This is a genomic window from Rhodococcus sp. UYP9 (genome assembly GCF_040547235.1).
GTDB lineage: Bacteria > Actinomycetota > Actinomycetes > Mycobacteriales > Mycobacteriaceae > Rhodococcoides.
The window spans coordinates 1-57671 of sequence record NZ_JBEPPH010000008.1 but is presented as its reverse complement, the minus strand read 5'-3'; the positions used below and the strand labels follow the sequence as shown (position 1 = coordinate 57671).

Here is a 57671-nt window from a genome sequence, read left to right as displayed (position 1 = left end):
TCCTCGGCGCCCTGTGGTTACTGGTGTCGAGGCGACGGTGGTACCTCCTGCGCGCGGTACCGATCGTGATCGTGGTGGCCTCCGTGTTCGGATTCTCTCTTTATTACGTCGTGGAGAAGGTGTGGCGGCCATTTCCGGATCCGATCGAGGTCGAGATCTACGTATGGATCGCAGTCGGAACTGCCGCATTGCTGCTGGTGGTGCCCAGAACGATGGTGGCGTTGGGGTTGCTGGGTAGAGCAGTGTCGGTTCTCGCTGCGCTACTGGTCGTTCTCGTGGCATCCATGCAGGTAAACCTGGTGTTCTCGGCATATCCCACGGTCGGGACGGTGTTCGGAGTCGATTCGGCCGATCGAATCTCCCTCTCGGATCTACCCGGACCAGAACCCAGCGTGATCACCGGCGATCCACTGGACAAGTCCTGGAATCTTCCGGCCGACATGCCGTCCGCCGGCAAACTGACCTCGGTGTCCATTCCGGCAACTGCCTCGGAATTCAGCGCGCGAGATGCGCAGGTGTACCTGCCGCCGGCCTACTTCGTCGATCCGCGCCCACTCTTGCCGGTTCTTGTGCTCCTTGCCGGCCAACCGGGGGAGCCCGAAGATTGGCTGAACGGGGGCAAGCTGACCGAAACGATGGACGCATTTGCGCGCGACCACGACGGTCTTGCGCCGGTGGTCGTGGTCGCGGACGCCACTGGCTCAGCGCTTGCCAATCCGCTCTGCGTGGATTCGCCCCTGGGAAATGTAGCGACGTACCTGTCCAAGGACGTGCCTAGCTGGTTTACATCCGCGCTCCAAGTCGATCCGAACCCGCGCAGTTGGACGATCGGGGGATTGTCGTACGGCGGGACGTGCTCACTGCAGATGGCCACAAATTTTCCTGATGTCTATCCGACATTTCTCGATCTGTCGGGTCAGCTCGAGCCGACGCTCGGCGATCGAAACCGAACTGTGAACGACGTGTTCGGGGGGAACGACGCAGCATTCGTGGCAGTCAATCCGATGGATCTGATGAAGACGAGACGGTTTCCCGATTCTGGAGGCGCCTTCGTCGTCGGAGCTGACGACAACGACTACAAGCCAGGACAGAAGGCGGTGTACGAGGCCGCTCAGGCAGCAGGGATGGACGTCCGTTACGCCGAGGTGCCGGGCGGTCACAGTTTCGCCGTCTGGTCCGAAGGTCTGAAAGAGCAATTACCGTGGCTGATGCAGAGAGTGGGACTGATCTCGTGAGCAAAATTTCCGAAGACAACCAACAGGTCCCATCGGCAGATGCATCAGCGCCGGACACGACTCCCTCGACCCCGTCTTGGTTCGATCGACGAAGACTTCGTGCAGCGACGGCGTGGCACAAAGCGGTACGACAACTCGTACGACTGCGGTCTCTGATCGTATTCGGTGCCAAGGGAGCGCCCGTCAGCTTCGGATTGCTGACCGCCGTCTTGATGTTCGGCATTCTCGGCGCGAGCCTCGGGCGCAACATGATTCATCGTGACTTCGCCGTCGGGATCATGCCGTTCGAGGAGTTCCGGGTATGGACAGCGTTGACTTCCGGGCTTGTCGCGCCCGGTGTCCTTGGGTACGTAGTGGCGATCGTTGCGATCCTGGTGGCCGCCGCTCCGATCGAACGAAGGATAGGTTCGGTCAAGTTTGCAATAGCTGCATTGCTCACTCAGGTACTGGGTGCATTGCTAGGCCTCGGAGTCGCAGCCTTGGCCAAGATGTTCGACGCGGACTGGGGTTTTCGGCTGCATGTCGGAACCGCTATCGGGCCTACGACGTGGATCGTGGGTGTCGTCATGGTGGCAAGCGCTCGCATGGACACCTTGTGGCGACGGCGTATCCGCGTGGGATTGTTTGCGTTGTTGGTCACGCTGGCGCTGTTCAGTGGGCATTTGCAAGATGTCATTCGCCTCGCGTCCGCTGTGGTCGGATTGCTGCTCGGTCCAGTGATCGTGGGCAGGTCTGCGCGGGGCCCGCGGCTCGCTGGTACGCAGCGCGAAGGTCGTGTGCTCGTTGCGCTCATCGTGGCTGCAAGTGCGCTCGGTCCGGTCATCGCTGCCTTGAGTCCCGACGCCGTCGGCCCGTTCGCGGTGCTCCGCGACGTCGTGCGCGGGGTTCCTTATACCGCTGCCGAGGTACGCGAAATCTGTGCTGATTCACCCACCGACCCGGAGTGTCGTACCGGACTTCTGGAGTTGCGGTTGGGTGGAGTGGGTCCGACGATACTCTCTCTCATGCCATCGATCTTCTTGCTGTTTTTGGCCGACGGACTGCGGCGAGGTCGTAAATTCGCTTGGACTGCAACAGTTTTCGCCCAGATCGTACTGCTGGTTCTGTCAGTGGCCAACTTTGCGATCAGATTCGTCGAATCGGGAGACGACCAGTCCGTCTTCTACGGTCTCGAGTCGCCGACTGCGTACCGCACAATTGTTCCGTTCCTCCTGCCGCTTGCGGTTCTCGTTCTTCTATTGTTGACGCGCAAGTTCTTCGATGTATCAGCGCCGAAGGGGACCTACCGCACTTGGGGCTTTGCCGTCGTCGGATCAGCAGTGGGACTGGCTGTTCTGTATGTTCTGGGCGGCCTCGTGGCGCGCGGGGGATTCGACAACGAACCTTCGATCCTCGGATTGCTCGCGGACTTCCCGCAGAGGTTGGTCCCACCGGTGTATCTCCAGTGGCTCGAGCCACGGTTCTTGCCCGAGAGCATTCCGACCACGTTGCTGTTCGAATGGACCGGAGTCGTGTTCTGGGCGGCACTGTGCGTACTTGTCCTCAATACCTTTCTCACCCCTGCATACGGCGTCGACACCGACGCCACCGAACGGGCCAAGGAATTGCTGACAACCAGCAGTGGCAGCGCGCTGTCGTGGATGACGACCTGGCGTGGCAACAAATACTGGTTCTCGCCCGATGCGCGGAGCTATGTTGCGTATCGCGTCATTTCTGGCGTAGCCCTGACCACCGGCGATCCAGTAGGGCCACGAGAAAGACTGCGAGACAACGTCGTCGACTTCGCGGAGTTTGCGTCGAAGAACGGTTGGATTCCGTGTTTCTACTCGGTGACACCTCAGGTGCGGGAGATCACCGACAGTATCGGGTGGGGTGGCATTCAGGTGGGTGAGGAGACGATCCTCGACCTCGAGAATTTGGCATTCACCGGTAAACGATTCCAAGACGTTCGGACCGCCTTGAACCGAGCGAAGAAGGCGGGTGTGGTCGCGGAGTGGATCAGCTTCCCCGAAGCTCCGCTAGCCATCACCGACCAGATCACGGCGATCTCGGAGGAATGGGTCGCCGATAAAGGGATGCCCGAAATGGGCTTCACCCTGGGAGGCCTGGAAGAAGTCGACGATCCACATGTCCGATGCCTGATCGCTGTGGACGAGCATCGGACCGTTCACGGAATCACCTCGTGGATGCCGGTATACGAGAACGGCGAGATCGTCGGTTGGACTCTCGATTTCATGCGTCGCCGCGCCGAAGGCTTTCGACCGGCGATGGAATTCCTCATCGCATCGGCCGCTCTGCTTCTGGAGCAAGAGGGTGTGAGGTTCTTGAGCTTGTCCGGTGCACCCTTGGCCAAGATCGACGACGGCCGAGGCACGGAAACTTCGACGGATGCGTCCACCTTCTCGACTTTGCTCGATCGCTTGCTCGACGTACTGGGCAGGACCCTGGAACCCGTGTACGGATTCAGGTCCTTGCTCGCCTTCAAATCGAAATTCCAGCCCAGGTACGAGTCCATGCATATGACGTTCGCCGATCCAGCGGCATTGCCGAGCATCGGAAATGCAGTCGGGCGGGCGTATCTACCCGAAGTCTCGCTGGGGCAGGGCTATCGACTGGTTCGAACGATGATCGAGCGTTAGCTCTCCGAGGAGAACGAGGCCGTGGCGACCGCTTCCCTCTGTGGGCCGCCTATGGCGCCGTAGACATGTCGAGTGCCGATAGGAACGATGAGAGGGCGGTCGGACACCGGGTCCTCGATCACTCTTGCTTCGAGGCCGAACACGTCGAGTAGAAGCTTCTCCGAGATCACGTCCTGGGGGCGACCTGCTTCGACAATTTTGCCTTGGGACATGACGATGATCTGGTCGCTGTACCGAACGGCCAAATTGAGGTCGTGCAGCACCATGATCACGGTGCGGCCCAGGTCTTCGTGGAGTCGGTCGATCAAGTCGAGAACCTCCAGCGAGTGTGCCAGGTCGAGATAGGTGGTCGGTTCGTCGAGCAGCAGAATATCCGTGCCCTGTGCGAGCGCCATGGAAATCCAAGCCCGCTGGCGCTGACCACCGGACAGTTCGTCGACCGGCCGATCGGCCAGATCACCGACTCCGGTCAGCTCGAGGGCGTTCGCGACCTCGGACTCGTCGTCCGAGCTCCACTGTCGAATCCAGGACTGATGGGGGTGGCGACCTCGCGAGACGAGGTCGGCGACAGTCAGGCCTTCCGGCGCAACGGGTGCCTGCGGCAACATCCCGAGGACCTGTGCGACGTCCTTTGTGCGCATCGTCGAGATCGCTTTTCCATCGAGAACAACCCTGCCCGACTTCGGTTTGAGCAACCGGCCGAGAGCGCGCAACAAAGTCGATTTGCCGCACCCGTTGGGTCCGATCACCGTGGTGATCACACCGGTGCGAACCTCGAGGTCGAGATTCTCTACGACGATGCGGTCTCCGTACCCGAGAGTGAGATCCTCCGCGACGAGACGTGGCAGATCGGTGGCGGTCATGCGGAGGCCTTTCGATTGCTGCGGACGAGAAGGTACAGAAGGAACGGTCCGCCGAGTGCGGAGGTCACGATGCCGACGGGGAGCTCTACCGGCAGTATCGTTCGCGCGATGAGATCGCTGCCGACGACGAGTAGCCCACCCAGGATCGCCGACGCAATGATCGGCGGCCCGGGTGTTCTCACTAGCCGCAGCGCGATCTGGGGGGCTGCCAACGCCACGAACCCGATGGGGCCGGCAGCGGCCGTTGCGATGGCCGCGAGCGCTACCGCAGCGAGAAGCAGTGCTGCCTGGCGCAATTGCAGTCGCACGCCGAGTGATCGAGCATTGTCGTCGCCGAGGCGGAGGGCGCCGAGGGTGAAAGTCGATACGACGGTCAGGCCGCCGACTATGAGCACAGCGCTCATGACCGGCCACACCGAGTCCCAGTCTGCACCGTTCAGTGAGCCGTTGAGCCACAGCTGAGCTCGCGACACGTCGTTTATGTCGGCACTGATCAGAAGCCATCCGATCGACGCTGTCAACATGGCATTGATCGCGATTCCGACGAGGATCAGCCGAAATCCCTGGACGCCGCGCTTCCATGCGAGTGCATAGATGACCGCCGCGGTGGCGATTCCTCCGATGAGCGCGGCGAGCGGCAACCCGAGGGTCGCGAGAACGCCGGCGAAGGTGCTACCGCCACCGAGGACGATGAGTGCCACGGCTGCAGTACTGGCGCCGGCGGTGATGCCGAGGATGTCCGGACTCGCGAGTGAGTTTCGCGAAATGGATTGCGTCACGGCACCGGACATACCGAGAGCCATTCCGACGAGCACCCCGGTGAGAGAGCGCGGCAATCGTAGGTCCATCACGATGAATCGCTCGATTCGTGTGCCGCCACCGAACAGAACGTCGATGACGTGCCCTATCGACAGAGGGAAGTCTCCGCGTCCAATGTTGAGGCACACCGTCAACAACAGTGCCGCCAACAGCACAATATTGATCAGCACCATCAATGGCCGCCGTACCAACGAGAGACGACCGATCCGGAATCCAGGTCTGGACGGAACTGTCAGCTTCGTTTGCTCCGCCGACGGGGTCTTCGATTCCACTGTGGTCACAGGCTCGCCAACTTTCGTCGACGGACCAGAGCAATGAAGAATGGTGCCCCGAACAGCGCGAGGACGATGCCAACCTGTAGTTCGCCGGGGCGCACAACGACGCGTCCGATGACATCTGCCATCAGAAGCATCACGCCGCCCATCAAACCTGCGTAGGGGACCAGCCATCGATAGTCCGGTCCGGTGACGACGCGGGCGACGTGCGGAACCACCAGTCCGATGAACGCGATCGGTCCACACGCTGCCGTCGCTGCACCCGTCAGCAGCGTAATGGCGATGATGCCGACAGTTCTGCTGAGTGCGATGTTGACACCCAACGACCGTGCGACGTCCTCGCCGAGGCTCATGACGTTGAGGCCAGGAGTACTGGCGAGAGCGATGATCACGCCGAGCACCAGGAACGGCAGAACCTGCCAGAGGACGTCGAGCCCACGGCCGGCAACCGAGCCTACCGACCAGAACCGGTAACCGTCCAAGGTGGTTTGGTCTATCAGCACCACTGCATTGGTCATGGCGGCCAGGAAGAACGCGACAGCGGCACCCGCGAGCGCAAGGTTGAGCGGACTCGCCTTCCCGGTCCCGATCGAGGACAGCCCGAATACGACGATGCTCGCCAATGCCGAACCGGCGAAGGCGAACCAAAGATACTGGCTGGGGGAGTTGAATCCGAAGAGATATATGGCGAGCACGACGAAGAAGGCCGCGCCGGCATTCAGACCCAGCAGTCCGGCGTCGGCCAAGGGGTTTCTCGTGTGGCCTTGAATCAAGGCTCCTGCGATCCCGAGTGCGATTCCGACGACAAGTGCCAGGAGGGTGCGCGGGACGCGAAGGGTACGAACGATGATGTCGGTATCGGTGCCGGTCGAATGCACCAATGCGTTGCCGATCTCCTCGAATGTCAGCGGCCTCGCGCCGATGGCGATGCTCGCGAGAATCGCGGCTACCAACGCGACGGTCAGAACGAGAAGTCCGAAGAGCCTTCGTCTACGGATGGTCTGCACCGAGTTCTCGCGGGGGACGGGTTCGAACTGTTCGGCGTATGCGGTCTTGTCGCGCACCACCTCGGTGCTCGAGCGGCCGAGAGCGAACTGCCTACGGAGTCCTCGACGGACACCGATCGGTCCTCCGGTTGTGGAGTCACGGACTACGAGTCCAGTCCATCGCCTGCCAGTGCTCTGACCGTCGTGCCCAGTGCGAAAACCCTGATTCCACAGCAGCAGCCCGACTGCAACGACCACCGAGGTGGCGCCGAAGACGAGTCTGTCCGCCTCTCCACCGCCATTGTCGTCGCGGAGAGAATCGACGATCGACCACCCGATCCCCAGAGGTAGCAGCACAATCGCAAGGTCGACGAACGCTGCGACGACGCGGAGATACCACGGGGCAGGTCCGCGTGGTATCTGCTCTCTCGAAAAGTTCACGTCCGAAGGCGGACGCGGACTTTTCGATCCGAGTGATGGGGCCGTCGTCACAGTAGTTGTGACTCCTCACTTTGTTGAAGGTTCTGCCGCTTAGGTTACGGAACCCTTTGTCCTTACCTACGTCCGGGAAGGCTAGCCAATCCGTACAAGCACACAAAAACCGAAGCCGCGGTGTCGACTCGGTACATTGGTTAGGCTAACCTATTGCTCGTGGCCCTTCAGGGTTATGTCGTTCGAACAAGGGAGTGTTCTGGTGTCAGTTGTAACAACGACGTCCGATGCCTGGGCCGATGTGCATCGTTCGCTTTCGTGCAGCGACGAGGGCGGTCCGCTGGGCGAGGCGTGCGTCGACCTTCGTGCGTTGAACTCGGCCTACCCCCGTATGTATGCGGTTGCATCGATGGCGAACGAGGCGAAGCGTCGCTGGTGGCAGCTGGCAGTAGGCCTCGAAAGTGGTCGTGCGGAGCAGATGGTCACTCGCTCCCTCGAGGACGTGAAGACTCCCGAGGTGGCAGCGATCCAGGTGGCAACCGCGCTGATTCATGCAATCGTGGGCCGCGTCGTCGCCTTGTTGGTTCTTCAGGGGCGTACGTGGGATCCGGGCATCGACAATCTGTGGATTCACATGGACAGCGACGGCGGTATCGACTGGGCGGGGCTCACTTCGCCCGTGCTGAGAGTATTGCCCGGCGACAGCCTCGAAGGGGCTTCGGGGACGGTCACTCTTCCATGTGAGGAAGCGCTGCTGATCTGGACGGCCCACCGATGCATCACTTCCCTCGATGTCGTTTCTCGGGCGATCGCTGACTCTGCGCCCCTCGATCCGCGCGTCTTCTGGTCGTTGGTCGGTGATGCAGTACTCGGCGCATCGACACACGTGCCCATGTTGTCGAGATCGCTCGGAGTATCGAGTGCTCGTCGCGGACAAGCGCTTCTCGACGCATTTGTTGCAGCCGGAGTTCCGGTCCGTTCGCGTCCAGCGTCGATCGGACGACTTCGCTTGCGAGCGTCATGAACACCCCTTGCGGATAAAATAAGGGTAGCCTAGGCTGATATGGAACTAACGGACCGCGCCGGAGTCCTGAGGGCTGCAGTGACTCCCGGTCCTTGCCGCGGCGGGCTCCACATCCATTCGGATGTGGGGTCCGCCGATTTTTCTCGGCTGGGTCTCGTGTAGTTCTGGGGAGATCACACGCCGCTCGCCACGCGCGGCCACGACACCCTAGGAGGGCCTGAATGAGCCAGAACGAACCGAAGGTAACAACTCCTTCTGATACGAATGTCGATCCAGCCGACATCACCGAGATGGTCGCGCAGGGTTTCGACGGCACCCTAGGACTGGAGTATCTCGAAGTCTCCGGCGATCGAGTCCGCGCGACGTGGGACGTGACGCCCAAGCTCCACCAGCCAGCCGGGATCATGCACGGTGGCGTTCTCTGTGCCGTAGTCGAGTCGCTTGCCAGCATCGGCGGGAGCGTGTGGCTCGGTGACCGCGGACACGTCGTGGGCGTCAACAACAACACGGACTTTCTCCGCGCAACGCGTTCGGGTCGCCTCACCGGCGTAGCCACCCCTGTCCATCGGGGCCGCACTCAGCAGATCTGGCAGGTGGACATATCCGACGAAGCTGGAAAGCATGTTGCACAAGGCAGGGTTCGGCTCGCCAATATCGTCGACACGGCAATTCTGGGAAACGCCGCGACATGAGCCCACGAGGAGATTGTCGGCGCGGCGGGAGCGCCGCGTTGCCGCGTCGATGATTCTCCTCGAACTCGACGCACTACCTTTGCAGTCATGAGTGAAACGGTCGGCAGCGGTATGTCGTCTCCGAGGGTCGGAGCGTTCGATCCCGAAAACGTCGCCCAGGCACGTGCGGCGATCGCCGCAGTCGACGATATCGGAGTGTGGGTCCAACGCTTCGACCTGTTGGGCGATCCGACTCGGCTGCGCATTCTGCTGTGTATGCACCGGGCGCCCGGCATTTGCGTCACCGATCTGGCGTCGGCGCTGGAAATGACGCCGACCGCCGTCTCGCACGCCCTACGTCTTCTTCGCAACGAGGGGTGGGTTGCCGTTCAGCGCGACGGCAAAAAGATGACCTACCGACTCGACGACGACGTCGTACACGGCATGCTGCACCAACTCGGCGCCACCCATGCACTACATGTGCACGAATGACGCCGAGTGATCACCGTCGCTGAGCCTGTCAGCCCGCGGTTTTCTGCTCCTGCTTTTCGATCCTCTTCTGCGAAGAGCGTTTCGATTCCATCGAGTTCAATTGCTCGATGGCCAATCGTGCGAACACCTGCTGCTCGGTAGACGCCATCTGTGCACGTCCCTTCCCGAGGAAGGTGACGAACCAAGAAATGACCGTGGTGATGCGGCTGCGGTAACCGACCAGGTAGTACAGGTGCAACGCGAGCCACATGACCCAAGCGATGAACCCGCCGAACTCGAACTTTCCGACCTTGGCGACGGCATTGAAGCGCGACACCGTGGCCATGGACCCCTTGTCGAAGTACTTGAACGGCTTGCGTTCTGCCGGATCGGCTCCGGTCAGTGACGCTTTGATCTGCTTGGCGGCGTAGTTGGCCCCCTGGATCGCACCCTGTGCCATACCAGGAACATCTTCGACGGACATCAGGTCGCCGACCACGAAAACATTGGGGTGGCCTTCGACTGTCAGGTCGGGTTCGACAATGACTCTTCCAGCACGATCGGTCTCGGACCCGGACTGATCAGTGAGTTGCTTCCCGAGCGGGCTGCCCTGCACTCCGGCGGACCAGACCTTGCACTGTGCGTCGATGCGACGGGTCGTACCGTCCTTTTCCTTGACCGTCAGGCCGTCGTTGTCCACATCGGTGACCATGGCGTTCAGCTGAATCTCGACGCCGAGCTTCTCGAGCCGTGCTGCGGCTTTGTGGCCGAGCTTTTCGCCCATGGGCGGCAGCACAGCCGGGGCCGCGTCGAGCAGAATGACACGCGCGTCACGGGGGTCGATGTTTCGGAATGCACCGTCGAGGGTGCGATCTGCCAGTTCTGCTATCTGACCGGCGAGTTCGACTCCGGTAGGTCCTGCGCCGACAACCACGAAGGTCATCAGACGGTCCTTCTCTTCCTGATCGTCCGACAATTCGGCCTGCTCGAACGCGCCGAGAATACGACCACGAAGCTCGAGAGCGTCGTCGATCGTCTTCATACCAGGTGCGAACTCGGCGAAGTGGTCGTTGCCGAAGTACGACTGCTGTGCTCCGGCCGCGACGATGAGGCTGTCGAAGTGGGTCACGGTGACCCGTTCGAGAAGCTTGGAGGTGACGGTCTTGGCCGTCAGATCGATGGCTAGAACGTCACCGAGGAGAACCTCTGCATTCTTTTGCTTACGCAGGATGACCCGTGTCGTGGGAGCAATTTCGCCCACGGACAGGATGCCGGTGGCCACCTGGTAGAGAAGCGGCTGAAATAGGTGGTGGGTGGTCTTAGCGACCAGAGTGACGTCGACGTCGGCCTTCTTGAGTGCCTTGACGCCGAACAAGCCACCGAATCCGGAACCGATGACAACGACGTGATGACGCTTCGACTCGACCGGTTGGATGCTCATTAACCTGCTCCTAGAGATTTGAGATGTACCACAACGGTAACGGTCCGGGTTTGGGGTGTCTCGGCAAGGTTCCCATGTCGGAGGACGAATCGGGCGCTGACATGACGGTTAGTGCCACTGACCTGGGCGAGTGATCAGAGGTCGACTGCGAAAAACGACCTGCTTGCTTCTGTATCGCTTCAGAAGTCGTCGGATCATCAGGCGCGAGCGCGCTGCGCCAGCTCCACTGTTGCCGCGCGTAGGTCGGAAACGTCGGCAATCGGTTCGGCATATCCAACGCGAGTGGTCGCCTTCCCACGTGGAGTGAGCACGGCGAGGTCCAGCCCGTACCGGTCGGCCGAGGTGACCGTACTTTCCGTCGCATCCGGGTAGCCACCGATAGCGCGGGCCATTGCGAGCAACGACTCGCTGTGATCCTCGTTCAGGTGCGTGAGCGCACCGGCGGCCTGCGTCGCCACCGGATCTGCCGATGCGGATGCATAGTCGACACCGAGTGCGGAATCCATCCGGCCGTATCCGCCTACCCACCGGACTCGCTCCACGCGCAGAATCCACACCGAGAAGTCGCTGTAGTCGATGTAGTACTTGGCGGCGGGGACAGCCGATAGATGCGCTTGCCGCGCAGCGGTTATCCCGTCGCCAGATGGTCGTTCCACCACGCCGGCGAGAGTGATTCTCGATGTCGCGAGAGGATCGGTGACCGATGCCGGGGAGACCACCGACAAACTCGCCCTAGGGTCGTGATCGAGGTTCCGTCCGTGCTCGGCCATGTTCGAGACACACAGAACCGGTGAGCCGCCCAGTAAGCCATAGGTGATGTAGGACGCCCACGGGTCACCGCCGACAGTCAGACTGGCGAGGGTGCCTGAGTTGGTCGATGCTGCGACGGTTCGAGCCTCTTCGGCTGCCGACATCCGTCGGACAGGTTCGAACTCGCCCAACGGGGGAGGGACGGAAGGAGCGTCGCCGGGATCGCCATGATCGAGTGCCATGGTCGCAGTCTACGGAGCGTGTTCGGCCGTCGTGAACGTTCGTGTGGCCCAGGCGACTCGGAAAATTCGTTTCGCCGCGCGAATCGCGGGCATACTCTCCCGGTGATCAAGGTGATGCGCACGAACCGAACGGTCCGGGCCGTGGTGGCTGCGATGGGGTTGTTCGTTGTGGTGGCCGCGATATGGGCGGGTGTGGGATATGTATATGCCGATGACCACAAGACCATGTCGGCGACCACGGTGGGGCTTTGTGTACTCGCAGTCGGGTGGTTGGTGATTCTGGGGGCCTTCGCCATCAAGTTCGGTCGCCTGCGGGCTCGACGACGCAAAAGTGAACACGACGGCTGAGGCAGGGGTAATTCGCGTAGTTATCGAGAAGTCGTGAGCATGACCAACTTTTGCGTCGCACGCGTCGTGGCGACATAGCGGTCGACCGCTCCCTCGGTGTCTGTCCCGAATGCGTCGGGGTCGATCAGAATTACGAGATCGAATTCGAGGCCCTTGGACGTTTCTGGAGTCAGCACGCGAACACGTGAATTCGCCCGGAGTTCAATGCTTCCGGCGGCATCGGCGCTGATGATGCAAACGATCCCTTCGGTGTGGTGGGCCAACCATGTATCGAGAATCGAAGCCAACTCTGACGTGCGTCCGTGCACGACGGGGATGCCGCTCCGACGAATGGAGGTCGGTACGTTGGCGTCCGGCAGAACGGTTCGAATGATCGGTTCAGCTTCCGTCATGATTTCCTCGGGTGTTCGGTAGTTGATGGTCAGTGACGACACCTCGACGTGTTCGAACCCGACTCGTCGCAGCCGCTCCTGCCACGACTCCGTGAACCCTCGGCGAGCTTGGGCGCGATCTCCGACTATGGTGAAGCTCCGGGATGGGCAGCGTGAGAAGAGCATTTGCCACTCCGCGTCGGTCAGTTCTTGAGCCTCGTCGACGACTATGTGCGCGAACGGGCCTGCTAGCGCGGCGTGACCGCTGTCCGGGGAATCGGAATCTGTAAGGACCATGTCGTCGACGAGGGCATCTCGAACGCCTTTTTGGCGAAGTTGGGCGATCATTCCTTCGTCGTCGTCCAATTGAAGTAGCTCGTCCACAACCCGGTCCATCCGCTTACGTTCGCCCGCTTCGGTTGCAGCTCGGCGGCGGTGCTTCAGTGACAGATTCGGATCGCCGAGGCGCCTACGCGCGGCATCGAGAAGTGGGAGGTCGGAGATTGTCCAACTCTTGGGCTTCGGGCGCTGCAGCGTTGCGATGTCGTCCTCGCTGAGCGAGGGTGCACATCTACGAAGATAAGCGGGTACCGACCATAGGTCTGCGACGAGGTCGTTGGCTTCGACCAAGATCCATGCCTTCTCCAGAACAGCGCGCAACTCCTCGTTCTCATGCAACGACGTTCGGATGGTCCTGGCCGAAACGTCGCCGTCGTATTTGTCGGTCAGGATTGTCAGAAGCAACTCCCACACTTGTTCTCGGGCCTCGTTGTGCGGAATGCCCGGTTCGGGTGCACCGAACGCTTCGGCCCAGTCCTGGGGGCCGAGCCAAAGGTCGGCCCAGTCGGTCTCGACGGCCATTCCCGTGGTCGGTGGCTGCTCGTAGAATCTGACGGCCGACTCGATGGCCGTCACGAGATGTCTCGACGCTTTGAGGCGGCCGACCGAAGCGTCTTCCTCGAGTGCGGCGGACGCACCTTCTGACACGAGGTCCCGCAAGGTGCAAATGTGGACGCCCTCTTCACCGAGGCTCGGTAGGACGTCGGCGACGTAGGTCAGGTAGGCCTCGTGCGGCCCGATGAACAGCACACCACCTCGATGACGGCCGACCAGGGCATCGCCGTACAGAAGGTAAGCAGCCCGGTGAAGCGCGACGACCGTCTTCCCCGTGCCGGGACCCCCGTCGACGACGAGCGCCCCGCGCGATCCTGCGCGAATGATCGCATCCTGATCGGCTTGGATCGTTCCCAGCACATCGCGCATCCGGTGTGACCTGTCACTGCCGAGACTCGCTATGAATGCCGAGTGATCGTCGAGGGCAGCGAGTCGGCGCACCCCATTCTCGCCTTCGAGTTCGTCAGCAGTGAAAACCTCGTCCCAGTAGTCGCTCACGCTTCCACCAGTCCAGCGATACCGACGCCGGCGGGCCAGCCCCATCGGGTTGGCCTGTGTTGCGCCGAAGTAAGGCTCGGCTGAAGGGGAGCGCCAGTCGACGAGGAGTTGATTTCCCGCCGTGTCCAGAAGTCCTAGCCTGCCGATGTACGACGACTCGTGTGTTTCTGCATCGACGACATGGCCGAGACATAGGTCCAAGCCGAATCGGCGTAGAGACCGAAGGCGAGCAGTGAGTCGGTGGATTTCGAAATCGCGTTCCATCAGTTCCTGGCCCATCCGGCCGGTCTCCTTGCGGACGGAATCGAGTCGGTCGGTCAAGTCGGCGATAGATTTCGAGAGGCTTGTCGCGATCGCAGCGAAATGTTGCTCGTCGTCCAAGATCAACGCGGGGTGGGCTTTGGCGATGAGTCGATCCGAGAGATCGAAGGCACTGTCGGTGGTGGGGATCACGCCGCCGTCTCCCATTGCTCGAATCGCGATGGGTTCGAAATCGGTGGTAAATCGGGTACAGGTAGATGCATGAGTTTCCCTCCCTTTCCGCAGCTTTCGGCTTCAGCCGGTAATTCTGCGCTGCACCCGGGGTCTTGCCACAAGCCCCCGGGTGCGCTATATGTTGAAAAGGGAAGGGAAGCTGCTGCACGGTCCAAGCGGCTCGGTAAAGGTCGAAAAGGGCCTTGCTACCGGCCCCGTTCATCAGAGGATTCGGTGTATCAGCCCGAAACGTCGATGATCTCGATCGCGAAGACCAAGGTGTCGCCTTGCTCGATGCCAGCGGACGGCTGACCACTGGGGTACCCGTCGGCGGATGTCATCGCGACAGCTACCTTCGACCCGACGGTCTGCCCGGCGATCGCCTTCTGAAAGCCTGGTACGACTCGGGCAAGCGGGAACTCGACCGGTGCGCCACGTTCGTAGCTGCTGTCGAAGACCGAACCGTCGCGGCCGTTGACCCCCATGTAGCAGACCGAGACCGTCGCGTCGTCGGCCACGACAGGTCCGTCACCGGTCTGCAGCGTGTGTACCTGGGTCTCGGTCACAGCGAACGGTGTGGTGACCTCGACGAGGGGAGCCGTCGTATCGGTTGATCCGGCAACTGCCACGCTGCCGGTGGATCCGGGAAGCGTCCATTCGGGTGTGGTGCCGGCCTCGGGCGTTTGGGCCGGGCAGGTGGTGGATGCAGGTGCAGATTCGCTGACCGATGAGGTAGTCGAATCGGAGCCGCATGCTGCGAGCACCACAGCGAGCGACGCGGCGCAGGCCACGAGTATGCCGGATTTGGTTGCGCGAGAATAATTCACGTCGATCACGCTACAGAACCTCGATCGCGCGGAGGAACTCGAACCCGCATCGTTCATCGAGATCGCTTATCGGGCCCAGGGTGGTGTCAGAGTCGAGCCATCGGGTAGCTCGGCAGACATGCCCACCGTGGTGGCTACCCACACTCGCGCCGAGTCGATTTCTGTCTGCACGCGAAAACTGCTCTTCGCCGGCACCTGCGCGACGTCACCCGGGCCGAGAACTGTTGCAACACCATCTATATGGACTGTCAACAGTCCGCTCAGTACGAGAAGCACTTCTTCGTTCGACACGGTGTGTTCGGCACCGGGGGTATGCGGTGCGACATCGAGCATCCAGCCGCACAACTCGGTGCTCGCGGAGGTCGTGGGTGAAACGTAGGAGGTGAATACGGAACCGTGAAGTTCGAACCGACGTGTAGCGCTCGAGGTGATCGTTGGCATGACATGCTCCCGAGTTAGACAATTTGCTTGACTACAATGGTCAAGCAACTTGTCTACACTGTCAAGGGTGAATTCCGCGCAGCTTCCGTTCTCCCTGTTGTCGTGTGCCCACGTCCTCGCGGACGGCATACAGTCCGGCATGTCGACCCGCGGATTCGACGACCTCCGGCCCGCTCATGGATTCCTCTTCGCTCGCGTATCCGGGGCCGGATGCACCACGAGCGAGATAGCCGCACATCTCGGAGTGACCAAGCAAGCAGCAAGTCAAATGACCGACCAACTCGTCGAGTCGAGCTATCTGGAGCGCGTCGAGAATCCCCGGGACAAGCGATCGACGTTGATCATGTTGACACCCAAAGGGATACGGGCCACGAGAGCCGCAGAAGAGTGCGCTCTCGCTGTCTACCGGCAATGGGAATCCGCTGTTGGTGCCGAACAACTGATGCAGATGGGGGAGACGCTCGCAACCCTGGCTGTACCGGGACGGCTCCGGCCGTTGTGGTGAATACAAGAGCCTGACCGGTGCTATTCGGTGGTCCGCGCATCGCCCTCCGACTGCTCGGTGGGGAGGATGCCGTGCAGGACGATGTCGGCCAAAGCGTCGGCGACCGGCCCAGGATCGTCGATATCGCGGACCGACATCGCGAAGATCGCGGCACCCGCGAGGATGTCGAGGAGAGTGTCCACGTCGACACCTGCACGAATTTCGCCCTGTTCGCGGGCTGCGACCAGTCGGCGCTCCAGTTCCGCTCGCACTCCTGCGAGCTGGCGTACGACCAACACTTCACGTAACGCTCCGTCGGTACGTACCTCGCTCATCAGCCCGGGGGCTGCTGCCCGGGTGGCAGGAGAGGCGAAAAGTGTGACCGCGCCCTGCACCAAGGCGTGGACCTGGTCGGCCATCGTGCCGGTGACGCCGAGTGTCGAGTCGATGTCGGCGCCCAGATCCGTGTCCAGAACGGGGTAGACGGCCTCGTTGACTATGTGGGCCTTCGATGGCCAACGCCGATAGATGGCAGGGCGTCCGACGCCCGCGAGGGCTGCTATCGCCTCGATCGTGGTGGCGGCATATCCCTTCTCTGTCAGCAATTGTCGGGTGGCATCCAGCACGGCTGCGTCGATCGTCGGGTTCCGCTGTGGGCCGAGCCGATGCTGGGCCTCGGGTTCCTTCGGCATCTTCTACGGACCCCTTGTGGTTTCGGTGTGACGTCCGTTACATTCTGTCACGGCTTCAGTCGATACAAAGTGTAACGACTAGCGCGTGCCATCGGTGTCTCCCAAGCCACTAGGAGTGGTTATGACTTCAGAATCCAGGGGAGCAGATCCCGACTTTGCCGAGCTCGCCCGACCAGGTGAGTCCCGCAGCGATCCTGCTGTCTTGCGGGCGCGACTCGAGCGGTGGCTGGTCACAGTTCTCGACGCCGAATCCCAGCCGGAGGTGACCTCGACCGAAATTCCGGCCGGTACAGGGATGTCCAACGAGACGGTGCTGTTCGATGCTGTGTGGACCGAGGACGGGTGCCGCTCGGAGCACCTTCTGGTTGCGAGGATCGCACCTGCCGTCGTCGGGGTGCCGATCTTCCCGACCTACAATTTGGACCAGCAGTTCCATGTCATGCGAGCGGTTGCGGAACGCACGTCGGTGCCGATTCCCCGTGTCTACTGGTCGGAGTCCTCGCCCGAGGTCCTCGGTGGAGAGTTCTTCGTCATGGAGCGGGTCAAGGGCGACGTCCCTCCCGACGTGATGCCGTACAACTTCGGATCCTGGCTGTCCGAGGGGACGGTCGAAGAACGTTCCCGACTCCAACTTTCCTCTATCCAGGTTCTCGTCGACCTGCATGCCATCGCCGAGCCCCACCGCGTATGCCCGAGTTTGAGATGTACCGACGGCGACGACGAACCCACCGGGGAGACGGCGCTGCGCGCGCATGTCGCGGGTCAACGGCGCTACTACGAGTGGGCCACCGCTGACGGACCACGGTCTCCGCTGATCGAACGCGGACTCGACTGGATCGAGGCGAACCTGCCCACCGACGACCGACCGGCGGTGCTGTGTTGGGGCGACTCCCGCATAGGCAACGTCATCTACCAGGACTTCGAGCCTGCAGCGGTACTCGATTGGGAGATGGCCACGCTCGGACCGCGCGAGTTGGATCTCGGCTGGATGATCTACTTACACAGGTTTTTCGAGGATCTCGCCACGATGGCCGGGCTCCCCGGGCTACCCGACCTTCTCCGCCGCGAAGACGTCGCCGACACGTATCGGGAGCTGACCGGGCACCGACCGGCCGATCTGGACTTCTACACGCTGTACGCGGCTGTTCGTCACGCCGTCATCATGTTCCGAGTGCAACGCCGTGCCGTCGCTTTCGGCCAAGCTCAGCTACCGGAGAACCCAGATGACATGATCATGCACCGAGCGAGTCTCGAAGCCATGCTGGACGGCACCTACTGGGCCGGCGTCACGGCGGGAGCTGCGTCATGACTCTGTCTCCGCTGGACGACTACCCAGTCCACCAGATCGCCGAGCCCATCCGACATGTCGGCACCTCGGACCGCAATTTCTACGACCGTTACTACTTCAATTGTCACGCCGGGGTCGACGGGGCTGATCCACTGTTCCTCATCATCGGACTAGGTCAGTATCCCAATCTCGGTGTGTGCGACGGGTTTGCGGTCCTACGACGCGGAGATGATCACGTCGTGTTTCGAGCTTCCCGAGCGCTAGGGGAGGACCGCATGGATCTGTCCGTCGGACCGTTACGGATCGAGATAATCGAAGGATTGCACCGTCTGCGAGTCGTTCTCGAACCGAGCCTGGAGGCTCCCGACCTCAGTTTCGATCTCGAATTCGAGTCCGACGTGCCGGCGAACCTCGAGGCGAGGCATTTCCACCGGCAACTCGAGCGGGTCACCTTCGACACCCAGCGGTTCGTCCAAACCGGGACGTGGGCTGGGACACTGACGCTCGACGGCGAGGCAATCCCCGTCACGCCGGACACGTGGCGCGGCAACCGTGACCGTTCCTGGGGCGTACGGCCAGTGGGCGAGGCGGAACCACCTGGACGCAAGGGCGATCCGGCGATCGCCGCCGAGCAGAACTTCTTTTGGATCTACTCGATCATGCAGTTCGGAGACTTCACCATTGTCACGGTCATTCAGGAGGACAGGCACGGGCGGCGCATCGTCGAGGACTCGACTCGGGTCTTCGCCGATCGAACTCGTGACCGGGAGTGGCTGGGCCGACCGGATCACGAGCTGAGCTTCGTTCCGGGTACCCGCGAGGTCGAGACCGGGACACTGTACTTCCGTAGACCGGGTTCGCCCGGCAAGCCGGACCACGTCCTCACCGTGACCTGCGAACCAGTGCTTCCGCACTACCTGGGGGTCGGCACCGGGTACGGCCTCGAGCAAGATTGGCGCCACGGAATGTGGCAGGGCGAGCTGGTGGTCCAGGGGTTTCGCGAGAAGGTCTCCGAGATCGAGCCCTGGAAGAAGATGTTCAGCCCTGTCGACAATCTCGCGCGATTCACCATCATCGAGGACGGCGTCTCCCGCACTGGCGCAGGACTTTTCGAGGTGGCGGTCATCGGACCCCACGAGCAATACGGGTTCACCGGGGTCGGCGACGTCGCCCCCTGAGCATCCGGGCGTCGGCCGAATTCTGAGCCGTCGGCGACGTCCCAGGTCAGTGCTTCACGCGATACCGCACGTGCGTCGTCAGCGGAGAATGAATCGCTTCAATTGGTTCGAGGCTCAAGTTTGTCAGGCCTTCGAACGGTGATTCACCGCTTCCGAGCAGGATTGGTGTGATGTCGAGGACGAGTTCGTCGATCACGCCGGCGGCGAGGGCTTGACGAACGGTCGACGCTCCGCCGGCGATGGAGATGTCGTTTTCGCAGGCCACGGCCTGGGCCTGGGCATAGGCGGAATCGAAACCATCGGTCACGAAGTGAAAAGTAGTGCCACCCGCCATCTCGATCGGTTCGTGTTGGTAGTGGGTGAGGACGAACACCGGTGCGTGGTACGGGGGATTGTCACCCCACCACCCGCTCCAGTCCTCATCCCATTCGCCCCGGACGGGGCCAAACATGTTACGGCCCATGATGAATGCTCCACGGGGCCGCAGTAGTTCAGCGGTGAGCGCGGCATCGGCCTCGTTCGTGGCCTCACCGATATGCCATGTGTGCAGTTGGAGGCCTCCGACACCCAACGGGTTGTCCTTGTCCTGATCAGGGCCGGCGACGAAGCCGTCAAGGGAGATCGACGCGTGTGCGGTAGTTCGGGTCATGCCGTTCAGACTGCCACCGCGATCGAAACTCATCGCCCCATCTCACATGCCTTCTGCTTCTGGTGGACCCAGGCTATTGAGTTGCCAGAAAATACGTTGTTGGATCCCGATCGGCCCTGCTACGTTGCCGGAGACCGTGCACGAGAACAAGGAGGTGGTACCTGTGAACGCTGTAACGACATGGGTGCTTCTTCCTTTCATCACGGTCGGACGAAAAGATCGTCCGGGAGCGCCGTTCACGAGCACTCTCGAAAGGCACGACCATGAAATTCACTTCTGCACAGCATGACGACGGCGTTGTCGAGCGCGCGTTCACTCTCGACGGGATCCCCGGCATTCTGTGGACCCCCGAGTCTGCATCCGTACCGGTGCCGCTGGTTTTACTCGGCCACCCTGGAGGACTGCACGCAATGCACTCCCGGTTGGTAGGGCGGGCCCGGGCGTCAGTTTTGGAGCACGGCTTCGCCGCGGCCGCCATCGAGCTTCCTGGCGGCGGTGAGCGGCCCCGTTCCGCCGCCGCGGAGCAGGCCCGCAGCGATCTGCGGCGGGCGCTGGCAACCGGTGAGCCGGTCGACGAGATCGTCGATCGGCTCGTACTTCCGCTGGTGGACAAGGCAGTCCCGGAATGGCAGGCCGCTTTGGACGCTCTCCTTGCGCTACCTGAAGTCCGCGGACCGGTCGGGTTCTCGGGAGGACCGATAGCCATCGGTATCCGGTTGGCGGTGGTCGAGCCCCGTATCACTGCCGCCGTGTTGTTCGCGGGTAGCTTCGTGCCCGCCGCCATGTTCGACGAGGCCCGTCAGGTCACCATTCCGCTACAGGTTCTCCTGCAGTGGGACGACGAAGGGAACGACCGGCAGGCCGCTTTGGATCTGTTCGACGCCTTCGGCTCCGAAGAGAAGACGTTGCACGCGAACATGGGCGGGCATGCTGGAGTACCACAGTTCGAGGTGAGCGGTGGGGCCCAGTTCCTCGCCCGACACTCGAGTTAGTCGTCCGTTCCCGGCACCTGTCGCGATGTCCGCTATCGGTTTCGTGTCAGAGGAGCGCGGTATCGACCGGACGGGCAGCGACGAGCCTGATATCCGTCCCGCAGTATCGGTGAGCGCGGGGTTGTCAGTCGACGTTCGGCGCCCACTGCACGCCGTTGATATGGCTCCCACCGTCGACGAAGAGGGTGTTGCCCGTCATGTACCGGCAATCATCGCTGCCCAGGAAGAGAGCCACTGGCCCGATATCCTCCAACGGGTCGCCCATGCGTCCCATCGGATTCGCGCTGGCCATCGCCGCCGCATTCTCCGGACTTGCGGCCTCCATCCGCTCGAACGCCGCGCTCTTGGCGCCAGGACAAATTATGTTGCAGCAAATTTGATGCTGAGCCCATTCCCGCGCAGCTGTGCGAGTGAGTGTGCGTAGAGCTTCTTTCGCCATGTTGTAGGCGACTGAGTACATGTGGGCGTTCACGCCATTGAGCGAGGCGATGTTGATTACCCGGCCGGTTCCGTGCTTCTTCAGTTCGGGAAACGCAGACTGCATCGCCCAGAACGCAGCCATCACTCCCATGTCGAATCCGGCGCGTACCGACTCCTCCGGTGTCTTCTCCAGACGTGCGTAGGGGATCCCGCCCCACGCATTGTTGATCAACACATCCACCCGGCCGAAGTTCGAGACGGCGGCTCCGACCATGTCGTGCACTTGCTGCCGGTCTGTCACGTCGGTGCGCACGAACTCGACCCGCCCGTTGTACTGCCCGCGCAACTGCTCCGCGGCTCGTTCACCCAACTCTCCGTCGATCTCGGCGATCAACACGCTCGCACCTTCGCGTGCGTAGGCCTCGGCGATGCCGCGGCCAATACCTGTCCCACCACCGGTGATCACCACAGACCTGCCCGCCCACCGATTCGTCATCGTCTCACTCCCAGTTTCATGCAATGGAAAATTTCATCGCCGACTACCCACGCGGTGATATCCGCCGCGTGGCATCGACTGTGTCAGGCGCTCGCCGCTTCCGATTTACGGGGTGTAAGCGCGGCCAATCTCATTACGTGAGCCAATATGCTCTTGTGAACAATGGTCGGCAACACCAGGTTCCACATCTGGTTCAACCGCTCGTACAGGTCGGTTCTGCCGGTCAACATCTCCGAGAGAATCTGCACTCCGGTGAACGAGCCCACGATGAACCGGGCCAGCGCGTCGATGTCGGTGCCCTCGACGATGTCGCCGTCCTCGGCTGCTTGCAGCGCAATCTCTTTGATGGCGTCGATCCAGTCCAAGTACGGTTTTTCTATCGGACCCTGGATGCTCCCGATTTCCATCGTCAAGCGCATGCCGCCTCGCGCGATGGGCTCGGTTACGAGCTGCCGCGCCATCTCTTGGGACACCAGCACCAGCATCTCGATCGCGGTGTCGGACTGAGTGCCCACCAGTCGGTTGCCTTCCATGGCCATAGCGTGTTGCGCTTCGATGACCGCGTGCGCGAGCTCTTCCTTGGACGCGAAGTGGAAATACATCGCACCTTTGCTCACACCGGCGTGCTGCAGGATGGTGCCCAGGCTGGCGGAGTAGCCGAACTTTTCGAAGCTCGTGGCAGCTCCCAAGATGACGGCCTGGCGCGTAAGAACAGCGCGCTCCTGCATGTGGTACCTAGCTCTCGTCGATGGGGGGATATCTTTGAACGATACGTCGAGATCCACCCAACCAGCGTTGTGCTGTCGTCGACGGCGGACATCCACTCCACTCGGTCATCGACGTGGACACCAGCCAGGCAGCGAGAAAGCCACCCATTTGTCGATCTCGGCCCGCGAGCGAAGTCGAACGATATCGAGGTGAGGCAGGCGTTCGGACAGTTCGTCGATTCGCGTAGAGGTCTTGTGGTGCGTGGTCCACGCCCAACGAACAATATGGTCGGCTTCGAAAAGAATTCGGTGCAGCGGCGGCTCGATGTTGTCATTCCACAGGACTTCTCGCCTGAAGCGACGGCGGACGGTCCGCGTGACGACCTGCCGCATCACACTTCGCCGCGGCAGGTCGAGCCAGACAACGAGGTCAGCGCGATCCGCTAGTTGGTCCCGAACTACGCCGTACTGCCATTCGGTCACCCACTCCGCTCGCGAACTGAATTCCGCCACGTCTGCTTCGAAAGATTCGCGACGAGTCCAGTCCGGACCGTGGTAAAGGGCGTCGATTTCGACGTGTTCGATACCGAGCGTGCGTGAGATCGCTGCGGAGAGAGTCGTCTTCCCCGCGCCTGAGGTACCGGCGACGATGATTCGCGCAGGCCGACCTCTCAGAGTGTCACCGGGACCGAGAATCACACCGGCTACCTTAGCTGGACTTGCAGCGTGCTCTCGCAGGGACGCTGTTATCGGTAGTCGTGGTCGACACCCGTCGCCATGGACGAGCATGCGACGGGTTGTCGGGATCGGATGTGGTGTTTCTTCGCTGCCCATGACCTCATGGACCTTATGGTTGGCGACGAGGGGGCGGGGCGCACACTTGTCGAACCACTGAAAGGGCACCGCATCATGAACACAATGCAGCCGTACAAGCGATGAACTCGAGGAGACCCCTCGCTGAGCTGACCCCCGCTGATCGACACCGCGCGGTAGCCGCCGGCTTCACTGAACATGTTGCACTGGTGCGTGATTGGGATGCACCAACTCCCGTCGAGGGCTGGGTCGTCCGCGATATCGTCGCGCATCTGGTCAACTGGTTCACTGACTTCCTCAGTGCCGGCGGTCAGAAATTACCACCTGGACCGGACGTACAGACCGATCCTGCAGCCGCTTGGCAGGCGCACGTGGAGGGTGTGCAGGCCCTACTCGACGGCGCCACCGCCGAGAGCGAGTTCACCCACCCGATGGTGGGGACCCACCGCCTCAACAACGCGATCGACCAGTTCTACACGTCGGATGTCTTCATGCACACCTGGGACCTGGCAACCGCCATCGGTCGAGCGCCGAACCTGGACCCTGCATTCGCCACACAGTTGCTCGACGGCATGGCCGGAATCGAAGAGCTGCTGCGGTCCTCGGGCCAATACGGTCCGGCCGTCGCCGTGGCCTTCGACGCGGATCCGGTGGCTCGACTGGCAGGCTTCATCGGGCGAGATCCGAACTGGAGTAAAGATTCGTTGCCGGGTAGCTGACTACCTGTGGAACCTATCTCGATGGCCCGTTCGTGGACGATGTTCACCCTGGATGATGGATCCCGATAGCGGGAATTACGAGCTTCGCTGAGAGGATGTCCCCATGTGTGAAGTGGTCGACGGGCATTGGACGTGAAGTCCCAGAACCGCCAGGATTGGGCGCCGCTCCTGCAAACGCTGGCCGGACGCCGTGAAGTTGCACGGTCCATGGGCGGGCCCGAGAAACTCGCCCGCCACCGCGCCGCCGGTCGAGTCGACGCCCGCACCAGAATCGATGAACTGCTCGATCCGGGTAGCTTCATCGAAATCGGCACCCTGGCCGGCGACGGTTCCACTCCTGCGGACGCTTTCGTCGCAGGCTCCGGCCTCATCGATGGCCGGCCTCTTCTGGTCGGGTCGGAAGACTTCTCGGTCAGCGGTGGTTCCATCGGCACCGCCGCCGCCACGAAGCGCGCCCGAATCGCGATCCTCGCACAGCAGGAGCGTCTTCCTTTGGTCATGATGCTCGAGGGTGCGGGGCACCGAGCCGTCAACGGACTCTTCCCACACCGACCGGCACCCAATGATCTGCAGGCGATGAGCGAATTGGCCGGATTGGTTCCCACTGTGGCAGTGGTTACCGGTCCCTCCGCCGGGCATGGGGCTCTGACCGCGCCCTTGTCCGACTTCGTGGTAATGGTCGACGCGGATGCAGCGCTGTTCACCGCGGGTCCTCCACTGGTGCAGGCGTCGACAGGCGAGCAGGTCACCAAGAGTGAACTAGGCGGGCCCGCAGTACACGCGGTGGAGAGCGGTGTTGTCCACAACGTCGTTGCGGACGTCGAAGAGGCACTCGCGTTGGTTCGACGGTACTTGTCGTATTTTCCGAGCAGCGCTTGGAATCGCCCGCCCGCGACGACAGCGGAATCCGGGCACGATCTCGACGAGCGCGATCTCGATGATTTGTTGGACATCATCCCGCCGAATCCGCGGAAAAGCTATGACATGCGGGAAGTGCTGGAGCGGCTGGTAGATGCCGGATCACTGTTGGAGATCCAGCCCGAGCATGGTGGTTCGATCATCACAGCCCTTGCCCGCATCGGCGGACAGGTGGTGGCGATCGTGGCCAACCAGCCACTGGTACTTGCCGGGGCGATCGACAGGGCAGCCGCAGAGAAAGCGGCTCGCTTCATTTCGATGACCAGCGCATTCCACCTGCCACTGGTGCAGCTGGCGGATAACCCAGGCGTACTGGCCGGAAGCGTTTCGGAGCGCGCCGGAATCCTCCGGGCCTCGGCCCGTATGTTCGCAGCTCAGCATCGTGCGCAGGTTCCAAAGCTGCATGTGACCGTGCGTAAGGCCTTCGGTTTCGGCAGTTCGGTGATGGGGCAGAACGCGTTCGGTGGGCAAACTGTTTCGCTGGCGTTTCCCGGTGCCATGCTCGGTGGGATTCCGGCCGGTGTCGGCGGCGTTACGGCCAAGGAAGATGAGCAGACACGAGCGGCCCTGATCGAAAACGAGAACTCGGGCCCCTGGCGCTTGGCCGGCACGGTCACCTACGACGAGGTAATCGATCCGCGCCAGTTGCGGAACGCATTGCTGGGAGGTCTGCGAATGGCCCGAGGTCGTGAGCCCGCACCGGTGGAACCGATTCGGCACATCGGCTATCTGCCCTGAGCGAAGCGGCAGAACTAGCATGAGGTGAATCTCGCGCGTGCTGCGCGTGACGGTCGGTCGCCGATGATGGCTGTTGATATACATACACGAGGTGCGAGTGAATTTTGTTTGGCGGAATACGGATCCAGTCGATGGACCGGGCGTTATCAGACAATCGGTCGTTGGATCGAGCGTGAACATCTCAAAAGAGGACGAATGATGACTACAGAGTTGACCATCCAAGAGCGACGAACGCAGGCACTTGCGGCGGTCACCGCCCCGGGGCGGCAATTCGAGCTTGTCTACGAGGACGTTCGCGGGCATCGAATGCAGGTGTTCAAAAACCGGGCGCGATCGCTGAGCGAGGCTCTCACTGCGTCGGCGGCCTACGGTGATCGCGAGTACCTGGTATGTGGCGACGTTCGGTTGACGTTTTCCGAGCACTATGACCGGGTGGCCTCGCTGAGTCGCGTCCTACAGCAGAAGTACGGGGTCGGCAAAGGCGACAGAGTGGCGCTCTTGGCGGCCAACAGCGCGGAATGGGTCCTCTCGTTCTGGGCTGTGACCGCACTCGGTGCGATAGCCGTCGGGATGAACTCGATGTGGTCGGCGCGTGAAACCGCAGATGCCATCGAACTCTGCACACCCATGCTCGTCGTAGCCGATGAGAAACGTCGAGCAATGCTTGACGATCCGAAGATTCCCGTACTGAAGATCGAGGAGGACATTCCTCGACTCAGCCTCGAATTCTCGGGCGCCGAGCTGCCGCCTGCTGTGGTCGAAGAGGACGACCCGGCCATCATCATCTTCACCAGTGGCACTACAGGTAGGGCGAAGGGAGCTACACATTCGCACCGCAACGTGATTGCTGCAGCCGACTACTTCGCCGTCAATGACGCGGCAGCGACCGAGATGGGAATTTCACGTCCGGAACAACGCCGCGTACTTCTCGCCGCGCCGCTGTTCCACATGATGTCACTGCACAATCTAGTGGTGCCCCGATTGGTCTTCGGGGATGCGGTGGTGATCTACCTCGGAAGGTTCGACATAGACAAGGCGCTCCAGCTGGTCGAAAAGGAACGAGTGACCCAATGGGGGATGGTGCCCACCATGGCCAACCGCCTAGTTCAGCTCGAGGACATTTCGGGATACGACCTGTCCTCCCTTACCGCTATTTCCCTGGGGTCAGCACCGTCTTCACCGTCGCTGAAAACGGCACTCCGCAAAGTTCTCCCCGACGCAGCGAAATCTCTGGGTACCACCTACGGGCTCACCGAATCCAGTTCAGCCGCAACCATTGCGACCGCCGCCGACCTAGCGCTTCACGAAGACTCCGTAGGCACACCAGTGATGACCATGGAGGTGAAAATTCAGGAGATCAGCGGAAGCCAGGTGGCGGACGGCGTCGAAGGCGAAATTTGCTTGAGAGGGCCATTGGTGATGCTGGGCTACTGGAACGACGCCGTCGCGACAGATGCTGCTATCGATGCTGACGGATGGCTGCACACGGGGGACATCGGCGTGATGCTCGACGGGCATCTTCGTCTGCGCAGTCGCCGATCCGACCTCATCATCAGAGGCGGCGAGAACATCTATCCAGCTGAGGTCGAAGCCGCACTCACGGAGCACCCCGCGGTGCAGGAGTGTGCAGTATTAGGCGCGCCGCACGAAGACCTAGGTCAAGAGGTGGTCGCCGTAGTCGTGACCGCGACGGACACGACGGAAGCGGATCTGAAGGCGTTCATGTCCGAGCGCATTGCGCGCTACAAGGTCCCGACTCGCTGGGTTCTCACTCAGATCGAGTTGCCGCGCAACGCTACAGGCAAAATTGTGCGGCGCGGGCTGGATTCGCTTGCGCCATAGGAATTCTGGACTCGATAGTTCAGTCTTTCACCGCAGTCGCTTGATGGCCGGCGTGATAGCCACCAAGCGACTGCACGCCCCGACGTCCAGCTAGTTGGAGCCGCCGGTCAGCGGTCGAGTTCTTGGCAAGGCTGGAGTGGTCGCTCGTCATAAGCGGGGTTGGCGACGCGACCTGTCCACCGCCCAGGAACAATCGGCCCGGCCAGCGTCAGCGGTGTATGTCGCGTGCGTGGGTCCGGTGACCATCGGGTGGGTGGTGTGGCAGATCGTCGTACAAGGTATCCACGCTCCCCGCGCTCGAGTCCCCCTCGCCCTCTTGGGGGTCGCGTTGACCGTCCTTGCAATCGGCCAGTTCCGTGCACGTGCCCGCGATCGCAGCCGGAAATAGAGTCACAGGCCGACCGCGCCGAGCAGGGCTTCTCCTGGATCGACGACCGCAACGACGGCCGCGACGAACAGCAGCGCCATCGCAATGGTCATCACAGCACCGAGCGATCCGAGGGTAACGAACATCCGACGGTAGGCACCGTCTGTCGCGTCCGACGATCTGTAGCGTCGGAAGGCGATGACTGTTCCGGTAGCGACTACAGCGATCACCACGGCGGTAGCGACAATCACCGCCCAGTTGTAGTGCTCGACCTGTGTGAGCAGCTCGAGCAGTGGCGGCCTGGAGTCTCCGCTCTGCACACCGTTGTCGATCAGAGACTGCGCTCTCTGCCCGTCTGCGTTGTCAGTGGAGAGCATCGGAAGCAGCGCGACTACGGGTGCGACCGTCGACTGGATGTTGAGCACAGCCACAAACACCGAAAACAATGACAGCACAGTCGTAGTGGCCGCCGCGACCACGCAACCTACGCCGGCCGTCAGAGATCGCCGCCACAGAGTCGCCGCGAGCAGACCCAGAACCGCGGCCAGCAGCACCGAGATGACGATCTTGATCGCGTGCCACTCGAACCAGTAGTCCACCATCTCCGCCAAGCCGGGAGGATAGGTGCGGACTCCGCTACCCCAGTAGTCGATCAAGCCGCGGCCGAGCAGCTCACTCATGACGGATTGATCCTGGAACTGCGGATAGCGTCCGCGTAACAACGCGGCCGGGCCCAGAACGAACGCGGCCACCAATGCCGCTCCGGCGCATGACAACGAAACGATCGACCAGCGACTTCGGTTGACGGACCTACTCATTGACGACTCCCTTCCGGGAGAGAGTCAATCAGCAGGTACTCGACTGCACATCCATCTGCAGTACTACATCTGACGAACGAGGTACCAGCTCAGGATTCGATGCTCGATCGCTGGCCGCGCCGGACCCTGGCAATCGTCACCGAGGCCAGGATCAACCCTGCAACCGTGATGAAGTCGGATTCGGTCAACCCTCTGTCTGCATCGACCACGTTGTTGTGCATCATTTTCTGGTTCCTCTCGGTGGATGGGGGAGTTTGCGTGGGCGCGCCGCTGAAACTGTGTTGGGGCGAGCGTCCGGGATTCGCCGCGAGATGCTCGGCGACGCGGTGTGCGTCCGAGCTTTCGTTTCCTCCGACGTCGGTGCGTGAGTTCAGGATCGGGGCCGGACGGGTGGAGTACACCTGAACGTCGAGCACATCGGGGCATCGACCTCACTGTCGGGCAACGCCGGCGACGCGTCGAGAACGGCGGTGACGGCAGTGGTGACCTCTCGCGGTGCGGAGATGACGGTGCGCAGTACACCGTTCTTGTATGCCGGTAGCGCGGTCAGTTCGGCGGCGAGCTCGCCGGGGGTGCCGAGGACCTCGACATCACGACGAGAGCTTCCTTGATAGACGGCGTCGATGGCGACGGAGACACTGTCCACTTCGCGGGTGTCCGACAGTGCCGCTGCTTGGGTGAGTGCGAACTGTCCGGCGGATCGGGAGTTGTAGAAAGCTCCGCGGTACGCCGCGATACCAGGTCGCCGTAGGAGTGCGAATCCGTCAATATATGTTGACAATATGGATTCCGAAAAGAAACTCACCGCGGCCGAACTGACCGCGATGTATGACGAATACAACGCCGCCCTCGCAGCGGTCGAGCTCGCTGAAGGTGTGCGCGATCTAGGGCGTAAGGATGCTGGAAAGTGGATCACCGACGCCGAGCGGCGTCGCATCGATGCCGTCTCTGATTTCGATGCGCTCGAGATCAACGCGTTCCTGGCTTCGACGATGATCGCCGACCGCTACGCCATCATCGAGCGATTGCGCAGTGCAAGCCCGCCGGTGCCGTGGTCGAAGATCGGCGACGTTCTCGGCATGAGCAAGCAAGCAGTGCATCAGTGGTATGGCGGCTACAATCTGCGGCCCAGAGTGAAGAACCCGACGGACCCCGTTCGATAGTTGAGGAGCAACTGCAACGGCCAGCGTCAAGATTTCTTGACGGTTGCCTGTCACCGAGTTTTGATGCCAACGAAAATGTAATTCCAATGAGAGTCGTTTCAATCGCAGGCCTGGGGGATTGTGGCCGTTTGTACGTATGTCGGCAGTGAACAGACACAGCAACGCGATTGGTTGGGTTACCGACCCGGCGCCTAGGTGCAGCCATCGCGCAGCGGTCACACACTGGTGATCCACCGACCGACCGTCGGCTGACGAGTCTGCATGCGTCGTGCACAGTTCGCGAGTGGTCGACTGGTACACGAAGCGGAAACATTCTCGACGGGGGACATCGCCCAACATATTACTTGACATAATGTTGATTATCGGCAAAATAGCTGAAAATGAGGAAACCCCAGGTCAGCCCACGGCCGGCACGAAAAAACTGCTTCGAGCGGTGATCCACCTTCAGGCGGCATCGACCAGTTGCCCAATCATCGTATGTCGAGTCTCGCAAATACGATACGCGCACACAGGGATTCGCCGCCGTGCTCGATGCATTCCGTACGGCGTCGCCATTGTTGTCTATCGATATTGGTGCCTTACCGATGGCATGTTCCATGTGCAGTCTCATCGATACTCCCGGCCGCTACTTCGGAGTCCATCCCCTCTCAGTGGGTTTCCCAGCCTTCAAATCGTCACGTGACGATTTGAAGGCTGGTTTGTGGGTCCGACTCTTTGACGACAGCTCCGATGATTGGCGGGTCTCGCACGCGTCGGCAGCCGATGTGCTGATCTTCCTTTCCAGCACGTGGGTCCAGGCGCGATTTCGGCGCCACTGGCGACAGTACGGCGGGGATTCATCCGCAGTGGGTGAGCATTTTCGGCCCAGGACGGCTCACACTCGAATTTGACAACCGCTGCTGCGAGGATAGAGGAATGTGATGACTACTGAATACGATCGCCATCCCGTAAAACAAGGATTTGCAGCCGGAACGACGTTTGCCGCCGCAATCCTGCTACTTACTGTGTCGATACTGACTGTGCTGCAGGGTATCTCGGCGATATCGAAAGACGAATTGTTTGTCGCCGGACCTGAGTACATTTACAAATTCGATCTCACGACGTGGGGTTGGATCGTCACGATTGTAGGTGTGCTCGGTGCGCTCATTGCAATCGGCATGTTCAGCGGAGCAATCTGGGCCCGAGTTGGTGCCATCGTGATCGCGTCGCTCTCGATCATCGCTAATTTTCTGTGGCTCCCGTACTACCCGTGGTGGTCAGTCCTGGTGATCGCAATCGACGTCGTCGTCATCTGGGCGGTCGCTTCTTGGAGAACTGACTGACGCGCTTCGACGGCAAGGGAAGTCAGCCCGAGGCGGACATGTCCCTGTCTTCGGCTGCAGGTATGAGTCCCATTGGGGTCACCTGTCCCCCACTGGTGAATCTGTGTGCTGACTCAATCAATCGGATTCGACCATTCCCCAACCAATCACTATGCAGCACTAGGAGTCAGCTATGACGGACGAAGCATTTGCACGTCGTGATTCGCTACCTATTCCCGATCGTCAACACCTGGGATTGATCACCTACGACGCCAAAGATCCGGAAACCAGCTTCCCACCGATCGAACCGTTATGACCTCCGGAGGGTGCACCGAATATTTTGGTGATCCTTCTCGACGATGTTGGTTACGGCGCGAGCAGTGCATTCGGTGGGCCGTCGAATACACCGATTGCAGAGCGTTTACAGGCCGGTGGCCTGACTTACAGCCGCTTTCATACCACTGCATTGTGCGCTCCGACTCGGGCAGCGTTGCTCAGCGGCCGTAATCACCATTCAGTGGGAATGGGAATGATCACGGAGACCGCTACCGCAGCACCCGGCTCGTCCGGCATGCGCCCCAATACCAAGGCTTCGTTGCCGATGACGTTGAAGCTCAATGGGTACTCGACGGCGCAGTTCGGCAAATGTCACGAGGTGCCACCCTGGCAAACCTCGCCGGTCGGACCGTTCGACGCTTGGCCGACCGGTGGCGGTGGTTTCGAGCACTTCTATGGGTTCATCGGCGGTGAGAACAACCAGTACTACCCCGCGCTGTACGAGGGCATCAGCCCGGTCGAGGCCGAGAAGACGCCGGAGGACGGGTACCACCTCACCGAGGACCTCGCAGACCGAGCAATCGATTGGATTCGCACCCAGAAGGCGCTCGCACCTGACAAGCCATTTTTTGCGTACTTCGCTCCCGGAGCTACGCACGCACCCCATCATGTCCCGCCCGAGTGGGCAGACAAGTATGCGGGCAAGTTCGCAGACGGGTGGGATCGCCAGCGCGAGACAATCATCGCTCGGCAAAAAGAATTGGGTCTCGTGCCGGCGGATTCAGAATTGACCGCGCGTCCGGATGCAATTCCATCCTGGAACGATATGAGCGAGGACCTCAAGCCGGTACTCGAACGGCAGATGGAACTCTATGCTGGTTTCCTCGAGCACGCCGACTACCACGTCGGCCGGGTAGTCGATGCGGTGGAATCCATTGGTGCACTTGATAACACGCTGATCTACTACATCATCGGTGATAACGGTGCGTCGGCCGAGGGCACAGTCAACGGTGCGTTCAACGAGATGGCGAACTTCAATGGCTTGGCAGCGATCGAGACACCGGAATTCATGGCCGAAATGAAGGACAGGCTCGGTGGACCCGATTCCTACAACCATTACTCGGTCGGCTGGGCATGGGCAATGTGTACCCCGTTTCAGTGGACGAAACAAGTTGCCTCACATTGGGGCGGTACCCGCAATGGCACTGTCGTGCACTGGCCTGCCGGATTCACCAGCAAAGGCGAGATACGTTCGCAGTTCACCCACGTCATCGATGTTGCGCCCACCATTCTCGAGGCTGCCGGCATTCCGCAACCCACCTTTGTTCTGGGAGTTCAGCAATCGCCTATCGAGGGCACCAGCATGAACTACACGTTCGACGCGGTAGATGCGCCCGAACGTCACGACCTGCAGTACTTCGAAATGGCCGGCAACCGCGGCGTCTATTTCAAAGGGTGGAGTGCAGTCACCCGCCACAGCACGCCATGGCTGGCGAACGAGCAACTGCCTGCGCTCGACGACGACGTTTGGGAACTCTACGACGGCAAGAACGATTGGACACAGGCCAAGGATTTGGCGGCAGAAGATCCCGATCGACTGGCGAACTTGCAGAGGCTCTGGCTGATCGAAGCCGTCAAGTACAACGTCCTACCAATCGACGATCGACGCTTCGAGCGCTTGAATGCAACACTGGCTGGAAGGCCACAGTTGATCAAGGGCACCAAGCAAGTCTTGTTTCCCGGAATGAAGCGCCTCAGCGAACACAGCGTCCTGGACATCAAGAACCGCTCGTTCAGTGTTACGGCCTCGATCGAAACGCCATCGGACGGACCCACCGAGGGCGTGATCATCGCTCAAGGTGGCCGGTTCGGTGGCTGGGCGCTCTACCTCAAGAACGGGCATGCATCCTTCGTCTACAACTTGCTCGGAATGACCGAATTCACTGTCACTGCAACGGAAGCAGTTACCCAGGGCAAGCACCAGATACGCTCGGAGTTTGCTTACGACGGAGGCGGCCTCGCCAAAGGTGGCACCGTCACCGTCTACTACGACGGCCGTGAAGTCGGCAAAGGTCGGGTAGATCAGACACAGCCGATGATTTTCTCCGCCGACGAGACGACCGATATCGGCGAGGAATACGGCATGCCGGTCAGCGTCGCGTACGCCGGCGCCAGTAAATTCAACGGGCACATCGACGTCGTACAAATCGATGTCGGCGACGACGACCACTCGCACCTCATCGATCCCGCCGACGTCGCCAGAGTTGCAGTATCGCGCCAGTAGCATCAGGGGTTGTTCGATACTCCGCACCTTGTCGGATCGTTTCGTTCATCGGTTCGACAAGGTGCGGTTCTACTTCGGAGGCATGACGCTTCGGAAGTGATCGGCGATGTCCCCTGCTGTCGTGAACCAGACGTCGTCGGCATTCGCCGTCATGTGTTCGAGGGCAGCGCGAAACCGCCGGAGTCGATACGGTTGGCCGGTCAGGAATGTGTGAATCGAGATGGCCAGCACCACAGACTGATCGGCTGAATTGTCCTTGAGTTCTTCGAACGAGTCGATGATCGTGCGCTCGAACTCGTCCGCTGTGCCGTGATGGTGCACGAATGCCGGTAGGTCGTTGGCCTCGTGGGGATACGGAACGCTGAGCAGCGGTCCACCGCGGGTGGAAAGCCACACCGGTTGATCATCGATCGGCCAGTCGAGTGTGTAGTCGAATCCGCGCTCAGCCAGGAGGTCCTCGGTTACACGGCTCGGATTGGCGCCCGGACTCATCCACCCACGAGGCGGTATCCCCTCGAGGCGTTCGATCTTGCGATAGACCTCGTCGATGGTCCGGCGCTCATCGTCCTCGTCCTGTTGGTTCGGTTGGACCGCGTTGGTGCGGCCGTGGGCTACGAAGTCGGCGTCGAGTTCGCGAAATGCGTCGAGCAACTCCGGTGCATGGTCGTATGTTTCGGTGTTGAGTAACAGTGTGGGCCGTATTCCGCTCCGCTCCAAAGTTTCTGCGATTCGGAATCCGCCCACTCGGTTGCCGTACTCTCGCCATCCCCAGTTGTAGGTGTTCGGTTGATCCATGTCTGGTGTGTAACCGAGGCCGGGCTCGCCGTCGTCATAAGGGAAGTGTTCGCAGTTGACGGCGACATACACCGCCAGTCGAGCACCACCGGGCCACTCGAACTGTGGACGATCGGTGATTGCCGAGTAGTCGAAGCGTCCGTGTGAGGCAAGGGCCATCGGGTCATTATGCACCGCCACTCCACGATGGGTAGTCAAGCAGAATCATCCTGGGCGGGTGATGCTCTCTGCACCGGAATGGACCATGCTCGAGTGCTGAGCAGCGAGTCGATCTCTGGCGAATACGACGAGACTGGCGATGCGTCGCACATGCACGATGACGAAGGAGTGCCCGTGAGTACTCGATCAAAGCCTAACCGGGCTCCCGCAGTAGTAGATGCACCGGCACCTGAGCATTCGGGTTCAGGGCGCGCTTCGCGTGCCTTGGTATCTCGCCGGGAGCTTGGAAACTGGGATTCGACTAGTCGCGGGCACGACCCGCTGCAGACGATTTTGGCGCAGAGCGAAATTCGTGCGCCGGACCTCCTCCCGATCCGACATGGGCGAATGAGCCATTCACCGTGGACGTACTACCGCGGTGCCGCGGCAGTGATGGCCGCCGACCTCGCGTCCACCGCCAATACCGGGATCATGGTCCAGATGTGCGGGGATGCCCACATCCTCAACTACGGTCTGTGGACCTCCCCCGAGCGAAGTCTCATCTTCGATCTGCGTGACTTCGACGAGACCCTGCCGGGGCCGTTCGAGTGGGACCTCAAACGCTTTCTCGCGAGCGTTGTTGTGCTGGCCCGAGATAACGGCGTGCCGGAAATGCTTGCACAAGACTCGGTCCGAGCGGGATACCGAAACTATCGCAAGCACATGAAGACTTACGCGAAGATGCCGCAGATCGATGTCTGGTACGACAAAGTCGGTGTCGAGCAGTTGGTCGAATATGCCACCACCGACGATGAGGGCGAAGTGGATGCACTCATCGAGAAGCGCGCCAAGAAGCGGACAGGCCGGGTGGCATCGAAGAAGCTCACCACGTTGGTCGACGGCCACCGAGCGATAACCGAGGATCCTCCATATCGAGTACACCGGCTCGGCGACGCCGCGGCGCAGATCTTGCACGATGTGATGCGCAAGTATTACGACTCCCTTCCCGACCACCTCGACAACCTGCTTACCCGTTACGACGTGGTCGACGCAGTGCGTCAAGTCGTCGGTGTCGGAAGTGTCGGGATGCGGGTGTTCCTGACCTTGCTGGAGGAACGGCGCAGCGGTGACCCATTGCTGCTACAGATCAAACAAGCAGGCCCATCGGTGTACGAACAATTTCTGGGTAGGAGCAAGTACGAAAATCACGGATCACGGGTTGTGCACGGACAGCGCATGATCCAGAGTGCCACCGACATGTTCGTGGGATGGACATCGTTTCAGGACAAGAATTTGAACCTGGATTTGGACTTCTACGTCAGACAGTTTCGCGACGGCAAAGTAATCCCCAAAGGTGAGGTCGTCGCTCCGCGCCTGGCACAATTCGCCGCAGCCTGCGGCCACGTACTTGCGCGCGCCCACGCTCGCAGCGGCGACGCAGCTGCCATCACGGAGTATCTCGGCGGTCGCAGCAAGGTCGAGGAAGCGATGGTTGCATTCGCTAGCGCCTACGCCGATCAAAACACCACCGACCACGCCCAACTGGCCAAAGCCGTCGAAGACGGCTCCATCCCGTCCGAGCGTGGTTGGCCTGATATCCCCTGAAGGCGGACCCGCTTTCCGTTGTCGGTCAGTTGCCGACGTATCGCGCCAGGTAGTCGCCGGTGAGCGTGGTTCGGTCGGCGACGAGATCAGTGGGCGTTCCTTCGAAAACGATACGGCCGCCGTCGTGTCCGGCCCCGGGTCCGAGATCGATTATCCAGTCCGCATGCGCCATCACAGCTTGATGGTGTTCGATCACCACTACCGATTTGCCGGAGTCGACGAGGCGGTCGAGTAGGCCGAGAAATTGCTCGACGTCGGCGAGATGGAGCCCGGTGGTCGGTTCGTCGAGTACGTAAATTCGGCCTCTTTCGCTCAAGTGGGTCGCGAGCTTGAGGCGTTGCCGTTCACCACCGGACAGTGTGGTCAGAGGCTGACCCAGCTTGACGTAACCGAGGCCGACATCGCAGAGTCTGGTCAGTATCTTGTGTGCGGGCAGAATCCTCGCATCGCCTTCGCCGAAGAAGTCCTCGGCTTCGGCCACGGGCATTTCGAGAACTTCGCTGATATTTCGTCCACCGAGGAAGTACTCCAGCACCGATGCCTGAAACCGCTTGCCCTCACACACTTCACAGATGGTGGCGACCCCGGCCATCATCGCGAGATCGCTGTAGATGACTCCTGCACCGTTACAGTTCGGGCATGCGCCTTCGGAGTTGGCGCTGAACAGAGCAGGCTTGACGCCGTTGGCTTTGGCGAACGCTTTTCGAATCGGATCGAGTAGCCCGGTGTACGTAGCTGGATTACTACGTCGGGATCCGCGGATCGCTCCCTGATCGACCGCGATGACGTCGTCCAGCCCGGACAGTGATCCGTGAATCAGCGAGCTCTTGCCCGAACCGGCGACACCGGTGACTACAACAAGAACTCCGAGCGGCACGTCGACGTCGACGGATCGAAGGTTGTGGGACGTCGCACCGCGGATTTCCATGACCTCGGTGAAGGCACGTACGGAATCCTTCAGTGCTGCCCGGTCGTCGAAATGACGGCCCGTGATGGTGTGACTCGCTCGCAGTCCTTCGACCGTCCCTTCGAAGCAGAGCTCTCCTCCCCCACGGCCGGCGCCGGGACCGAGGTCGACGATGTGGTCGCCGATCGCTATCGTTTCCGGCTTGTGCTCGACAACCAGCACCGTGTTGCCTTTGTCTCGAAGCCTCAGGAGGAGATCGTTCATCCGAGCGATGTCATGTGGATGCAGGCCGATGGTGGGCTCGTCGAAGACGTAGGTGACATCGGTGAGTGAGGAACCGAGGTGGCGAATCATTTTGGTGCGCTGGGCTTCCCCACCGGACAGGGTGCCGGACGGACGGTCCAGACTCAGGTATCCGAGCCCGATCTCGACGAACGAGTCGACGATGCCACTCAACGACGTCAGCAGAGGCGTCATCGTCGGTTCCTTCACACTACCGACCCACTTGGCGAGATCGCTGATCTGCATAGCGCACACGTCGGCGATGTTCTTGCCCTTGATCTTCGACGATCGCGCAGCCTCGCTGAGCCTGGTGCCGTCGCAGTCTGGGCAGGTCGCGAAGGTGATTGCGCGATCCACGAAAGCACGAATGTGGGGTTGCATCGCTTCGACGTCCTTGGACAGAAACGACTTCTGAATCTGTGGAATCAATCCCGTGTAGGTCAGGTTGATGCCTTCGACCTTGATTTTGGTCGGCTCCTTGTAGAGCAGATCGTTCATTTCTTTCTTGGTGTATTTGCTGATCGGTTTGTCCGGATCGAAGAAGCCGCAGCCGCGGTAGATGCGGCCGTACCAACCGTCCATGCTGTAGCCGGGCACGGTGATGGCGTTCTCGTTCAAGGACTTGGCTGCGTCGAACAGTGCGGACAGATCGAAATCCGATACCGAGCCTCGGCCCTCGCACCTGGGGCACATTCCGCCGGTGATACTGAAACTGCGCCGTTCTTTCGTCTGTCGGCCACCGCGCTCGATGGTGACGGCGCCAGCCCCGGAGATCGAGGCGACGTTGAAGGAGTACGCCTGTGCCGAACCGATGTGTGGCTTGCCGAGTCTGCTGAAGAGGATACGAAGCATCGCGTTGGCGTCGGTGGCGGTACCGACCGTCGATCGCGGATCTACGCCCATTCGCTGTTGATCGACGATGATCGCCGTCGTCAGCCCGTCGAGTACATCGACGTCGGGGCGAGCCTGCGTGGGCATGAAGCCTTGAACGAAAGCGCTGTAGGTTTCGTTGATCATCCGCTGTGACTCTGCGGCTATCGTGTTGAACACCAACGAGCTTTTGCCCGAGCCGGAAACACCGGTGAAGACGGTCAGCCTGCGCTTGGGTATATCGACGCTGATGTTCTTGAGATTGTTCACTCGGGCGCCTTGCACGCGGATCAGATCATGAGTGTCGGCAGCATGCAGCCCAGGCGACTTCGCATTTCTCTTCGTGGCCATGCGTTCGGTTCTCCATCTCTGGAACAGGTAGTTGTCGTCACAGTAGCTGCGGGTCGCGCCATCCCGCTTCTCGATTCCTGATCCACATTCTCGACAGCTCCTCGCGGGTTAACATCTGCGGATGAAGCTCGGCGAATACATGTCCATGGATGCCGTGTCGTTGGCAGAAGCCGTTCGTACCCGGCAGGTAACTGCGCGCGAACTTCTCGATCTCGCACGTGAGCGAGCCTCCGCGGTGAACGGCAAGCTGAACGCCATCGTGTCGACGTTGGACGTGGCCGACGCGCGGGCCGACGACACCTCGCTCAGCGGACCTCTGGCGGGTGTACCGTTTTTGATCAAGGATCTTCTCCAGGAGTACAAGGGTTATCCGACGTCGTACGGTTCGCGATCCCTGGCCCATCACGTCGCTACCGATCACGCCCTGGTGACTCAGCGATTTCTCGACGCAGGCCTGGTGATCTTCGGGAAGACCAACACTCCGGAGCTGGGTGCGAAGGGCGTAACCGAACCCGACTATTGGGGGGCTGCCCACAACCCATGGAACCTCACTCGGACGCCCGGCGGTTCTTCGGGTGGATCCGGCGCCGCCGTGGCTGCTGGGATTGTGCCCGCAGCCGGCGCCAACGATGGTGGCGGTTCGATTCGGATCCCCGCGGCGTGCAACGGTCTCGTCGGCCTGAAGCTCAGTCGAGGTCTCTCTCCTTACGGTCCGCAGACCGGAGAGATCATGTTCGGAATGGTGACGCAGGGGGTGGTCAGCAGAACTGTGCGCGACAGCGCTGCGCTGTACGACGCAGTTGTCGGCCCTGATCCGAACTCGGACTACCAAGCTGCATTTCCAGCGCAAGCATTCTCGAGGGATCTCGATCGAGCCCCGTCCCCGCTACGAATTGGTTGGTCCTCGTCCTCGGCGGTCAATCCGGAACCGCACCGGGAGGCTGTCGAGGCGGTGGAGCGTACCGCCGAACTACTCGCCGGTTTGGGGCACCACGTCGAGCAGGTAACGCCGCCATACGACGACTGGGCGCTCTCGCGCGACTTCCTGACGATCTGGTTCGCTCAGGTGCACGCGCAGATTGCGGATATCAAAAGACGAACTGGCGCAAGCGATTCCGATTTCGAGGCTGACACTGTGGCAATTGCGGAGTTCGGTCGTTCGAGTGGTTTGCTTGCCCTGATCGAGGCGTTGGAACGAACGACGTCGCACATCCGGTCACTCAGCGCTTTCCACGAGCGTTTCGACTACCTGCTCACTCCGACGTTGGCAACTCCCCCTCTGCGAGTAGGCGCCACCTCCACCTCGTCGTTGGTGCAGCGAACCGCTCGTCTCGTCAGCAAGGTTCGCGGTGGAAAACTCATGGCACTCAGCGGGGTGCTGGACGACGTCGTCGAGGACAGCCTCGGGTGGGTCCCTTATACCCAGTTGGCCAATCTCACTGGCCGCCCCGCGATCAGCGTTCCTCTGCATTGGACCGAGGACGGGCTGCCACTGGGTGTGCAGTTCGTCGGAAAATTGGGATCCGACGGTGAACTACTCCGGCTCGCGGCTCAGCTCGAGGAAGCGCAACCGTGGATTCAGCGATTCCCCGCTCCTGCAGGGTGAACTCGTGACCGCGCTACCCGCGGTACCGAGCACAGTCGGTACCGCGGGTCAGTGAGTCAGAGTTCGAACTCGGCCGGGTCTATGCCGACGGCGAAGCAGGCGTTGCGCACTGCGTTCTTCTCGTGATCATCGAACAGTCCGTCTGCGCCACCGATGATGATGCCGATCTGAATGACGGCTCGGGCTTGCTCCGGCTTGGTCTTCAACTTGCCGATGGTGGCAGTGGCTTCCACTTTGCCGAAGTCGAAATCACCGTTCAGCTTGTCGCAATACCAGTCGAACTTCTGCCGCAGTTCGTCGGCAGGGAACACCTTCAAGGCTTCGTTGCTGGCAATGAGCGATGCCGTCTTCTGCCGTTCGGCCGGATCTATGGTGCCATCCGCTGCGGCGATGAGAGCGCACATCGCCATGCTGCCGTTGGCGAATTCTTTGTTCTTGAACTGGACGGTCTTGGTCTGCAACTGCCCGTTCAGCTCTTGGGCCTTCGACTTGAGTTGGTCCCAGAAAGCCATGGATCTCCTTCGTTCGGCGTCGCACCGTTCGCGCGATCGACTCCATTGTCCACACCTTGGTCCGAAGTGTCCGAATCGATGAACCCAACTGGCCTCGGTGAGCCCTACCTCAACCGTTCGGCGTCTTTCGCTCTGGCTAGAAGTTCGACGCACAGTTGCGCGAGTTCTTCGGCGGTCGCACCTTCCTGCACAGCAATCGCGACGTCTTCGGCCGCACATCGGACCTCGAACGTGCGGTCGATCAGTGCCGACGCCTCATCGGCCGACAATACGACGGCATCTTCCGGGATGGATGTGCCCTTCACGGCGCTGCGGTGCTCGTAAGCTCGCTGCCGGCACGACTGACGGCAGTATCTCCGCCGTCGACCCATTCCGGAGTCGGCGACCTCGCGTCCGCACCATGCGCACGCATGAACTCGACGAGACGACACCGGCATGTACCGAGCCTAACGGTGCGGGACGGTAGAATGACCACGGACTGGCGCCGACAGAGACTTCTCGCGTGTCGATACGGGAACGAACGACGCGGTACAGACGTTGACATATTTGTGAGTTGCAGGTGGGCATCACTCGCCCCGCGCAAAATCGCATGCACTATGAGGAGAGGACTTCACAATGGCAGACCGCGTACTACGGGGTAGCCGTCTCGGTGCTGTGAGCTACGAGACCGACCGCGATCATGATCTCGCGCCTCGCCGGGTCGCCCGGTATCGCTGCGACAACGGTGAAGAGTTCGACATCCCGTTCGCCGACGAAGCCGAGATTCCCGGTACTTGGGCGTGCAAGAACGGCCTCGAGGGTTCACTCCTCGAAGGAACGGCACCGGAGGCCAAGAAGGTAAAGCCTCCGCGTACTCACTGGGACATGCTCCTCGAGCGCCGTTCCGTGGAAGAGCTCGAAGAGCTTCTCAAGGAACGGATGGACCTACTGAAGGTCAAGCGCCGCGGCGCTTGACGTCGAGTGCACGGGCATTCGACCGAGATGAAGTAGCTCCGCTAGCTTTGCGCCGAACGAATGGAAACATTCGTTCGGCGCATTTTTTTGCCACGCTTCATACGGTGGGTTTGTTTTCGGCAACCACGTATTTCGAATCGACTACGAATGAACAATTTCTTCACGGACGCCATCCCATCTTCGTCGTGTGATGGAAGGATTGCCCCCTGGGCCGGGCCTGCGTTCGATCAGCGCAATCGGTCCATATGTCGGGATCGGCAATGCACAATCGGCAATGCACAATCGGTAGCGATCAGCGGTAACAGCTTGCCGAGAATTGTCGATGTATATGTCGACCCAGCAGGTGGAAACGCAGTAGGTGGAAACGCAGCTTTCGAAGATGAACGCGGCATCCACGGCAGAGCGAGAGGGGCGGCACCACGTGAACGGGGATTCCGAAAATCTTTTGAGCTCGCTGCGCGAGGAACTGGATGCGGTCGATCACCGTCTTCTGGATTCGATTCGTGACCGGATCGATATCTGCGCGCGTGTCGCGCGCGTCAAGCGTGAGTTCGAAATTCCGATGATGCAACCGGGCCGCGTCGGGGTCGTTCAGGAAAGAGCCCGCCAGTTCGCACGTAGCAATGATCTATCGGAGGACTTCCTCACCTCGGTGTACAAGTTGTTGATCGCAGAGGCATGTCGTGTCGAAGACCTCATCATCGAATCGGACTCCCCCACCCAGCGCGCCGCGTCCGACGCGCAGCATCGTTAGGTGATGGCCATGGCAGTACGCACGTTGCTCATCGACAATTACGACTCGTTCACCTACAACCTCTACAGCCTGTTGGCAGAGGTGAACGGCGCGCCGCCAGTGGTCGTCAAGAATGACGTGCCCTGGGAGTCCATCGATTTCGGCAACTTCGACAATGTCGTCGTGTCTCCGGGGCCGGGACGCCCGATGACCGCACACGATCTCGGCATCAGCGCACGCGCAATCGAGGAAGGTGAGCTACCGATACTCGGCGTGTGCCTGGGCCATCAGGCGATATGTCATCTGCTCGGTGGCGTGGTCGATCTTGCACCCACGCCGATGCACGGTCGAATTTCGGAAGTCGTCCATACCGGTGACGATCTGTTCGAGGGAATTCCGTCACCGTATTCGGTAGTGCGATATCACTCGTTGCTGACAGTGGAAGTGCCCGACGAACTCGAAGCCTTCGCGTGGACCCATGATGGCCTGGTGATGGCTGTTCGTCACCGCACCCGACCGATCTGGGGAGTGCAGTTTCATCCGGAGTCGATCAGTACCGACTACGGCCGCGAATTGCTGGCCAACTTTCGGGATCTCACGGTGGCTCGCAAGCCCAGAGCATCGACCGGCCTTCCGACTCGATCACCGTACTCGATCGAGACTCACTGTATAGACGGCGAATTCGATACCGAGCGAGCATTCTCTGCGCTGTTCGCGAGTGGACCCAACAGCTTCTGGCTCGACGGCAGCGCCGCGGTAGAGCCGAATTCACAATTCACCATAATGGGGGACTGCTCTGGTCCGCTGGCGGAGTACGTTACGTACCGAGTAGCCGAGGGACAGGTCAGAGTCGAAAGCAGCGACGGATCGGTCGAAACCATCGATTCGACCTTCTTCGCGTACCTCGACCGCCAACTGCGTGATCGCGCAACTCCCTCACTCGAGCACCTGCCCTTTGCATTCGGACTCGGCTACGTCGGTTACTTGGGTTACGAACTCAAAGCCGATGTCGGCGGGCAGCTCGTTCATACAGCACCGACCCCGGACGCCTCGATGGTTTTCGCTGACCGCGCCGTAGTCTTCGACCATGCAGGACGGCAGTGCTATGTCATGGCCCTCATCCGGGATCGAGCGGAGACAGAAACTGCAAAGTGGTTCGCATCGGTCGAGCACTCATTGAGATCACTTGGCCACGAGGACAAGGAGGTTCCGGACATACAGGAGCCGCTGATCGCTCCACTTGTGCAGAACGACTTGCCTCTTCGCCACAACCATGCGAAGTATCTGGACCTGATCGAACAGTGTCTGGCCGAAATCCGGTCCGGAGAGACATACGAAGTGTGCCTGACCAATACCGCGACGTTCCCCGGTCCGATCGATGCGCTCGGTACCTATTCCTATCTGCGCGAAATCAATCCCACGCCCTACAGCGCATTTCTCGGCTTCGCTGATCTGTCGGTTTCAAGCGCATCACCGGAGCGGTTCTTGCGTATCGACGCCGATCGAATCGTCGAATCGAAGCCGATCAAGGGGACACGCCCGCGCGGTGAAAGCGCTGAACAAGATGCCGAACTCCGGGCTGATCTTCTCGACAACGAGAAAGACAAGGCCGAGAATCTGATGATTGTCGACCTCGTCCGCAATGATCTTGCCCGCGTGTGCATCCCGGGTTCGGTACATGTCCCTAAATTGTTCGACGTCGAAACCTACGCGCCGGTACACCAATTGGTGTCCACAGTGCGAGGCCGACTACGCGATGACGCCTCTGCCGTCGACTGCATCAGCGCCGCATTTCCCGGTGGCTCGATGACAGGAGCGCCGAAAATTCGAACGATGGCCATAATCGATAAGTTGGAAGACGGTCCGCGCGGGGTCTATTCCGGAGCGATCGGATACTTGTCGGTGACGGGCACCGCCGACTTCTCGATTGTGATTCGAACCATCGTCTCCACCGAGCACGAGGTCACGTTCGGAGTCGGTGGAGCCATCGTTGCGCTGTCGGACCCGGAAGAGGAATTCGAGGAGACGATGGTCAAAGCAGTCTCGATGCGAAGGGCGCTGGGCCGCCGGCCTGAGGGACGAAGCTAACTGTTCCGCCCCTCAGGCCTCGGTTCCATCAGGGAGTAGCGAAGTACTCGAACACCGCTGGTTGAACCTGCGGGTTGGCATTGAGTGTTCCGATGACCGATCCCGCCACGACGCCGATGGCAGTTCCGATGATGCACCCGGAAATGAAGTTCGGAAAGATCGATACGCATCCGATGGCGAATCCGAGGGCTGCACCCACGGCGGTACCGATTGCGCCACCGTTGGCATAGCCGATAGCGATTTGGTTCAGTGCATTGTCGAGTGCAGCTTGCTTGGTGATCGGGCCCGCCACGTCGGTCACGAGCGAGGCTGCCGGTTGTGGCGTGAGCAACAATTGTCGACTGCCGAGTACGGCGGGAGCTATCGAATACGACGTACCGTTGACGGTGTAAGCCAATGGCAAGGCGGCCAGGACGTTACCGGATGCACCGATCACCTGAACTTGCTCAGAAGTTGCGTCGATACGAAACGCGCCTGAATCGAGAATGGTACTGACAGCGCCATCCGGTAGAACGGAAGTTTGGTAATTCACCGTTTCGTTCGCTGCGACCGGATCGGCATATGCCGTGCCGCCCCCGACCGCAATCGTCACTGATGTCGTAACAAGCACCGCAGCAAATGTTGCCGTTACTGACTTGATCCGCTTCACAGGCATCCCCAGACCGTAGTTCGACGAATTGTTTGTTTTGTCTCTGCGATGGTATTCGGTACTACCCGATTCGTGTGCTCAATACAGGTTTTCATCGAGATAGCTTTCCAATACTGTGCCGATTTCCGCGAGCACCTGCGGTTCGATCATCTGATTGTGGGCGCAGTCGATCTCATGTATTCGCACTTTTCCGGTCACAAATTCATTCCATTGCGCCGGGTCGCGAGAAACTCCATCGCCGGAACCCTGTGCAGCGGAGAAGAACAGAACGTTTCCATCGAAGACATCAGGCACGAAGCGATTCATGATTGTCGTCGAGTTGCCGAATCCGTCGTTGATCCGTTCCAGATGCTGCGGAGTCACACCGGTCTTCTGGCCGAAGGATTCGTTCAGAAGTTCCACCGCGCTCTCGTAGTTCAGCGGTGCGTCCGACTCCTGGGGCCCGACATCGAGACCGAGCCCTGCAAGCAACTCCTCGACGGTGAGGCGGCCTCCGACAGCCTCGTCGGGGTCGATCACATAACTGTCCAGGATCGTCAAGGACTCGACGATGGCTTCGTCTCGTCGAAGTTCGACCGCGACCGCATGTGCGATCGCACCGCCGAGTGACCAACCGAGAAGGTTGTACGGACCTGACGGCTGAACTTTCCGAATTTCCTCGACGTAGCGGTGTGCGAGAGCCTGAATCGACTCGAAGGCACCACCTTCGGAAATGCTCGGAAGCTGAAGACCGTACACAGGCCGATCGGCCGCGAGGTGTCGAACGATTCCGGAGTAACCCCAGGACAGTCCGATGCCGGGGTGAACACAGAACAGAGGTGCTCCGCTTCCCTGCCCACGGAGTGGGATCACTACCGCGAATGCACTGTCGAGAGCAGACGACGAGCTTTCGGCAGAGTCGATTCGGGCGGCAAGCCCAGCCGCAGTCGGGTCCAGGAACAACGCTTGCAGAGGTACGCGAACACCCGTCGCGATCTCCAGCGCAGGTACGACGCGTGTTGCCACCAACGACGTGCCTCCGAGGTCGAAGAAGTTGTCGTCGACGCCGACGGTGTCGACTCCGAGAATCTCGATGAAGACCTCGATTACGGAGGCTTCTGTCGCCGAGGACGGTGCGCGGTAGGCGACCGTCGCCCCGGTCAGTTCCGGCACCGGCAACGCTCGACGGTCCAACTTACCGACGGGAGTGAGCGGAATCTCGTCGAGAACCACGAGTGCTGTTGGGACCATGTGCCGCGGAAGCGATTCGCCGACGAACTCGAGCAGCGTGGCTGTAGTTACCGAGTGCCCGTCGGCAATCCGAATGTACGACACCAGGACGGTGTCACCGGACGGCGCGGTATGACCGATGGTCGCCGCGAACCCGACGGCGCCGTGCGCGGTGAGCGCGGCATCGATCTCACCGAGTTCGATCCGGAACCCGCGAACCTTGACTTGAAAATCGCTGCGGCCGACGAACTCGATCGTGTGGCCAGCAGTCCAGCGAACTACGTCTCCCGTGCGATACATACGTTCGCCCGGTTCGCCGAATGGATCTGCGACGAACCGTTCCGACGTCAAGGCGAAACGAGAGAGGTAGCCGCGAGCAGTTCCTGGTCCGGCAATGTAGAGCTCTCCTGCCACGCCGGCTGGAACCGGACGTAGGCGTGCGTCGAGGACCGAGTAGCGGAAGCCGATCGCCGGCCGACCCACGTTGATCACCTGACCGGGGACCAGTGGACCACCCACGCTTGCCTGGATCGAAGTCTCGGTCGGGCCGTATCCGTTGAACATTTTCCTGCCGGGTGCCCACCGAGCGACTAGTTCGGGCGTGCACGCTTCTCCGCCGACTGCGAGAACACCGACGTCGGTAAGCCGGTCACCGTCGATGGAGGACAGCGCAGCCGGGGTGAGGAAAGCATGAGTGACGCCGGATTGCTCGAGCAGATCTGCCAGATCGTCGCCACCGAAGATTCCGGGCGGAACGATGACGACAGTGGCTCCCACACCGAAGGCCATGATGAGTTCGTAGATCGAGGCATCGAAGCTCGGGGACGCGATATGGGAGATCCGCGACTTCATGTTCGGGTGGAACCGGTGCGTGACTTCTTTTTCCAGATTGGCCAGACCACGGTGCCGTACGGCAACGCCCTTGGGTCGTCCTGTCGAGCCCGAGGTGTAGATCAGGTAGGCGGGATGATCGAGCCGCAGGGTCGACGTCCTATCGGCGTCGGTGACCTCCTCGGTCGGATAACGCTGTGCATCGTCGACGAATTCGGGATCGTCGATGACGAGCCACGGAATCGTGTCTGGAAGTTGGTCACGGTATTCGGCGACAGTGATACCGATCGGTGCTTTCGAGTCGGTGAGCATATGAGCGATGCGATCGGAAGGATAGTTCGGGTCCACCGGAAGGAAGGCCGCACCGGACTTGGTCACCGACCACATCGACACGACCGATTCGATCGACCTCGGCAGGGCAAGTGCGACGAACGACTCGGGACCCAGGCCGAAGTCGATCAACATGCGCGCGATACGCGTAGACAGATCGTCGAGATCTCGGTAGGAGATGCTGGTGTCCCGAAATTCCAACGCGATGCCGTCGGGATTCAACAATGCCTCTGTCGTGAGCATCTGCGGCCAGGTCTGCTCCTGTACACCGTCATCGCCGCGTGCCGGAGCAAAATTCGGGCGCTCTGTGGGTTCGAGTATGTCCACGTCACCGATCGGTGAAGCGGGGTCGAGGGTGACCGAATCCAGTATCCGAACGAAGCGATCGGCGAAAGACTCGACCGTCGCGGGATCGAACAGCGACGTCGCGAAGTCGAATGCAGCTTCGATACCTGCAGGCTGACCGGACTCGTCGAATGTCTCCGAGAGCAGCAACTGTAAGTCCTGTTTCGCGACAGGAACATCGAAGTCGAATCCTTCGACGGTGAGCGACGGCAATTCCAGACGTGCCTTGGTGTTGTTCTGGAACGACAATGCGACCTGCGACAACGGAGAGTATGCCGTCGATCGTGCCGGATTGAGGACTTCGACGACACGCTCGAACGGGATTTCGGTGTGACCGAAAGCTTCGAGATCGGCGTCCACAACCCGACCGAGCAGCGACTCGAACGATTCGGCGCCATCGACGACAGTTCGAAGTACGAGAGTGTTGACGAACATCCCGATCAGGTCGTCGAGTGCTGCTTCGCCTCTGCCAGCCACCGGAGTGGTGATAGCGATATCCTCTGTGCCGCTGAGGCGGGCGAGGGTCGCGGCAAACGCACCGTGCACGACCATGAACATCGTGGCGTTCCGCTCGCGGACGAATTCCGTCATGCGCCGGTGGACCGCCTTGTCGATGGAGAACACGACGCGTCCTCCGCGGAAGTCCTGCATGTTCGGCCGTGGACGATCCGTCGGGAGCGGAAGCAAGTCGGGCACTCCGCGAAGTGTCGTGCGCCAGAAATCCAATTGTCCGCCTGCGATGCTGGCGGGGTCCTTTTCGTCGCCGAGTAGTTCGCGCTGCCAGAGCGTGTAGTCCGCGTATTGCACGGGCAACGGTGCCCATGCGGGCGCACTCGAGGCAGTCCGAGCGGAGTAGGCGATCATCACGTCGCGGGCGAGAGGGGCCATCGAGGCTCCATCCGCCGCGATGTGGTGTACCACGACGGCGAGCACATGGGTGGGTTCGGCCGATGACTCGATTCGATACAACGCAAGACGAATCGGGATCTCGGTGGTGACGTCGAACCCGGTCCCGGCGATCGTGCCGATGGCATCGCGAAGGTCCCCTCCGGCAATGGAGACCACCGAAACAGCAGGAACGACGTCCTCGGTTCGGTGGATCCGTTGTTCGGGTATCACACCGTCGGACGGGAATGTCGTCCGCAAGGATTCGTGCCGATCGAGCAGGTCCGTCACTGCCAGTTCGAGGGCCGCCAGGTCGAGTTCTCCGGTCAAGCGCACCACAAGTGGCACGTTGTACGCGGGCGAGGTCGGATCGAAAGTGTTGATGAACCACATGCGCTGTTGCGCGAGCGACAGCGGGATCCGCTCGGGGCGATCGACGGCGCGCAGGAGTGGGCGGTCACCAGCAGGCGAGGACGTTCTGATGGCCGCAGCCAATCCCGCGACTGTGGGCGTTTCGAAGATTGCTCGAACTCCCAGTCCCGCACCGCTCGCGGCATTGATTCGCGCGATCACTCGGGTGGCCGACAAGGAATCTCCACCCAGATCGAAGAAGCTGTCGAGGGCGCCGACGCGTTCGATTCCGAGAGTCTCTTCGAACACGGTCGCAACCGTGGCTTCGTGCGCGTTCCGAGGCTCGATGTATGTTCCTGCATCCGAACCGAATTCGGGCTCGGGTAGTGCCCGGCGGTCCAGCTTGCCGACCGGTGTCAGCGGTATCTCGGCAAGTTGCATGAAAAGTGACGGCACCATGTGGCTGGGAAGGCTCGCCGACGCATGTGCCGTCAGTTCTGCACTGTCGATCTCCGAAGTGCGCTCGGAAGCGCGGACATATGCGACCAGAACTGTGGCACCAGAGGGTGATTGCGATCCTACGGTGACCACGAAGTCGACGGCCGGGTGGGTGGAGAGCACGGCGTCGATCTCGCCGAGCTCGATGCGGAACCCGCGCACCTTTACCTGGAAATCGCTGCGCCCGATGTACTGGACGGTGCGCTCGGGTGTCCAGCGAACGACGTCCCCGGTGCGGTACATACGAGCGCCGGCCGAGCCGAACGGGTTTGCCACGAAGCGTTCGGAAGTCAGTGCTCCTCGTGCGTGATAGCCACGTGCCAGTCCTGCGCCTGCAAGATACAACTCACCCGGTACGCCGACAGGGACGGGCTGCATCCTGGTGTCGAGTACCACTTCGTACACCGCGCGGATGGGACCACCGATTGTCAGCGCCGACTCGGCATCCAACGGGTCGCTGATGTTCGACATGATCGTCGTCTCGGTCGGACCGTAGCCGTTGAACAAGTTACGTCCGGGCGCCCAGGCTGCGACCAACTCGGCGGGAACCGCCTCGCCGCCGACAACCACGTGCTGGAACGAGTCGAGACCGGCAGGATCCACCGAGGCGAGAACTGCCGGGGTGAGGAAACCGTGGGTGACTTTCTCGGACGCGAGAATGTTCGTGAGTTCATCACCGCCGTAAACGGTCGGAGGGACGATGACCATGGTCGCGCCCACTCCGAATGCCAGTAAGTACTCGAGCACGGAGGCATCGAAGCTGGGAGAGGACACATGCAGAGTCCGCGACTGTGGGGTGATCTCGTATCGCTCGGACTGCTCGAGAGCGAAGTTGTCGAGACCGGCATGCGTTACTACAACGCCCTTGGGCAGTCCGGTCGAACCGGAGGTGTAGATGGCGTAGGCGATGCTGCCGAGCGCGATCCCGGTGACCCGCTCGTCCTCGCGGAGCGGCGCCGAAGAGTAATCGTCGAGTTCTGCCGTGGTCTGTGCGTCGTCGAGAACGATCCATGCACCTCCACCGGCCAGTATCTCCGGCAGTCCGGACATATCGGCCTGCATGGTCAGGCCGAAGTGTGCATCCGAGTCGCTGACCATGTGGTCGACACGATCCCGCGGATATGCGGGATCCACTGGGACGAAGGCGGCACCGGACTTTGCGACAGCCCAGACGGACACGACGGATTCGATCGACCGTGGAAGGCCGATGGCTACGAACGATTCTGCGGACACCCCGCGTGTCAACAGCAGTCTGGCCAGTCGAGTGGACTGCCGATCCAGTTCGCCGTATGTCATTGTCCTGTCGGCGAATCGAAGTGCGATGTGCTCAGGATCGAGTGCGGCCGCCTGCTCCAAAATGTGCGGCAACAATCTGCTCGAGCCACCCTTGGCGCCGACGACGGGAGCCAAGGAAGCATGTTCGATGTCGTCGAGCAGGCAAACCCGTGCCAATGGGCTGCGATCGTCGGTGAGGACGGCATAGAGCACCCGCTCGACGCGGGCGACGATCCGATCGATCTGTTCTGCGCTGAAGAGATCGGGCAGAAACTTCGCCTTCAAGTGAAGGCGATCATCAACGGAGGCAACGAGAGTCAGTGGATAATGCGCGGCGTCCGCACCCAGGACGTCGGCCACCTTCATTCCCGCGATATCGGTCTCCTCCGACAATCCCGCGCGGTCGACCGGATAGGACTCGAAGACGGTCAGGGTGTCGAACGAGACGCCCGGGCCTGCTGCGCGCTGAATATCGGTCAGACCCAGATAGTGATGGTCCAGCAAAGCTGCCTGTTCCACCTGCACCCGATCGATGAGGTCACCGATCGGTTCGGCTGGGTTCAGCGTGATGCGCACAGGCAAGGTGTTGATGAACAGGCCGATCATCGACTCGATGCCGTTGACCTCCGGTGGCCTGCCGGACACTGTGGCGCCGAAGACGACGTCGGTGCGACCGGTCAGTGTGGCGAGTACCACGCCCCAAGCGCTCTGGACGACGGTATTGAGCGTCGAGCCGTGCTGTGCTGCGAAATCTCGAAGCGCCGCAGTGGTCTCCAGTGACAACGATCGAGATCTCTCCACCGAAGTCGTCGAGAGATGGCGGCCACGATCTGCATCGGCGAGAAGCGTGGGTTCTTCGACGCCTGCCAGAGCACGCGTCCATTCTGCAGTGGACAGCGAAGAATCGCGGGTGTGCATCCACGCCAGGTAGTCGCGATACGCGGGTACGCGAGGCAACATCGAATCGTCACCCGCGGTGGCGTACAGCGTCAGCAGTTCCTTGATGAGCAGAGGTGTCGACCATCCGTCGAGCAGGATGTGGTGGTTGGTCATCAACAGACGCCACTCCCCCTCGGCCTTGGTGATCAACGTGAATCGGAGAAGTGGAGCACGGTCCAGTGCGAATCGCGTGGCGCGGTCGGTTTCGAGAACGCGGTCGAAAGCGGCATCGCTGTCGACTTCGCCGCGCAGATCGACGTGGCTCCATGGGACCCGAATGCCCGTTTGAACAACCTGTACGGATTCCCCGTCTGCGTTGTGTACGAACGCAGTTCGAAGGTTGGCGTGGCGATCGAGCAAGGTCTGCGCCGCAGCATTCATCCGATCGACGTCCACGATGCCGCGCAACTCCAACCCGAGTTGCACCATGTAGGCGTCGACACCTGTATCGACGCTCTGGTCGACCTCACCCGCCAGCCGGGCGTGGAAAAGCAGCCCGGCCTGCAACGGCGACATCGACCAGACATCAGCGAGGGCAGGAAAGCGTGCCTCGAGCTCGGCGATGGTCGCCTGATCGATATCGACCAAATCCAGATCCGACGGGGTGAAGCCTCCCGCATTCGACCTCGTCGCGTGCATCGTCAACGCGGTCAGCGCCGCAACCCACAGTTCGATCAGTCGGTCCACCTCGTGCGAGGCGAGAACACCGGCCGGATAGGCGAAAGTGGCGTCCAGAACCGGGCCTGTCGGTGTCGCGTTCGTGACGGCGTTGATGTCCAGAACAGCTGGAACCGGCATGTTCGGGTTCTGTGCGTCGCCCAACGTTGTGTCCGACACCGGAATCCATCCGACATCCTGCATGTTTTCCGAAGAACCGGTGGCGAAGCGCCCCAGGTAGTTGAAGCTGACCTGTGGCCGGGCGAACCCGCCCAGGACAGTTCTTCCTTCCTCGGTCAGATACCGCAGCATGCCGTAGCCGATGCCATGATCCGGGATCTCCAGCAGCTGTTCTTTCACTGATTTGATGGCATCGCCGGCCGCGAGTCCCCCTTCGAGGACGTCGTCGAGATCGATTCCAGTCAGACCCAGGCGCACCGGGAAGATAGTGGTGAACCATCCGACGGTCCGTCCGAGATCTGCACCCGGCACGACGCCGTCTTCACGACCATGGCCTTCCAAAGTGACAAGGGCATTGTCGGCAGTCGAGCCCTGCTCACGTCGCCAGACCGTCAGTGCCACAGCGAGACCGGTCAGTAGTCCGTCGTTGACGCTGCCATGGAATTTCTCCGGGAGAGTCGTCAGAAGGTGTTCGGTGACAGTCGTCGGCAACGACACTCTGATGCGTTCGACGGTGGCGTCGACGTCCACGGCCGGATCCAGGACCCGTGAACCGATGACCTCGTCGGCGCCGGCGAGCATGCCCTGCCAGAGCGGCAACTCGTCCGTACGCGTCTCGGCGGCCCCGGCGAGACCTGTTGCCCATCGACGCATCGAGGTTCCGGTCTCGGGCAGTGCGGGTTCGGTACCGGCCACTGCATGTGCCCAAGCCGAAGCCAGGTCCGGGACGAGGATGCGCCAGGACACCCCATCGATCACCAGGTGATGCGCGACGATGAGAAGACGACCACGGCCCGAGCCGTCGGCGAACCAGACCAGCTGAATCATTCGACCGACCGTCGGATCGAGACGATCCGCTGCAGAGTCCAATTCGAGCGCGGCACGGGTGGAGAACTCGGTTCCTTCGATCGAGTCGACTTCGACCCGGTGGATGATCGACGAAGCCTCTACCGATCCGACCGGCTCCACCGTTTCCGACCACACACCGTCGTCGTTCCGGTACAGGCGCGCACGGAGCATGTCGTGGGTGTCCAGCACGGTCTGAACAGTCGTGTGGAGAATCCGTTGCTCGATCTGCGCGGGCAGTTGAAGCAGCGCAGTCTGGGTGTATCGACCGAACTCTTCGCTGCGCTCGAGCATCCACTGCACGACCGGGGTCAGCGGAAGGTCGCCGACTCCCCCACCCGGCAACTCCTCGAGGACAACAGTGTCGGAGTCCTCGGCCCGGCGAGCTACTTCGGCCAGTGCCGCAACGCTCTTACGCTCGAACACGTCTCGCGGAGCGATGACCAATCCTGCTGCCTTGGCGCGCGAGACCAGCTGGATCGACATGATGCTGTCGCCACCGAGTGCGAAGAACGAGTCGTTCACTCCGACTGCATCCAGCCCGAGAACCTCGGCGAACAACGATGCAAGGCTTTCTTCGATCGGCGTCGCAGGTGCCCGGCTCAATGTGACACCGGCGGCGAAGTCCGGTGCGGGCAGAGCTCGGCGATCGAGTTTTCCGTTGGCCGTCAACGGAAGTGCATCGAGGACGATGACTGCGGCGGGCACCATGTACGACGTCAGCGTCCCGCTTACGAACTCCAGGATCGACGAAGTGTCCACGGTTCGGCCTGCTTCCGGAACGACATAGCCGACAAGGCGATCGCCTGCCCCGTCGTCGCGTACCGAGACCACCGATTGAGCGACGCCGTCGTAGCTGGACAACGCAGCCTCGATCTCGCCCAGTTCGATTCGGAATCCGTGTAGCTGGATCTGCATGTCACTTCGGCCGAGGTACTCGAGTTGGCCGGCGCGGTTCCACCGAGCGGTGTCACCGGTGCGATACATCCGAGTTCCCGCACTGCTGTCGGGGTCCGCGACGAACCGTGTCGACGTCAGAGCTGTTCGACCGAGGTACCCGCGTGAAAGTTGTGCGCCGGACACATACATCTCGCCGGTGACGCCAGGAGGAACCAGACCCAAGCGTCGATCACGCACGGAAACAGTCAATCCGGGGATAGCCTGCCCGATGACGCTTGCGGACGCAGACGCGGCGAACTCCTCGTCGAGCGGCAGATAAGTGACATGCACGGTGGTTTCGGTGATTCCGTACATATTCACCAGAGTGGGTGAATCGTCGGCATGTCGGTCATACCAACGACCGAGTTGACCGAGATCGAGTGCCTCGCCGCCGAAGATCACGTAGCGCAACGCCAGTGCATCGGAATCGGTAGGCGCCGTGCGGTCCGCCTCGGCGAATTGGTAGAACGCCGTCGGTGTCTGATTGAGCACGGTGACCTGTTCGGCAACCAGTAACTCACGGAACAGCTCCGGCGAGCGCGCCGTGTAGTAGTCGACTACTACCAGCTTGCCGCCGTACAGCAACGGGCCCCAGAGCTCCCACACGGAGAAGTCGAAAGCGTAGGAGTGGAACATCGTCCACACATCGGATTCGTCGAAACCGAACTTTCCGATGGTGTTCTCGAAGAGTGTCGCGACGGTGGCGTGCGTAACTTGAACGCCCTTGGGCCGACCGGTGCTACCGGAGGTGTAGATGACGTATGCGACCGAGTCCGGCCTGGCGTCGCCGACGCGATCGCGCGAAGTCAGCGGTGCCGTCGATAGCGAGTCCACAGTCGCAACGGTTGCGGTGTCGTCGATCAGCACTGTTGCGAGAGAGTCGGCGGGAACCGATTCCACGTCCCGAGTCGTCGACACGACACAGACGGGCCGAGCATCGTCGAGCATGAACGCAAGTCGGTCTGCCGGATAGGTGACGTCGACGGGGAGGTATCCGCCACCGGCCTTCAGTACCGCCAGCAGTACGACGATCAACTCGGCAGTCCGCGGCATGGCAACTGCTACAAGCGCTTCCGGACCCACCCCGACCGAGATCAGGTGGCGTGCAAGCTGGTTCGCGCGGGCATCGAGTTGAGCGTAGGAATACTCGGCTTCACCGTCTACGACGGCCGTGGAGTCGGGGAAGCGGCGAACCGCAGACTCGAACCGCGCGGTCAGGGTCTCGCTCGACGGCAGTGTTCCTGGGTGATTCCACTCGGACTGCATGGCGACGATTTCTGCAGGATCGACTATCGCAATATCACCGATTGTGATCTGCGGGTCGTCGGTCACGGCCTCGACGATCGAGGCGAATCTGTCTACAAAGCTATGCACTGTCTCACCGTCGAAGAGATCGACAGCATAAGTGAGAGCAGCGGATATACCTGTGGGAGAGCCGGATTCGTCGAAACTCTCGGACACGGTCAGCTGCAGGTCGAACTTGGCGACCCCGGCATCGAAGTCGAGAGCACTCACCTCGAGGCCGGGTAGTTCGAGGTGTGCGCTCTGGTTGTTCTGGAATTCCAATAAGACCTGGAACAGTGGTGAGTGATCGGTGGAACGTGTCGGTGCCAACGCGTCGACGAGTCGCTCGAATGGGATGTCGGTGTTGTCGAAAGCTGCGAGATCCGCCGCGCGGGTATCAGCGAGCAGTTCGGTGAAACTCGCATGCGGTGAGACCTCGGTGCGCAGGACGAGGGTCCCCACGAACATGCCTACGAGGTTGTCCAGGCCTGCTTCACCGCGCCCGGCGATGGGAGTACCGACCGTGATGTCCTCGGTACCACTGAGACGAGCCATGAGGATGGACCACACCGCATGTACAACCATGAAGACTGTCGTGCGAGTCTCACGTGCGAGTCCGACGAGGCGATCATGAGTTGCTGCGTCGATGTCGAATGAGACCGAAGCACCTCTGTTGGATTGCCGGCTGGGGCGTGGGTGATCGATCGGCAACGGCAACACATCCGGCACATCCGCCAACACCCCCGACCAAAACTCCAACTGCCGCGACACCACAGACCCCGGATCATCCTCACTCCCGAGAACCTCACGCTGCCACAACGTGTAATCCGCATACTGCACCGCCAACGGCTCCCACCCCGGCACACCACCAGCAACCCGAGCGCCATACGCCACCATCACATCAGCAGCAAGAGGCGCCATCGACGCACCATCAGCAGCAATATGATGCACCACAATCGCCAACACGAACTCATCGACACCCACCCGATACAACGACGCCCGAAACGGCACATCCACCGTCACATCGAACCCCCCAGCAGCATCGGCAAGAATCCGCTCCTGCAACCCATCTGCATCGATCTCCACCACCGCCAACTCCACCGCCACATCGGACACAGACCCGATCAACTGACGCGGCAACTCCCCCACCACCGGGAAAGTAGTCCGCAACGACTCATGACGAGCCAACACATCCCCCACCCCAGCCTCGAGCGCAGCAACATCGAGCGCACCCGACAACCGCACAGCAAGCGGAATATTGTACGCAGGCGAAGACGTATCGAACTGATTGATGAACCACATACGACTCTGCGCCTGCGACAACGGAATCACCGACGGACGCTCCACCACACCCAGCACCGGACGCGAACTCTCGACGGCCCGGTCGGCGGTGCGAGTGGACAGCGTTGCGACGGTGGGTGATTCGAACAACATGCGAACACTGATGTTCGAGCCCAGCGCAGCATTGACGCGGGCCGTCACTCGTGTGGCGCTGAGTGAATCGCCGCCGAGATCGAAGAAATTGTCGTCGAGGCCAATTGTTTCGGTACCGAGCACTTCGGCGAAAACCTGTGCAATCGCAATTTCCGTCTCGCTACGAGGTGTACGTCCGCTGCCGGCACTGGGCAATTCTGGTGTGGGTAATGCTCGGCGGTCCAACTTGCCCGCCGGAGTCAACGGAATCGAATCCAACACCACAAACGCCGACGGAACCATATGCGCCGGCAACAACGACACCACCCGATCACGCACCGCATCGACATCGA

General features: G+C 61.1%; 42 protein-coding genes and 1 pseudogene (1 of these 43 running past the window's edge). 21 read left to right on the top strand and 22 right to left on the bottom strand.

Annotated elements, in window-relative coordinates; all coding sequences use genetic code 11:
- Together ABIB36_RS19510 and ABIB36_RS19505 are read left to right on the top strand one after the other, a co-directional pair.
- Positions 1-1235: the 3' portion of an alpha/beta hydrolase gene (locus ABIB36_RS19510; RefSeq protein ID WP_354562771.1), read on the top strand. 67 nt of this gene lie to the left of the window's left edge; 1235 of the gene's 1302 nt are visible here — the last part of the coding sequence; its start codon lies beyond the left edge, outside the window; the stop codon is at positions 1233-1235.
- Positions 1236-1240: 5 nt separating this feature from the next.
- The gene (locus ABIB36_RS19505) at positions 1241-3874 is read left to right on the top strand and encodes a bifunctional lysylphosphatidylglycerol flippase/synthetase MprF (protein WP_502944957.1); all 2634 of its coding nucleotides are present in this window, start codon (positions 1241-1243) and stop codon (positions 3872-3874) included.
- Here ABIB36_RS19505 and ABIB36_RS19500 read toward each other — a convergent pair.
- The 3 genes from ABIB36_RS19500 to ABIB36_RS19490 are packed head-to-tail and all read right to left on the bottom strand — an operon-like array spanning position 3871 to position 7309.
- Positions 3871-4737: an ABC transporter ATP-binding protein gene (locus tag ABIB36_RS19500; protein WP_084345366.1), complete on the bottom strand. Its 867-nt coding sequence runs from the start codon at positions 4735-4737 to the stop codon at positions 3871-3873. The two genes, ABIB36_RS19505 and ABIB36_RS19500, sit on opposite strands and share 4 nt — an antisense overlap.
- Entirely contained in the window at positions 4734-5837 is a 1104-nt protein-coding gene (locus tag ABIB36_RS19495; protein WP_354562774.1) for a FecCD family ABC transporter permease, read from the bottom strand. The genes ABIB36_RS19500 and ABIB36_RS19495 overlap by 4 nt, the downstream gene beginning before the upstream one ends.
- Entirely contained in the window at positions 5834-7309 is a 1476-nt protein-coding gene (locus ABIB36_RS19490) for an iron chelate uptake ABC transporter family permease subunit (RefSeq protein ID WP_502944952.1), read from the bottom strand. The genes ABIB36_RS19495 and ABIB36_RS19490 overlap by 4 nt, the downstream gene beginning before the upstream one ends.
- Positions 7310-7550: 241 nt before the next feature.
- Here ABIB36_RS19490 and ABIB36_RS19485 point away from each other — a divergent pair, with 241 nt between their 5' ends.
- From ABIB36_RS19485 to ABIB36_RS19475, 3 genes are all read left to right on the top strand, one after another.
- Complete coding sequence (locus ABIB36_RS19485; protein WP_354571668.1) at positions 7551-8273, top strand: hypothetical protein; 723 nt, start codon at positions 7551-7553, stop codon at positions 8271-8273.
- A gap of 221 nt (positions 8274-8494) precedes the next feature.
- Positions 8495-8965 carry a PaaI family thioesterase gene (locus ABIB36_RS19480; RefSeq protein WP_354562779.1) on the top strand — a complete coding sequence of 157 codons (471 nt, stop codon included), beginning with the start codon at positions 8495-8497 and terminating at the stop codon, positions 8963-8965.
- 87 nt (positions 8966-9052) lie between these two features.
- Positions 9053-9436, top strand: a complete 384-nt coding sequence (locus ABIB36_RS19475; RefSeq protein ID WP_084345370.1) for an ArsR/SmtB family transcription factor — start codon at positions 9053-9055, stop codon at positions 9434-9436.
- Positions 9437-9464: 28 nt separating this feature from the next.
- Here ABIB36_RS19475 and ABIB36_RS19470 read toward each other — a convergent pair whose 3' ends face one another.
- A complete protein-coding gene (locus ABIB36_RS19470; RefSeq protein ID WP_084345371.1) occupies positions 9465-10856 on the bottom strand; it encodes an NAD(P)/FAD-dependent oxidoreductase in 1392 nt (463 codons plus the stop codon).
- Positions 10857-11053: 197 nt separating this feature from the next.
- Positions 11054-11848, bottom strand: coding sequence for a HugZ family pyridoxamine 5'-phosphate oxidase (locus ABIB36_RS19465; RefSeq protein WP_084345372.1), 795 nt, complete (start codon positions 11846-11848; stop codon positions 11054-11056).
- Positions 11849-11950: 102 nt separating this feature from the next.
- Between ABIB36_RS19465 and ABIB36_RS19460 the strand changes: the two genes are divergently transcribed.
- Complete coding sequence (locus ABIB36_RS19460) at positions 11951-12196, top strand: hypothetical protein (protein WP_256895454.1); 246 nt, start codon at positions 11951-11953, stop codon at positions 12194-12196.
- 20 nt (positions 12197-12216) lie between these two features.
- On the opposite strand, the gene helR is transcribed toward ABIB36_RS19460, so the two are convergent.
- The 3 genes from helR to ABIB36_RS19445 form a co-directional block, all read right to left on the bottom strand.
- Positions 12217-14427, bottom strand: coding sequence for an RNA polymerase recycling motor ATPase HelR (gene helR, locus ABIB36_RS19455; protein ID WP_502944953.1), 2211 nt, complete (start codon positions 14425-14427; stop codon positions 12217-12219).
- A gap of 245 nt (positions 14428-14672) precedes the next feature.
- The gene (locus ABIB36_RS19450) at positions 14673-15260 is read right to left on the bottom strand and encodes an FKBP-type peptidyl-prolyl cis-trans isomerase (RefSeq protein WP_354562786.1); all 588 of its coding nucleotides are present in this window, start codon (positions 15258-15260) and stop codon (positions 14673-14675) included.
- A 66-nt stretch (positions 15261-15326) separates the two neighbouring features.
- The gene (locus ABIB36_RS19445) at positions 15327-15701 is read right to left on the bottom strand and encodes a cupin domain-containing protein (protein ID WP_084345374.1); all 375 of its coding nucleotides are present in this window, start codon (positions 15699-15701) and stop codon (positions 15327-15329) included.
- 67 nt (positions 15702-15768) lie between these two features.
- Between ABIB36_RS19445 and ABIB36_RS19440 the strand changes: the two genes are divergently transcribed.
- Positions 15769-16206 carry a MarR family winged helix-turn-helix transcriptional regulator gene (locus tag ABIB36_RS19440; RefSeq protein WP_218775702.1) on the top strand — a complete coding sequence of 146 codons (438 nt, stop codon included), beginning with the start codon at positions 15769-15771 and terminating at the stop codon, positions 16204-16206.
- Positions 16207-16226: 20 nt separating this feature from the next.
- On the opposite strand, the gene ABIB36_RS19435 is transcribed toward ABIB36_RS19440, so the two are convergent.
- Positions 16227-16877 carry a TetR/AcrR family transcriptional regulator gene (locus tag ABIB36_RS19435; RefSeq protein WP_084345375.1) on the bottom strand — a complete coding sequence of 217 codons (651 nt, stop codon included), beginning with the start codon at positions 16875-16877 and terminating at the stop codon, positions 16227-16229.
- A gap of 121 nt (positions 16878-16998) precedes the next feature.
- Here ABIB36_RS19435 and ABIB36_RS19430 point away from each other — a divergent pair, with 121 nt between their 5' ends.
- Both ABIB36_RS19430 and ABIB36_RS19425 read left to right on the top strand, forming a co-directional pair.
- The gene (locus ABIB36_RS19430; RefSeq protein ID WP_354562791.1) at positions 16999-18186 is read left to right on the top strand and encodes a phosphotransferase family protein; all 1188 of its coding nucleotides are present in this window, start codon (positions 16999-17001) and stop codon (positions 18184-18186) included.
- The gene (locus ABIB36_RS19425) at positions 18183-19343 is read left to right on the top strand and encodes an Rv3169 family protein (protein WP_084345377.1); all 1161 of its coding nucleotides are present in this window, start codon (positions 18183-18185) and stop codon (positions 19341-19343) included. Before ABIB36_RS19430 ends, ABIB36_RS19425 begins: the two co-directional genes overlap by 4 nt.
- A gap of 46 nt (positions 19344-19389) precedes the next feature.
- Here ABIB36_RS19425 and ABIB36_RS19420 read toward each other — a convergent pair whose 3' ends face one another.
- Complete coding sequence (locus tag ABIB36_RS19420) at positions 19390-19992, bottom strand: dihydrofolate reductase family protein (RefSeq protein WP_084345378.1); 603 nt, start codon at positions 19990-19992, stop codon at positions 19390-19392.
- A gap of 263 nt (positions 19993-20255) precedes the next feature.
- Here ABIB36_RS19420 and ABIB36_RS19415 point away from each other — a divergent pair, with 263 nt between their 5' ends.
- Positions 20256-20984 (top strand): dienelactone hydrolase family protein, encoded by a 729-nt coding sequence (locus ABIB36_RS19415; RefSeq protein ID WP_084345379.1) that lies wholly within the window; start codon positions 20256-20258, stop codon positions 20982-20984.
- Between the two features lie 124 nt (positions 20985-21108).
- Here the strand turns inward: ABIB36_RS19415 and ABIB36_RS19410 are convergent, their stop codons facing one another.
- From ABIB36_RS19410 to ABIB36_RS19400, 3 genes are all read right to left on the bottom strand, one after another.
- On the bottom strand, positions 21109-21900 hold the full coding sequence (locus ABIB36_RS19410) for an SDR family NAD(P)-dependent oxidoreductase (protein WP_084345380.1): 792 nt from the start codon (positions 21898-21900) through the stop codon (positions 21109-21111).
- An 83-nt stretch (positions 21901-21983) separates the two neighbouring features.
- The gene (locus tag ABIB36_RS19405; RefSeq protein ID WP_084345128.1) at positions 21984-22628 is read right to left on the bottom strand and encodes a ScbR family autoregulator-binding transcription factor; all 645 of its coding nucleotides are present in this window, start codon (positions 22626-22628) and stop codon (positions 21984-21986) included.
- A gap of 105 nt (positions 22629-22733) precedes the next feature.
- Positions 22734-23306 carry a P-loop NTPase family protein gene (locus ABIB36_RS19400; RefSeq protein WP_084345129.1) on the bottom strand — a complete coding sequence of 191 codons (573 nt, stop codon included), beginning with the start codon at positions 23304-23306 and terminating at the stop codon, positions 22734-22736.
- A 236-nt stretch (positions 23307-23542) separates the two neighbouring features.
- Here ABIB36_RS19400 and ABIB36_RS19395 point away from each other — a divergent pair, with 236 nt between their 5' ends.
- The 3 genes from ABIB36_RS19395 to casG all read left to right on the top strand — a co-directional run bounded on the left by ABIB36_RS19395 (position 23543) and on the right by casG (position 27637).
- A complete protein-coding gene (locus ABIB36_RS19395; RefSeq protein ID WP_084345130.1) occupies positions 23543-24139 on the top strand; it encodes a maleylpyruvate isomerase family mycothiol-dependent enzyme in 597 nt (198 codons plus the stop codon).
- A 132-nt stretch (positions 24140-24271) separates the two neighbouring features.
- The gene (locus ABIB36_RS19390) at positions 24272-25795 is read left to right on the top strand and encodes an acyl-CoA carboxylase subunit beta (RefSeq protein ID WP_354562798.1); all 1524 of its coding nucleotides are present in this window, start codon (positions 24272-24274) and stop codon (positions 25793-25795) included.
- Between the two features lie 198 nt (positions 25796-25993).
- Positions 25994-27637 carry a steroid-24-oyl-CoA synthetase gene (casG, locus tag ABIB36_RS19385; RefSeq protein WP_354571655.1) on the top strand — a complete coding sequence of 548 codons (1644 nt, stop codon included), beginning with the start codon at positions 25994-25996 and terminating at the stop codon, positions 27635-27637.
- A 390-nt stretch (positions 27638-28027) separates the two neighbouring features.
- Here the strand turns inward: casG and ABIB36_RS19380 are convergent, their stop codons facing one another.
- From ABIB36_RS19380 to ABIB36_RS19370, 3 genes are all read right to left on the bottom strand, one after another.
- Positions 28028-28822: a hypothetical protein gene (locus ABIB36_RS19380; RefSeq protein WP_354562803.1), complete on the bottom strand. Its 795-nt coding sequence runs from the start codon at positions 28820-28822 to the stop codon at positions 28028-28030.
- Between the two features lie 89 nt (positions 28823-28911).
- The gene (locus ABIB36_RS19375; RefSeq protein WP_354571653.1) at positions 28912-29046 is read right to left on the bottom strand and encodes a hypothetical protein; all 135 of its coding nucleotides are present in this window, start codon (positions 29044-29046) and stop codon (positions 28912-28914) included.
- A 146-nt stretch (positions 29047-29192) separates the two neighbouring features.
- Entirely contained in the window at positions 29193-29603 is a 411-nt protein-coding gene (locus ABIB36_RS19370) for a hypothetical protein (RefSeq protein WP_354562808.1), read from the bottom strand.
- Position 29604: 1 nt separating this feature from the next.
- On the opposite strand from ABIB36_RS19370, the gene ABIB36_RS19365 reads away from it, so the two are divergent.
- The 3 genes and pseudogenes from ABIB36_RS19365 (at position 29605) to ABIB36_RS19355 (ending at position 33846) form a co-directional block, all read left to right on the top strand.
- On the top strand, positions 29605-29985 hold the full coding sequence (locus ABIB36_RS19365) for a hypothetical protein (RefSeq protein ID WP_084345135.1): 381 nt from the start codon (positions 29605-29607) through the stop codon (positions 29983-29985).
- A 920-nt stretch (positions 29986-30905) separates the two neighbouring features.
- Positions 30906-31307 (top strand): DUF7144 family membrane protein, encoded by a 402-nt coding sequence (locus ABIB36_RS19360; RefSeq protein ID WP_084345143.1) that lies wholly within the window; start codon positions 30906-30908, stop codon positions 31305-31307.
- Between the two features lie 172 nt (positions 31308-31479).
- A pseudogene (locus ABIB36_RS19355) lies at positions 31480-33846 on the top strand (sulfatase-like hydrolase/transferase).
- Positions 33847-33915: 69 nt separating this feature from the next.
- Here the strand turns inward: ABIB36_RS19355 and ABIB36_RS19350 are convergent.
- Positions 33916-34821, bottom strand: coding sequence for a polysaccharide deacetylase family protein (locus ABIB36_RS19350; RefSeq protein WP_354562811.1), 906 nt, complete (start codon positions 34819-34821; stop codon positions 33916-33918).
- Between the two features lie 129 nt (positions 34822-34950).
- Here ABIB36_RS19350 and ABIB36_RS19345 point away from each other — a divergent pair, with 129 nt between their 5' ends.
- A complete protein-coding gene (locus tag ABIB36_RS19345) occupies positions 34951-36384 on the top strand; it encodes a DUF2252 domain-containing protein (protein ID WP_502944954.1) in 1434 nt (477 codons plus the stop codon).
- Between the two features lie 25 nt (positions 36385-36409).
- Here ABIB36_RS19345 and ABIB36_RS19340 read toward each other — a convergent pair whose 3' ends face one another.
- Complete coding sequence (locus ABIB36_RS19340) at positions 36410-38794, bottom strand: ATP-binding cassette domain-containing protein (protein WP_354562814.1); 2385 nt, start codon at positions 38792-38794, stop codon at positions 36410-36412.
- Positions 38795-38915: 121 nt separating this feature from the next.
- Here ABIB36_RS19340 and ABIB36_RS19335 point away from each other — a divergent pair, with 121 nt between their 5' ends.
- Complete coding sequence (locus tag ABIB36_RS19335; RefSeq protein ID WP_084345138.1) at positions 38916-40400, top strand: amidase; 1485 nt, start codon at positions 38916-38918, stop codon at positions 40398-40400.
- Positions 40401-40456: 56 nt separating this feature from the next.
- Here ABIB36_RS19335 and ABIB36_RS19330 read toward each other — a convergent pair whose 3' ends face one another.
- Complete coding sequence (locus tag ABIB36_RS19330; RefSeq protein ID WP_084345139.1) at positions 40457-40912, bottom strand: tellurite resistance TerB family protein; 456 nt, start codon at positions 40910-40912, stop codon at positions 40457-40459.
- A gap of 104 nt (positions 40913-41016) precedes the next feature.
- Positions 41017-41349 carry a hypothetical protein gene (locus ABIB36_RS19325; RefSeq protein ID WP_084345140.1) on the bottom strand — a complete coding sequence of 111 codons (333 nt, stop codon included), beginning with the start codon at positions 41347-41349 and terminating at the stop codon, positions 41017-41019.
- Between the two features lie 178 nt (positions 41350-41527).
- Between ABIB36_RS19325 and ABIB36_RS19320 the strand changes: the two genes are divergently transcribed.
- The 3 genes from ABIB36_RS19320 (at position 41528) to pabB (ending at position 44687) form a co-directional block, all read left to right on the top strand.
- Entirely contained in the window at positions 41528-41866 is a 339-nt protein-coding gene (locus ABIB36_RS19320; protein ID WP_084345141.1) for an RNA polymerase-binding protein RbpA, read from the top strand.
- A gap of 379 nt (positions 41867-42245) precedes the next feature.
- On the top strand, positions 42246-42620 hold the full coding sequence (locus tag ABIB36_RS19315) for a chorismate mutase (RefSeq protein WP_084345145.1): 375 nt from the start codon (positions 42246-42248) through the stop codon (positions 42618-42620).
- Between the two features lie 9 nt (positions 42621-42629).
- Positions 42630-44687 (top strand): aminodeoxychorismate synthase component I, encoded by a 2058-nt coding sequence (gene pabB / locus ABIB36_RS19310; RefSeq protein WP_084345146.1) that lies wholly within the window; start codon positions 42630-42632, stop codon positions 44685-44687.
- Positions 44688-44715: 28 nt separating this feature from the next.
- Here pabB and ABIB36_RS19305 read toward each other — a convergent pair whose 3' ends face one another.
- Both ABIB36_RS19305 and ABIB36_RS19300 read right to left on the bottom strand, forming a co-directional pair.
- Positions 44716-45342, bottom strand: a complete 627-nt coding sequence (locus tag ABIB36_RS19305; protein WP_256895338.1) for a DUF8020 domain-containing protein — start codon at positions 45340-45342, stop codon at positions 44716-44718.
- Positions 45343-45414: 72 nt separating this feature from the next.
- A partial coding sequence (locus ABIB36_RS19300) for an amino acid adenylation domain-containing protein (RefSeq protein WP_502944955.1) occupies positions 45415-57671 on the bottom strand: 12257 nt, incomplete at its 5' end.

Coding starts and splice junctions, on each gene's coding strand:
- ABIB36_RS19320 (WP_084345141.1), top strand. CDS start 41,528: ATGGCAGACCGCGTACTACGGGGTAGCCGTCTCGGTGCTGTGAGCTAC.
- ABIB36_RS19410 (WP_084345380.1), bottom strand. CDS start 21,900: ATGACGAATCGGTGGGCGGGCAGGTCTGTGGTGATCACCGGTGGTGGG.
- ABIB36_RS19420 (WP_084345378.1), bottom strand. CDS start 19,992: ATGACCCGAACTACCGCACACGCGTCGATCTCCCTTGACGGCTTCGTC.
- ABIB36_RS19470 (WP_084345371.1), bottom strand. CDS start 10,856: ATGAGCATCCAACCGGTCGAGTCGAAGCGTCATCACGTCGTTGTCATC.
- ABIB36_RS19335 (WP_084345138.1), top strand. CDS start 38,916: ATGAAGCTCGGCGAATACATGTCCATGGATGCCGTGTCGTTGGCAGAA.
- ABIB36_RS19345 (WP_502944954.1), top strand. CDS start 34,951: ATGCACGATGACGAAGGAGTGCCCGTGAGTACTCGATCAAAGCCTAAC.
- casG (WP_354571655.1), top strand. CDS start 25,994: ATGACTACAGAGTTGACCATCCAAGAGCGACGAACGCAGGCACTTGCG.
- ABIB36_RS19465 (WP_084345372.1), bottom strand. CDS start 11,848: ATGGCACTCGATCATGGCGATCCCGGCGACGCTCCTTCCGTCCCTCCC.
- ABIB36_RS19365 (WP_084345135.1), top strand. CDS start 29,605: ATGGATTCCGAAAAGAAACTCACCGCGGCCGAACTGACCGCGATGTAT.
- ABIB36_RS19435 (WP_084345375.1), bottom strand. CDS start 16,877: ATGCCGAAGGAACCCGAGGCCCAGCATCGGCTCGGCCCACAGCGGAAC.
- ABIB36_RS19425 (WP_084345377.1), top strand. CDS start 18,183: ATGACTCTGTCTCCGCTGGACGACTACCCAGTCCACCAGATCGCCGAG.
- ABIB36_RS19480 (WP_354562779.1), top strand. CDS start 8,495: ATGAGCCAGAACGAACCGAAGGTAACAACTCCTTCTGATACGAATGTC.
- ABIB36_RS19415 (WP_084345379.1), top strand. CDS start 20,256: ATGAAATTCACTTCTGCACAGCATGACGACGGCGTTGTCGAGCGCGCG.
- pabB (WP_084345146.1), top strand. CDS start 42,630: ATGGCAGTACGCACGTTGCTCATCGACAATTACGACTCGTTCACCTAC.
- ABIB36_RS19330 (WP_084345139.1), bottom strand. CDS start 40,912: ATGGCTTTCTGGGACCAACTCAAGTCGAAGGCCCAAGAGCTGAACGGG.
- ABIB36_RS19325 (WP_084345140.1), bottom strand. CDS start 41,349: ATGCCGGTGTCGTCTCGTCGAGTTCATGCGTGCGCATGGTGCGGACGC.
- ABIB36_RS19340 (WP_354562814.1), bottom strand. CDS start 38,794: ATGGCCACGAAGAGAAATGCGAAGTCGCCTGGGCTGCATGCTGCCGAC.
- ABIB36_RS19360 (WP_084345143.1), top strand. CDS start 30,906: ATGACTACTGAATACGATCGCCATCCCGTAAAACAAGGATTTGCAGCC.
- ABIB36_RS19305 (WP_256895338.1), bottom strand. CDS start 45,342: ATGCCTGTGAAGCGGATCAAGTCAGTAACGGCAACATTTGCTGCGGTG.
- ABIB36_RS19315 (WP_084345145.1), top strand. CDS start 42,246: ATGAACGCGGCATCCACGGCAGAGCGAGAGGGGCGGCACCACGTGAAC.
- ABIB36_RS19445 (WP_084345374.1), bottom strand. CDS start 15,701: ATGCCAACGATCACCTCGAGCGCTACACGTCGGTTCGAACTTCACGGT.
- ABIB36_RS19500 (WP_084345366.1), bottom strand. CDS start 4,737: ATGACCGCCACCGATCTGCCACGTCTCGTCGCGGAGGATCTCACTCTC.
- ABIB36_RS19405 (WP_084345128.1), bottom strand. CDS start 22,628: ATGCAGGAGCGCGCTGTTCTTACGCGCCAGGCCGTCATCTTGGGAGCT.
- ABIB36_RS19375 (WP_354571653.1), bottom strand. CDS start 29,046: ATGATGCACAACAACGTGGTCGATGCAGACAGAGGGTTGACCGAATCC.
- ABIB36_RS19395 (WP_084345130.1), top strand. CDS start 23,543: ATGAACTCGAGGAGACCCCTCGCTGAGCTGACCCCCGCTGATCGACAC.
- helR (WP_502944953.1), bottom strand. CDS start 14,427: ATGGGAGACGGCGGCGTGATCCCCACCACCGACAGTGCCTTCGATCTC.
- ABIB36_RS19380 (WP_354562803.1), bottom strand. CDS start 28,822: ATGAGTAGGTCCGTCAACCGAAGTCGCTGGTCGATCGTTTCGTTGTCA.
- ABIB36_RS19475 (WP_084345370.1), top strand. CDS start 9,053: ATGAGTGAAACGGTCGGCAGCGGTATGTCGTCTCCGAGGGTCGGAGCG.
- ABIB36_RS19430 (WP_354562791.1), top strand. CDS start 16,999: ATGACTTCAGAATCCAGGGGAGCAGATCCCGACTTTGCCGAGCTCGCC.